The following is a 56076-nucleotide window of genomic DNA, read 5'->3' as shown; positions in this document are numbered from 1 at the left end:
TACGGCACTACCGGGGCACGGCCGACCTGTCCCAGGCGTCGCAGCACGCCTCGCCGGACGACCGGGCGTCACTGGCAGCGGCGGCGAAAGGGTTCGCCACGGCCGAGGTTCCGTTCGACGCCTACCTGGACGACCAGGGCCGCATCCGCAAGCTGCGCCAGCGCTTCAGCTTCGTCAACGGCCGGGAGAAGGCCGCCGTGGCGGTCGCCTCGACCACACTGCTGTACGACTTCGGCGCCCCCGCGAACGTGAGCCTGCCGAGTCCGAAGGACATCTACGCGGGCCGCATCGCCGAGAGCGGGGCCGAGAATCAGCCATCGCACTAGGCCCTGTCGTCTAGTCCGGGACACCACCCCCGAACTAGCCCGTCCGTGCCATGCGCGGTGTGTAGGCCGCTCCCTACTCTAGGAAGTCGGTGACGGCAGAGAAGAGGTGATGCACGTGGCTCCGGTCGGCGGTACGGCAGTTCAGGACCACGTCGCCCTCGCCGAGATCGAGCTGTGCGGAGAGCTGATGATCGCCGCCTCGGCCGCCGAGGACCGGCTGAGCCTGGAGAGCATCGACGAGGTGCTGCGGGTGGATGAGGAGCGGGCAGCCGCCGAGGTGTGAGTCAGCAGACCCTTGCAGCTCAGGTGCGCAGGAGCCGCCCGATCGCCTTCGTGGCCTCGTCCACCTTCGCGTCGATCTCGTCGCCGCCCTTCAGGGCCGCGTCCGCGACGCAGTGCCGCAGGTGCTCCTCCAGCAGCTGGAGGGCGAAGGACTGCAGGGCCTTGGTGGAGGCGGAGACCTGGGTGAGTATGTCGATGCAGTAGGTGTCCTCGTCGACCATGCGCTGCAGGCCGCGGATCTGGCCCTCGATCCGGCGCAGCCGCTTGAGGTGCTCGTCCTTCTGCTTGTGGTAACCGTGCGTGGCGCCGGCCTCGGTCGTCGTCATCGCGGGCCTCCATCTCGGGACGAGCTGCGGATACATACCCCTAGCGGGTATATGGTAACGAATTCTGCTGGGTAAAGGGCCCTTGGAACGCCCCCGTGCTGATCACTGTGCCTCATGGGCGACACTGGAGGACGGCCCGTAGCCGTGGCCGGATGATGCGCCTAGCATCAGCCTGACTGAAACCGAAGCACCCCGAGGAACCCTTGTGCGCTTTCGTCTGACCCCCAGGGAGACGAGCTTCTACGACATGTTCGCCGCATCCGCGGACAACATCGTCACCGGCTCGAAACTCCTGATGGAACTGCTCGGGGCGGACGCGTCTGCCCGGGCCGAGATCGCAGAGCGTATGCGGGCCGCGGAACACGCAGGTGACGACGCCACGCACGCGATCTTCCACCAGCTGAACTCCTCGTTCATCACGCCGTTCGACCGCGAGGACATCTACTCCCTCGCCGGGTCCCTGGACGACATCATGGACTTCATGGAGGAGGCCGTCGACCTGGTCGTCCTCTACAACGTCGAGGAACTTCCGAAGGGCGTCGAGCAGCAGATCGAGGTGCTGGCGCGGGCCGCCGAGCTGACGGCCGAGGCGATGCCCCACCTGCGGACGCTGGACAACCTCACCGAGTACTGGATCGAGGTGAACCGTCTGGAGAACCAGGCGGACCAGATCCACCGCAAGCTGCTGGCGCACCTCTTCAACGGCAAGTACGACGCGATCGAGGTGCTCAAGCTCAAGCAGATCGTGGACGTGCTGGAAGAGGCGGCGGACGCGTTCGAGCACGTGGCGAACACGGTGGAGACCATCGCCGTCAAGGAGTCCTGAGGCGTCGATGGACACCTTCGCCCTGGTCGTGACCATCCTGGTCGCGCTCTTCTTCACGTACACGAACGGCTTCCACGACTCCGCGAACGCGATCGCGACGTCGGTGTCGACGCGGGCGCTGACCCCGCGGGCGGCTCTCGCCATGGCCGCGGTGATGAACCTCGCGGGTGCCTTCTTCGGCACCGGGGTCGCCAAGACGGTCAGCGAAGGCCTGATCGAGACGCCCCACGGCTCGAAGGGCATGGGCATCCTGTTCGCCGCCCTCCTCGGCGCGATCGTCTGGAACCTCCTGACCTGGTACTTCGGCCTGCCGTCCTCGTCCTCCCACGCCCTCTTCGGCGGCCTGGTCGGGGCGGCGCTCGCGGGCGGCACGGAGGTGCTCTGGAACGGCGTCCTCGACAAGATCGTCATCCCGATGTTCGTGTCGCCGGTCGTGGGCCTGCTCGTCGGCTACCTGGTCATGACGGCGATCCTGTGGCTGTTCCGCCGGTCCAACCCGCACAAGGCGAAGCGGGGCTTCCGTATAGCGCAGACGGTGTCGGCGGCCGGTATGGCCCTCGGACACGGCCTCCAGGACGCCCAGAAGACGATGGGTGTCGTGGTGATGGCCCTGGTGATTTCCGGCCACGCGACCTACGGCGACCCGATCCCGGTGTGGGTGAAGATCGTCTGCGCGCTGATGCTGTCCCTCGGCACCTACGCCGGCGGCTGGCGCATCATGCGCACGCTGGGCCGCAAGATCATCGAGCTGGACCCGCCGCAGGGTTTCGCGGCGGAGACGACCGGCGCGTCGATCATGTTCACCACGGCGTTCCTCTTCAAGGCGCCGATCTCCACCACCCACGTGATCACCTCGGCCATCATGGGCGTGGGCGCGACCAAGCGAGTGAACGCCGTCCGCTGGGGCGTGGCCAAGAACATCGTCCTGGGCTGGTTCATCACGATGCCGGCGGCGGCGCTGGTGGCGGCCCTGTCCTTCGGCCTCCTCAACCTGACGGTGCTGTAACCGCCCTTTTCTTCGCCCACCCGCCCACCCGCCCACCCGTCTCGGTCGGCTGAAATGCCGGCCAAGGGGGTGGGCGTTTTCGTTGGTACTGCGGGTAATAGGTGTGCAGTTACGGCCCTCGGGAGCTGTGTCCCTTGCGTCAGTTGGCCGGTGCGAGCCGGACTTCGTCGTGCAGGCCCTTGGCGTCCACGCCCGGGAAGAGGCTGACGTGGCCGTCACTCCAGCGGACGAGGATGTCGTCGGCGGCGGTGTTGGTGGTGAAGGCGCCCGCGGCGACGACGGTGGCGTCGGCCCAGTTCGACTTGTCGGGCTTGGCGGGCCGGATCTTGATCTCGCCGGGCAGGGACTTGCCGTTCATGCCGGGGTAGATGGTGGTCTCGCCGTCGGACCAGCGCACCAGCAGGTCATCGGTGGTCTTGCCGGTGAAGGAGCCGGTCGTGAGCTGGGTGGCGTGGGGCCATGTGGTGTTCTTCGCGACGACCTGGGTCTGCTTCTTCAGGCCGTTGACCGCCAGGTCGTTGAAGACGGAGACGTGGCCGTCCTTCCAGTCCACCAGCAGGTCGTCGCGGTGACCGCCCGCGGTGAAGCGGCCGCCGACCAGCTGGAAGGCGTCGTCCCTCCAGGTCTCGTTCTTCGCCGGGGCGAGCTGCTTCTCGCCGTGGAACCCCTTGGCATCCACGGTGGTGTACAGGGTCATCTCGCCGTCGATCCAGCGCACCACGAGGCCGTCCGTGCCGCCGCCGGTGTTGACGCTGGTGACGGAGAGCGCCTTGGCCCAGATGCTCTTCGGGGGCGCCAGCTGGTACTCGGCGGAGAAGGGGTGGGCGGGGTCGTTGGCCTCGCCGCCCCGGTAGAGCGTGACCTCGCCGTCGTCCCAGACGACGATCAGGTCCATGTGGCGGCTGCCGCCCGCCGAGCCGCCGGTGTAGTAGCCGGCGGTCATCTGCACGGCGTGCTTCCACGGGGCGTTCGCGAAGGTGGGGCCGTAGGCGACCTGCTGCACCCAGCCCGCCAGATTGTCGACCCGGGCGGCGCTCGCTCCGGTGCGGGTCTCCGCCGGGTCGGTTCCCAGGCAACCGCCCTGCCAGGACCGGCTGTTGACCCCTACGACCACAGTGCGTCCGTTCGCCGTGCCCAGCGCGGGGCCGCCGGTGTCGCCCTTGCAGACCGCGGCGCCGTCGGACTTCGCCGCCAGATCCACGGTGGTGGCGCCCACGTTCTGGACGGTGAAGGTGGCCGCGTGCACCCGGTCGGGCACCCACTCGTCGCGCGTACGCCCATACCCGGCGGCCTGGACCTCGTCCCCGGTGGCAGGCGTGGTGCCGGCCACCGGAACGGGGGTGATGCCGCTGACCGGCGTGGCCAGCTGGGCCATCACCACGTCGCGGTCGGTGCGCGGCACCAGGTTCACCACCTGCTGGGCGGCGCCGCCGATGGTGGCCGTCGTCTTCAGCTTCGGCGCGCCGGACGCGAGGGTGCCACCCGGGGTGTCGGCGAAGCAGCTCGCGGCCGTCAGCAGCCACTGCGGAGCCACCAGCACGGCCGAGCAGCCGCGCTGGCCGCCGACATCAAGCCTTGCGGTGGTGGTGGATATGGCGTCGGGGGCCTGCGGGCCCGACAAGGCGGTCGCGGGCGTGGCCGACAGGGCGGCGGCGGCCAGGGTTGCGGCGGCGATCAGGCCGCTGGTCCTCGGGGTGTGCGGACGGGAGCCGGACATGAAGTTCCTTGAGACTGCGAGATGCATGCGGGATGCATGTGGGATGGGGGGTGGGAGGCAGGCGAGTCGGCCGGCCTGTGACGCGCAGTCGGCTCAGCCGGTGACGCGGAGCTCGACGAGGACGGATCGCTTGCTGGTGTCGCCTGCCTCGCCGACCGGTGTGTAGTCGTTCTTGGCGGCGTCGACGACGGTCTGCTTGCCGTTAGTGGTGAGGGTGGCCTGGACCGGGTGGTCCTGGGTCCAGATGCCGTAGGCGTCGGGGAGTTCCATCGTCAGGTATCCCTGCTTGCCGCTGACCTTGAAGCAGAAGTACATGCCCGCGGAGCGGGACTCGACCTTGATGTTGAAGGCCGAGGAGCAGTCGGTGAGCATGATGTGTCCGTCACCGCGCTTGAGCGTGATCTTCTGCTCCGCCTGGATCTTCGCGGCTCCGGGATAGTCGTAGGTCTCGACGGCCGACGGCATGCCGGTGTCGGTGGGTCCGGGGTCGGCCGGCGAGTTGCCCACGGCCGAGGCCAGGGTGGCAAAACCCACAGAGCTCACCACGGCCGCTATGGCGCCAGCGACAAGGGCCTTCCCAGCGCGAGACATCGTCACGAGTTCCCTTCGACAGGCGAGGACTTGGTCATCCTCGAAACAATGCACAAGTGAAGCATATGTAAAGTACCCGTGAAGCACCCCCCAACTGCTTCGAGCTTCAACCTACTTGACGTGCCATCACGACCGGCCGCCTGCACGGATGATCGCATTCCGGACGGAATGCAAATTCACTCGCGCTAAAGGCAGGGCGGGCGCATGGGCAATCCGGTGATCGCGCCAAGACGTCGTGGAGCTCATTCGGTATGAATAAGGACTTCGCATGAAGAAACGTTGGCGCCCGGAGCGGGCGTCGCACGGCAGGGCCATTGAGTCCATACGGGCTCGGGGCCGCCGCACTGCCTTGCACGGTGCAACTGCCGGACTGCTGCCGCTGACCCTGGCGGCGGGACTCCTCGGGGCCTCGCCGGCCACGGCAGCCGATGAGGACTCGGACTTCCTCCTCGACCGCGGGCTCGTCGTCGAGTACTGGCGTAACGGTGGCAGTGGCGTGAAGGAGGCCGCTGAGCGGGCGTTGCTCGGCGGGGACGACGGCATCCGGGCATTCATCCACGACAAGCCGACTCTTCAGATGGTGGATGACCGGGTGGATGCCAGCCGGATCATCAACACCGGTGGTCCGGCGGTACGCGAGGCGGCGAAGACCGCGCTCGGGTCGCAGAACCCGGACGATGTGACCGCGTTCCTGCGCGGCGGCTGGAAGGCTCCCCTGGAGCAGGACCAGCGCGTCGAGGCCTCCAGGGTCATCAACCTCGGCGGCCCCGGGGTGCAGGACGCGGGCAAGACGGCGCTCAAGGGCTCACCCGAGGATGTGGCGAAGTTCCTGGCTGAGGGCCAGTACACGGCGCGCGAGGCGGACAACCGGGTCGAGGTCTCCCAGCTGATCGGCTCGGGTGGTCCGGCGATGAAGGCGGCCGGGAAGGTCGCCCTGCAGGGGACGCCGGAGGACATCGTCGAGTTCCTGGAGGTCGGGCAGTTCACTGCGCGCAACCGTGACCAGGAGCATGCCACCATCGCGCAGCTGACCGAGCAGGCCAAACGGGCCGGCGCGCAGGCCGACGACGCCACCAAGGCGGCGCAGGAGGCGTCGGCCAAGGCGGTCGCCGCCGCCGCGCTGGCCAAGGAGGCGGCGCAGACGGCCGCGAAGGAGACCGCGGCCGCGAAGAACGACTCGATCAGGGCCGCGGCCAAGGCCCGGCAGGCAGCCGAGGCAGCCAGGGCCGCCGCGGGAGCGGCGCAGACCGCGATCAGCGCCGCGAACGCCGCCGACCGCTCGGCTCGCATCGCGGCGCTGGCCGCCGCGCAGACCGCCGCGGCGGCGACCGCTGCCGCCAACGCGGCCGGAGCCGCCTACAAGGCCGCCGCCGATGCGGCCAACGACAAGAACAAGGCCGATTCCGCGCGGGATTCGGCCCGGATAGCCCGTGCCGCCGGAGCGCTGGCGAAGTCGTCGGCTGCCGCCGCGGAGCAGGCAGGCCGGGCCTCGCTGGCCGCGGGGGCCGCCGCCAAGGCCTCGCTGAACGCGATCGGCGACGCCAACGCGGCCGCGGACGCGGCCGACGAGGCCAACCGCCAGGCGGATGCCGCGGGTGCTCACTCCGCCGAGGCGCAGGCCGCCGCGGCCGAGACGCGTCGTCACGCCCGTGAGGCGAACCGGGCGGCGAACGCGGCCGAGGCCCTGGCAAGCGAGTCCGCCCAGGCCGCCTACGATGCGCGGGACGCGGCGAACTCCGCGGCCAAGCACGCCGAGAACGCGGCGGACGCGGCCGAGGAAGCCGCCAAGCAGGCGGGCAAGGCCACCAACGCGGCCAACGAGGCGGCCAAGCAGGCCACCAAGGCCAAGGAAGCCGCCGACACCGCGACCACGGCCGCTGCCACCGCGCACAAGGTGTTCACCATCGCCCGCAAGACCGAGGCCGAGGACCTGGCGACCCGGACAGGCGCGTCGATGGAAACCGCCCAGTCACAGAAGGACGCCGCCGACACCTTCACCTCCCAGCTGGCCAAGGTCGCGCTCGAGGACAAGCAGATCGGCCAGGACACCGCCGCCCTGGCGGCCGAGGCCGACAAGCCCCAGGCCGACACCGCGGCCATCGCCGTCAAGGGCCGCGCCGTGGCCCTGCGAGCGCTGAAGCAGTACGGCGCCTGGCGGCAGGAAGCCGCCGCCCGAGCCCTCTCCGGCGACGACGCCGCGGTCCTGGACTACCTGCGCACCGGCGCCAAGCAGGCCGAGACCGACGAGATCCGCCAGCAGGTCACCGACCTGTCCCAGTCCAGCCCGTACGAGAGTGTGCGCACCGGCGCGGCGGAGGCCCTGAAGGGCAGCGACCAGCAGATCCGGGACTTCTACACCACCGGCCAGTACACGGTGGCCACCGCCGACTACCGGGTCCTCGTCTCCCAGATCAACAACGCCGGAGGCCCGGCCGTCAAGGACGCCTCCAAGGCCGCCCTCGCCGACGGCAGCCCCCAGGCCATGCAGTCCTTCCTCAACGGCGGCCAGTACCAGGCCCGCAACCAGGACGAACGGGTCCTCGCATCCAAGCTGGTCAACGACGGCGGACCGGAGATGCAGGCGGCCGCGAAGATCGCGCTGACCGGCCCCGCCGACCAGCTGCACGAGTTCATCCAGGTCGACCAGTACATGGCCGACCGCAAGGACAAACTCGCCCAGACCCACACCGCGCAGATGCAACGGCTGCTCGACGAGGCCGACGGCATCGCCGCCACCGCGCGCAAGGACAGCGCCCTGGCGGCCAAGGCCGCCGCGGACGCCAAGAACGCAAAGGACGTAGCCAAGAAGGCAGCGGCCGAGGCACAGCAGAACGCCGACCAGGCAAACAAGTACGCCGCCAACGCCAAGAAGTCCGCCGACCAGGCACAGACCAGCGCCGACCAGGCAGCCGAATCCGCAAAGACCGCCCGCAACGCCGCCGACCGCGCCGACCAGGACACCGCCAACGCCGACGAATCAGCAGCCCAGGCAGAATTCTCCGCAGAGTACGCACGGAACTCGGCCTACGCCGCCAACGACGCGGCTCAGGATGCTCGGACGTCTGCCGTCGAGGCGGGCAAGAGCGCTGCGGAAGCCAAGACCGAGGCCTCGAAGGCTTGGTCGGATGTGATGACCAAGCGCCGGGCCGAGGAGGCCGCGGCCAGGAAGCAGGCGGAAGAGCTGCGCAAGCAGCAGCGCGAGAAGGAGGAAAAGGCAAAGAACGAGAAGCACTGCATCGCCTACATGTCGCGGGACAACCTCCCGCCCTGCGGACTGGCCGGCCAGCCGGTCGAACAGCCCGAGGCATCCCCCGACTTGGCCAAGCTCCTGCTCAAGGGCGGCATGGAAGTCCTCGGCGTCAACGACCTCATCGACTGCGCCAAGGAACCCACACTCGGCAAGTGCACCCTCGCCGTGGTCGGCGTACTCCCCATCGGCAAGCTGAAACTGCTCAAGAAGGCCGCCGACGGCGTCGAGGACATCGCCGAGGCCTCCCGCGCCGCAAAGGCCGCCGAAAAGTGCCTGCAGTGCTTCCTCGCCGGCACCAAGGTCCTCATGGCCGACGGCTCGACCAAGAACATCGAGTCCGTCAAGGTCGGAGACAAGGTCACCGCCACTGATCCCCTGACCGGAGTCACCGGGCCGCGGAACGTGACCGACAAAATCGTCACCGAGCACGACAAGCAGTTCGACGAACTGACCCTGCACACCCGCCGCGGCTCCGAACACATCACCGCCACCAACGAACACCCCTTCTGGTCACCCTCCTCCCGAACCTGGGTAGAGGCTGGCCATCTGCGCGCAGGGGCGACCCTCCGCACCGTCGACGGCACCACCGTCACCGTCCAAAACAACCGCTCCTTCGAAAAGACCGCCCGGACATACAACCTCACCGTTGACGACCTCCACACGTACTACGTGCTGGCCGGGCAGACTGCGGTGCTCGTCCACAACAGCAGTTGTCCATTGCGACTGTCAGCGCCCCTTCCGAAGGGGATGTCGCCGAACATCGCCAAGGCGTACGACGAGTACAAGATGGGCAACCTGGTCTCCCACGACACGTATGGCGGCAGTGAGTGGCCGAAGTGGGCCGGCGCCAAGGAATACGCTGTTCCTGGCTCCCCGAACAACGAGCGGATCCTCGTGAAGACGCTGCCCAACGGAATCGAGATCATCGGGTGGACATCCACCCACTACAAGAAGATCCAGCGCTTTGAGGCGCCGCACTTCCCCGACTGGGGCTGGCCCAAGTAACCGCGCATACGCTGGGCGGGGACGTCGGACACCATCGGTGTCCGACGTCCCACCGCGAGTCCCGATCTGCGCACAACAAGCCCACCTTGATTGGTCTGGTGCAATTGACCCACGAAACCCTTGGCCCGCCCCTCTACCGCCTCATTGTCCAGGAGACGCAGGACGTCCTCCTGACAGCCGACAACTTGCATGGCTTCTTCATCGACGTCGACCTGGACACGCAGCGGACACTCACTTTCACCGGGGTCCGGTCCATTCACCCCCGCCTCCGGAGCACCGAGGACGGACACCTGGAGGTACTCGGGCACAGACAGCAGCCAATCGGCGGCTATTACCTCGGATTGGTGCGTCTCAATCCCCCTGCCGAGGATGGCTCCCTCTCCTTCTCCGGCTACACGTGCGAATACCCGAAAGCCGGGGAGATCTGGCGCAGATGGGCATCCGCGGAGCCTGTCGCGTACGGGGAGTGGGCCAGCTACCCCGTCTCGTATCACGAGAGCTGGCTGCACGTCGTACAGAACGCGTGGTTCACGGCCCGCCATCAAGGCACGCTCGGCGGAACTTCAGAGGTCGTTACCCTCGACGGCAGTCGCATCACCACCAAGGCCGGGCTGTACTGCGCCCTTGGGGAGGCCGTCAACGGCCCCGGAGGCTACTTCGGCTCCAATCTCGACGCACTCTACGACTGTCTTCGTTCGAGCCGCGCAGAGCCACCCTTCCGTATCCAATGGACGGACTTTGCCACCTCCCACCAAGCCCTGGGAGAGAAGTACATGACGTCCTTGCTGAGCATCTTCGATGAGTTCCGTGTCGGAGTGACGCGCGGCTGAAGGACGCGAGGGATACGAACTTCAGGCCAGAAGAGGAGGATTTGACCATGCAGGTGGAGGATCGTGGTGCAGAGATCGTGGTCTCAATGCCCCGGCAGCCTGCCCGATCTGCGGTTCGGCTACTAGGGCCTGCCATGCCGGATCTACTGAGCGATGATCAGATTCGCCAGAAGGCGGCTGAGATCGCGCGGCGAATGAGGATGCTCTTGCAGTAGCCAAATTCGAACGGGCCGCTTTGGCGGAGAAATGGGTGGGTCCCTCGGTTCCGAGCCGACGGACCCACCCGTGACCCCGCACGTCAGTTGCCGGACTCGTCACCATCGGACGCGTCGGCGGACGGATACTCGACGACGAACGAGCCCTTCCCGCGCACGGTGACGCACACACGCCGTCCGCGATGCGTGCGCTGAGTATCGCGGCGATCTGCTCGTACAGCGGCTCGGGCCCCTCAAGGGCGACTGTCATATCCGGGCCCTAAAAGAAGGGCTGAAATGCCCAGAGGATTCCCTTCGACGACGGCAAATGGGGCGTGATGTACTCGGATCCCAACGGGGGTATGGGAGGGATCATCGGTCCGGACGGACGAGTCGTTTCCTTCTGGTACGACGAAGCCCACTAGGAGCCGGAGAAGACATTATGCTCAGTTTCATGGACGCCTACACTCTTTGGCGCAACCTGCCGTTCCCTCGGAGTGGCTCGAGCAAGGACCTGATTCTGACGCACAGCGATCTGGCAGAAGCCGACGAGTACGTGACGACAGTGATTCGATTTGTGGAGCGCGGAATCTTCAAGCCGGCGCCGGTCGACGTCCTCGCGATGCTTCAAGAGCTGATGCAGCGAATCGATCGGCTTGGTGACTCAGTACCGGGTGGCGACCAGGCAGTAGCTCGCTCGCAACACGCATACGCGGCGCTGCTCGACCTCGTTTATCGGCAGTTCCTCAACGTGGGGCGTCCGTATGGCTAGCAGGGTCACCTTCCTCGGTACCGGCCGGCTCGGGACGGAGTAATGGGGTCGGGCTGAGCTTCAGAGGGCCCGTCGGGTTTGTTTCCGGCGGGCTCCATCACGTAGCACAGGGTGATGGCCTCGTTCATGATCCGGTCGGCCATGGACCGCTCGTGCCCGTACTCCTCGGCGCAGAAGTCCGTCAGCCGCGAGAACAGCTCGGGCGCCACGAGGTCCCGGCCGCGCCGCAGGGCGACGGCCGGCCTTTCAGGTGCCACAGTCATTCGGAAGTCCTCTCTTCCACCTGATCTGATGCACATTTTGCTGACCCGCCCCGATGGGGCGGGGGTCCAGTCCCGCCGTACCAGCGCACGACGCACCCCTCGGTGCACGGCCCGCCCCAGGCCTGGACGAAGTCCAGCGCGTCGAAATGCGGCGCGCGTATAGGCAGATTCCGTTCTGCATCAGCGATGCCCCTGATGGTGATCCCGGCCAGGTCCACGTCATCAGTGGACTCCGGAGGCGTGATCGCGGATTTTCGTGGCGCACTTGGCGGCTTGCGTGATGTCGCCGAGTTTCCTGGCCTCGTTGAGGTGCTGCCACTCGGACTGGCAGATCTCGCAGTCAGCGACAGGAGCCCAGTCCAAGGGCCAGGCGTTGAAGCCGATCGGAAGCTCAACGGGACACGGGTCGGGGCAGGTTTGCTGGTCTCTTGCCATGTGCCCAGGCTGGAAGCCCGGTTGCCCTGTGGTCCACGTGCTTCTACGGACTTGCGCCGCGGTTACGCGAGGGCATCGATGGCTGCGGTGACGAGAGACCTGGCCTGCGCGCCGTACACAGCGATTGCGGACAGCTCCGCGAACGCCTTGGTGTATTCGGCGATCTCACCCGGCTGGGTGACCGTCAGGTGAGCGGAGACGAGCTCCACGTTGACCTGCGCGTCGTCGTACATGGTGAACGACTCGACGGGCCATCCAGCGCCACGGGGCGTGCCGAGGGGAATGACGCCCAGGCGAGCAGCGAGCCGGACGGGCGGCCGATGCCTGACAGCACCTTCCGCCCGTCTCCGGGGAGTTGGCGTGCGCCATCTCGTCCCGTAGGGTACGGGTACGTACCCGTACCCTTGGTGTGCAGAGGAGCCCGACGATGTCCGACGCCAACGTCCGTATCCCTGAGGAAGCCCGGGACCGGCTCGCCGCCATAGCGGCAGCCGAAGGGATGTCGCTGCGCGCCTACCTGGCCCGGCTCGCCGAAACCCTGCTCACCCCCGCCGAGCGGGCCGAGCGGGCCGAGCAGGCCCGCGCCGCCCTGAAGGAGTGGACCGGCTACGCACCCAGTCCCGCGGAGGAACGGGATCTCGACAGCGAGCTGGACCGCCGGCTGGCCCAGGCGGCGGCCCGGTGAGCGACGCGATGCACATCGTCCTGGACGACACCGCCATGGCCGCAGCCGGAATGGGCAATGTCCTTGCTTCCCGGTTGATCCACCGCGCCCACGTGGAAGCCGGCTGGTACCTGTACGCCCCGGCGTGCGCACTGGTCGAAGCCGACCGGGCCCGTCCCGGTACGGCAGAGCATCTCGCCGCCCTGCCCGCAATCACCGTCCTGGGCCTGGACCTGCCCGCCGCCCTGGCGGTAGCCCGGCAGAGCGCGTGGGCCGCCGCACATTGCCAGTACGCCGCTCAGCCCACCCCGGACCGCCCCGACGGAGCGATCATCGCCACCACCGCCTCGGACCGGTGGGTCGGCGAGCCGGTCCGCGTGCTGGACCTCAATCCGTAACCGGGCGCCCCCCGCCCCCGGAACGACTGCCGAAGCCGAACGCAGTGGGCCCGCCCCCGGGAGCCAGGGGCGGGCCCTTTTTGCGTCCTCGCGGTGGCACCGCCATGCAGCACCGCGAGGGGTCTTGTGACACCGCCGTCAGCTCAGCCGAAGCGGCAGCGCCTGTCAGCCGAAGCGGCCGGAGATGTAGTCCTCCGTGGCCTGGACCGAGGGGTTCGAGAAGATCCGCTCGGTGTCGTCGATCTCGATCAGACGGCCCGGCTGCCCGACGGCGGAGAGGTTGAAGAACGCCGTGCGGTCCGAGACACGCGCCGCCTGCTGCATGTTGTGCGTCACGATGACGATCGTGAACCGTTCCTTCAGCTCACCGATCAGGTCCTCGATGGCGAGCGTCGAGATCGGGTCCAGGGCCGAGCAGGGCTCGTCCATGAGCAGGACCTTCGGCTCGACCGCGATGGCACGGGCGATGCACAGCCGCTGCTGCTGACCACCCGAGAGACCGGAGCCCGGCTTGTTCAGGCGGTCCTTCACCTCGTTCCAGAGGTTCGCGCCCTTGAGCGACCTCTCGACGATGTCGTTCAGCTCGGACTTCTTGTAGTTGCCGTTCAGCCGCAGTCCCGCCGCCACGTTGTCGAAGATCGACATCGTCGGGAACGGGTTCGGGCGCTGGAAGACCATGCCCACCTCGCGGCGGACGGACACCGGGTCGACCCCGGTGCCGTAGAGGTCCTCGTCGTCCAGGAGCACCTTGCCCTCGACGCGGCCACCGGGCGTGACCTCGTGCATACGGTTCAGCGTGCGCAGGAACGTCGACTTGCCGCAGCCCGAGGGGCCGATGAACGCCGTCACCGAGCGGGGCTCGACGGTCATCGAGATGTCTTCGATCGCCTTGTGGGAGCCGTAGTAGGCGGTGAGTCCGCTTACGTCGATTCGCTTGGCCATTGTCTACTTCACTTCCAAAAGTCTGGTGGGCTGCCGATTGGCCCCACGCGGCGGTAGCCGCAGATTGATGCTTTAGCGACCGGCCTTGGGGGCCTTCCAGCGGGCGATGCCGCGGGCCACCAGGTTCAGGATCATCACAAAGGCGATCAGCGTCAGGGACGCCGCCCACGCACGGTCGTACGCCGCGTTGGCTCCCGCGCTCTGCGCGTACTGCTGATAGATGTACAGCGGCAGCGACGCCTGCGCACCCTCGAAGGGGTTGTTGTTGATGAACGGGTTGCCGAACACCAGCAGCAGCACCGGCGCGGTCTCGCCCGCGATTCGGGCGATGGCCAGCATGATGCCAGTGGTGATACCGCCGATGGAGGTCGGCAGGACCACCTTCAGGATGGTGCGCCACTTCGGCACACCGAGCGCCAGCGAGGCCTCGCGCAGCTCGTTCGGGACGAGCTTGAGCATCTCCTCGGTGGAGCGGACGACGACCGGCATCATCAGGATGGCCAGGGCCAGCGAACCGGCGAAGCCGAACGGCTGCATCTTGAAGATGAGCATCAGGCTGAGGATGAACAGACCCGCGACGATCGACGGGATACCCGTCATGACGTCGACGAAGAAGGTGACCGCCTGGGCGAGGCGGCCGCGGCCGTACTCCACCAGGTAGATCGCGGTCATCACGCCGATCGGGGCGCCGATCAGCGTGGCGAGACCGACCTGCTCCAGGCTGCCGATGATGGCGTGGTAGATACCGCCGCCCGGCTCGGAGTCGGCGACGACACCCATGGAGTGGCTGAGGAAGTAGACGTTCAGGACCTTCACGCCGCGCGAGATGGTCACCCAGACCAGGGAGACCAGCGGGACGACGGCGAGCAGGAAGGCGACCCACACGAGCGAGGTGGCGACCCGGTCCTTGGCCTGGCGGCGGCCCTCCACGCGGGCGGCGACGCCGTAGGTCCCGAGGATGAAGAGGATCGCGGCGATCAGGCCCCACTGGATCTTGCTCTGCAGGTCGGCGGCCAAGCTGATGCCGATCCCGAGGGCGAGGGAGCCGGCGGCGATGGCCCACGGCGTCCACTTCGGGAGGCTGGCGGCGCGCAGCGTGCTGGGCCGCTTGTCGACGACGGCGTGGCTCATGCGTTGGCCCCCGAGTACTCCTTGCGGCGGGCGATGATCGCACGGGCCGCGCCGTTGACCAGCAGGGTGATGACGAAGAGCACCAGACCGGAGGCGATCAGCGCGTCGCGGCCCTGCTCGGTGGCCTCACCGAACTTGCTGGCGATGTTCTGGGCGAAGGTGCCGCCGCCCGGGTTGAGCAGGCTGGCCTGGATGTCGTAGCTCGGGGAGAGCACGGTGGCCACGGCCATGGTCTCGCCGAGGGCGCGGCCGAGGCCGAGCATCGAGGCGGAGATGACGCCGGAGCGGCCGAAGGGCAGCACCGCCATGCGGACGACTTCCCAGCGAGTGGCGCCGAGGGCCAGGGCGGCCTCCTCGTGCATCTGCGGAACCTGGCGGAAGACCTCGCGGCTCACGTTGGTGATGATCGGCAGGATCATGATCGCCAGCAGGATGCCGACGGTGAGCATGGCGCGGGGAGCGCCGCCGTCCCAGGAGAAGATGCCGGTCCAGCCGAGGTAGTCGTTCAGCCAGCCGTACAGGCCCTGCATGTGCGGGACGAGGATCAGGGCGCCCCAGAGGCCGTAGACGATGGACGGCACGGCGGCGAGCAGGTCGATCACGTAGGCGATCGGGCCGCTCAGCCGGCGCGGGGCGTAGTGCGTGAGGAACAGCGCGATCGCCACGGCGACCGGGACCGCGATGACCATGGCGATGATCGAGGAGACGATCGTGCCGAAGGCCAGCACCGCGATACCGAAGGTCGGCGGCGTGAGGTTGGTGTTCCACTCGAAGGTGGTCAGGAAGTTCCCGTGGTCCTTGCTGATGGCCAGCGAGGCGCGGTAGGTGAGGAAGACCGCGATCGCGGCCATGATCACCAGCAGCAGGATGCCGGAGCCGCGGGACAGGCCGAGGAAGATGCGGTCGCCGGGGCGGGTCGCGCCGCGGGCGATGCGCTTCTGCGCGGCCACGCCGCGCTCGGGCGTGGGAGGAGATGCGTCAGTTGTCTGGGTCGATATGTCCATCAGGGTTCTCCGGTCTGCGGAGCCGCGGGGTGGGCGGCTCCATGGAGCCGCTCCCCTTCCCAGGGTCGCGGCTCCGGGCGGCGGTGCACCGGACGGTGCGGCCCGGGTCTCCGAGGAACCGGGCCGCACTCTCGGATCAGGTCAGCTCAGGCCGGCAATGGTGGTGCGGACCTTGGCGATGATCTCGGCGGGGATCGGCGCGTAGTCGTTCTCCGACAGGACCTTCTGACCGTCCTCGCTGGCGATGTAGTTCAGGAAGGCCTTCGTGGCGGGCAGGGTGTCCGCCTTGTTGCCCTTGTCGCAGACGATCTCGTACGTGACCAGGGTGATCGGGTAGGCGCCCTCGGCCTTGGTCTTGTAGTCGAGCTTCAGGGTGAGGTCGTTGCCCGTGCCGACGACCTTGGCGGCCGCGATGTCGGCGGTGGCGGAGTCGGTGGACGGCTTGACCGGGGCCTTGGCGCCGGTGGCGATGGCGACCGTGTTCATGTCCTTGGCGTAGGACAGCTCGAAGTAGCCGATCGCGCCGGAGTTCTGCTTGACGCCCTGGGCCACACCGGCGGAGCCGGAGGCCGCCTGGCCACCCTGCGCCTGCCAGGCCTTGCCGCCGGAGTACTTCCAGTTGCCCGAGGTGGCGATCAGGTACTTGGTGAAGTTGTCCGTGGTGCCGGAGTCCTCGGAGCGGTGGAAGGCCTGGATCTTCAGGTCGGGGAGCTTCGCGCCCTTGTTCAGCGCGGCGATCGCCGGGTCGTTCCACTTCTTGATCTTGCTGTCGAAGATCTTGGCGATCGTCGGGGCGTCCAGGACCAGGTTGTCGACACCCGGGACGTTGTAACCGAGGGCGATCGGGCCGCCGACCATCGGGAGGTCGATGCCCTGGCCGCCGGAGCAGACCTTCTTGGAGGCGGTGACCTCTTCGGGCTTCAGGGCGGAGTCCGAACCGGCGAACGCGATCTGGCCCTGGTTGAAGGAGGTCACACCGGCGCCGGAACCGGCACCCTTGTAGTTGATCTGGACACCACAGGCCTGCGAGAAGTTCTTGACCCAGGCGTCGATCGCGTTCTTCTGCGCGGACGAGCCGTCGGCGAGGAGCTGGCCCTTGGCGTTGTCGCACTTGATGGAGCTAGCGCTGGCGGAGCCCGACGGCTTGCCCGTGGCGTTGCCGTTGCCGTTGTCGTCGGAGCCGCACGCCGTCAGGGCCAGGGCGCCGGAGACGGCGAGAGCACCGAGAGACAGGGCGCGCAGCCGGTTCTTGCGCTGAAGCATCACTTTCGGAAGTTCCTTCCAGGAGCCGCCGCAGGCAGTCGGCGGCGTGCGAAGTACTGCGTGCATGAGCGCGTCCATGGCCGCCCACGCACCGGGTAGGGCCGAAATTAGGCAGAACAGGTGAAGCCGCCGATGGCCATAAATGAACGGAGGGTGAACCCCTGCCGTCGGCCCGGTAAGGTCACGGAATGCTTACGGGGAGAGCACATAGGGGTTCCGACTACAGGGGGATACGAACCCTCACTCGACGGCCGTTCCCCCGTCCGCGGGAACCCTTGTGCGCATGGCGTCGTCTCGTTCCAGGAGAGCCGAGGAAAGGCGACGAACATGGAACGGCGTACGTTCATCTCGGGCGGCGCGGCCGCACTGGCAGCGACCGCGCTGGCCGGGTGCAGTACTGGCTCGGGAACAGCCGCCAGGTCCTCGGCACGCACGCTGTCATCCTCCGGTACGGCGCTGAAGACCACCAGTCAGGCAGCCGCCGCCAACTGGGCGGCGCTCGCCCGCGACCTGGACGGACCCCTGCTGCGCCCCGGGGACGCGAGCTGGAAGACGGCCCACCAGCTGTACAACACCCGCTTCGACGGCCTGAAGCCCGCCGCGGTCGCCTATGTCGCCCACGCCGACGACATCCGTACGACCCTGGCGTACGCCCACGCCCACCGGATACGGGTGTCGATACGCAACGGCGGCCACTCCTACGCCGGCTACTCCTCGGGCGACAACCGGCTGATCCTCGACGTGTCCAAGCTGAACCGCGTCCGCGTGAGCGGCGGGACGGCGGTGGTCGGCGCCGGCTCCAAGCTGATCGACGTCTACCGGGCGCTGGGCGCGAAGGGCGTGACCATACCCGCGGGCTCCTGCCCCACGGTCGGCGTCTCCGGCCTGGTGCTCGGCGGCGGCCACGGGGTCGCCTCCCGCGCCTACGGCCTGACCTGCGACAGCCTCACCCAGGCGACGCTGATCACCGCCGACGGCACCCAGGTGACCGCTGATGCCAGGAACCACTCCGACCTCTTCTGGGCGCTGCGCGGCGCGGGCAACGGCAACTTCGGCGTCGTCACCGAGCTGCACTTCAAGACGCACGCGGCACCGCAGGCGGTGACCGCGTACCTGACCTGGTCCTGGTCCAAGGCGGCCGCGGTGATCAAGGCCTGGCAGGAGTGGGGCCCGTCCCAGCCGGACGAGATCTGGTCCTCGCTCCACCTGTCGAACACCCCGGGCGGCACCCCTGCGATCTCCGTGGCCTGCTTCTCCCTCGGCACCTACGGCGAACTCCAGAACGCGGTGGACCGGCTGGCGCACCAGGCCGGCGCCGACGCCCGGTCGGTGACCCTGCGCCGCCGGGGCTACGAGGAGGCGATGGAGATCTACGCCGGCTGCTCCTCCTTCTCCACGGACGCCCAGTGCCACCTCCCGGGCTCCACCCCCGGCCGCTCCCCGCAGGGCCGCCTGGGCCGGGAGACCTACGCGGCCCGCTCCGACTTCTTCGACCGCTCCCTTTCCGCGGCAGGCATCCAGACCCTGCTGAAGCAGATCGGTTCCGTCCGGGGCGGCGCGGGCAGCATCGCCTTCACGGCCCTCGGCGGCGCGGTCAACCGCGTCTCCCCCACGGCCACGGCCTTCGTCCACCGCCGCTCGCGCATGCTGGCCCAGTACATAGCCTCCTGGGGTGCGGGTGCCTCCGGCGGTTCGGCCCAGTCCTGGCTCACCTCCGCCCACAACGCGATGCAGCCGTACGCCTCCGGTGCGGCGTACCAGAACTACACGGACCCGACGCTGACGAACTGGCGCAAGGCGTACTACGGCGACGCGGCAACCCGCCTCGGCAAGGTGAAGAAGCAGTACGACCCGGAGAGGTTCTTCTCCTACGCGCAGGGGTTGTGAGCAGGGGGGTGGCTCGGCAGGGGTCTCGGCTGCGGGCCGGTTACGCAGCCAGGTCCTTCTCCTCGGACTCCACCGGCCGGCGCGCACCCGGCACCAGCGCATCCCCCTGAGCCCCGCCCGGCTGGCGCCGCACGAGCCACCCCGCCCGCGGCGAGCGCTCCACCGCCTTCATCAGCGGGGTCAGCAGGGCCATGGCCGGCGGCGACAGCAGCAGCGCGACCGCCGTACCCAGCGCGAAGCCTCCGACGACGTCGGTCGGGTAGTGGACGCCCATGTAGACCCGGCAGAAGCCCTCCAGCAGGGCCAGGCCGATGCCCGCGAGGCCGAAGCGGCGGTTGGCGACGAACAGGCCGACGCCGAGGGCCATCGTGATCGTCGCGTGGTCGCTGACGAAGGAGAAGTCGGTCTTGCCGGTGACGAGGACGTCCAGCCCCCGGTGGTCGACGAACGGGCGGGGGCGTTCGACGAAGCCCCGGATCGGTACGTTCACCAGGACCGCGAGGGCCGCCGCGAGCGGGGCCCACACCAGCGCGGCGACGGAGGACGCGGCGTCCTCCTCGGCCCGGCGGCGCACCGACCACCAGCACCACAGCACGAGCAGCACCATCGCGACGAGCAGTCCGTACTCGCCCACGAACTCCATGACCCGGTCGAACCAGTGCGGCGCGTCCTTGGCCAGGCCGTTGATGTCGTAGAGCAGGTCGACGTCGGGGTTCGATCCGGATTCGGCGAGTACAGCCATGGTGCTGTGGCCCCTTCGTCGTCTTCCCGGACGCACCTCGTGTGCGTCGCTCCATCCCCCCGTGGTGTGTAGATCCGCTTCCGTTGCACTGCCGCACTGACGTCCGCTCGGCTACGTCAACAGGAACGCACGGCCCCCATCAATACGTTCCACTCTCCACGGAATGATCACTCAGACGTTATCGAAGAGAGACTCATCACCCCAGCTCAGGGGGCAGGTTCACGGACGGTTCACACCTTCGTGGGGAGTGCTTTTGCGCCATCCTCGGTGACCCGCGTGGCACCGAAGTAGTCGGGGGTGTCGACCGGGTCGAACCGGATCACGGCACCCGTGCGCGGCGCGTCGATCATGTACCCGCCGCCCACGTAGATCCCCACGTGCCGGATGGCGCGCGAGTCGGTGAGGTCGTCCGAGAAGAACACGAGGTCGCCGGGGAGCAGTTGGTCCCGCGAGGGGTGCGGGCCCGCGTTGTACTGGTCGTTGGCGACCCGCGGCAGGGTGATGCCGACCTTCTCGTACGCGGCCTTGGTCAGACCGGAGCAGTCGAAGCGTCCGCCCTGGTCGGCGGTGCCGTTGCCGCCCCACAGATAGGGCGTGCCGAGCCTGCTCTGGGCGAACGCGATGGCCCCTGCCGCCTGCCGGGTGGGGTCGATCCGGGTGACCGGCACGGCGAAGCTCTTCGCCAGGCTCTGGATGCGCTGGACGTAGTTCTGCGTCTCGCTGATGGCCGGCACGCCGCCCGCCTTTATGACGCGGTAGGCACCCGCGTTGTAGGCGGCGAGCATGTTGTCGGAGACGTTGCCGGGAACGTCCTTGACGTACTTGGCGAGTTCGCAGTCGTACGACGCGGCCGACGGAATCGCATCGCTCGGGTCCCAGATGTCGCGCTTGCCGTCGCCGTTGCCGTCGATGCCGTGCGTCGCCCAGGTGCTCGGGATGAACTGGGCGATGCCCCGCGCGTCGGCGGGGCTGACGACCGTCGGATTCCAGCCGCTCTCCTGGTACAGCTGGGCGGCGAGCAGGGCCGGGGTGAGCGCGGGGCACAGGTTGCCCCACTGCTGCACGAGCCCCTGGTAGGCGGCCGGCACGGCTCCCTTGGCGAGCCCGCGGCTGCCCGTGGTGAGGCCGTTGACGAGGTTCCCGGCGACGACGTACACACCGACGACGAGCAGCATCACGAACGCGAGCGCGGCGCCGACACCGGCCCCCGCCGCGATCCATGCCCTACGCACCGTCAACCGCCCCTCGCCGCCCGGGAGTACGCCGGACGTCAGTGTACGGCCGCAGGTCCCGGAGCCGGTCGCAACCGGCCCTGGCCGGACCCTGTCCAGTCGGAAACCGTCCTAATCCAGCAGCCCCTCCAGGACGACGGTCCGCAACTCGGCGTACCGCTCGGCGAGATCGGCCCGCCGGCTGAGGACGTCGGAGACGTGCTGCATGCCGAAGAACGCCGAGACGATGACCCGGGCGGCCGAACGCGGTGTGACACCGGCGCGCAGGCGGCCCTCCTTCTCGACCGCCTCGACCAGGCCGGTGAGGTAGTCCTCCCAGCCGATGTACGGCTCGGGCAGGTCGGCGTCGATCAGGGACCGCTCGATCTGGAGCCGGGCGCCGGCCTGGACGACGACGTCGTCGCGGAAGGCCTCGGTGACCCGGTCCAGGACGGCGACGAGCGCGTCGAACGGCGCCGGTTCGCGGGCCGAGACCTGCTCGAGGATCACCGGCCAGCGGGCGTAGTGCTCCTGCACCACGGCGACGGCCAGGTCTTCCTTGTTCTTGTAGTGGAAGTACACCGCCCCCTTGGTCATCGACGCCCGTTCGGCGACGTCCTGCAGCGTCACCGTGGCGTAGCCGCGCTCGGCGAAGAGTTCGGCCGCCATCTCGAGGATGTGGGCCCTCGTCCGCCGTGCCCGTTCCTGCTTCGGCTCCGCCCTGCTGCTTGGCATCTCGCCACCACCTTCCCGAGGATCTCCATTGCAATATACATTCCCGAAGGTATATTTCTTGGTGCCGGGGGGCCCAAGGACCAGACGGGCACCCCCGCATCTGCGCGTACGCATACAGCCTTGGGGGGAAACAGGCATGTCTGTCAGCACGCTGCGGTCCGCTTCGACTGTTCCGATGGAGCACGTCCGGGCGGCTCTCACCTTCGACCGCACGGTTCCGCGCCAACTGGTGCACCGCGCCTCCGTCACCGAGGTCTTCCTCACCGACGGGGCCAAGGTCACCTCCGACCGCTTCCTGGTGGGCGCCCAGTGGCCGCGCCACCACGCGCTCTACCACCCCGACGAGTCGGGCCGCTGCGACTTCATGCTGCTTGCGGAAACGGTCCGTCAGGCGGGCATCTTCCTGCTGCACCGCTTCCACGACGTTCCGCTCGGCCACCACTTCGTCTTCAAGTCCCTCGATCTGCGCGTCGACGACTTCGCCGCCCTGCGGGTGGGCGCCACTCCGCTCGGCGCGGTCCTGGACGTGTCGGTCACGGCGACGCCCCACCCGGACGCGCGGCGCTTCGACGCCCGGCTCGACGTCACCATCGAGGTCGACGGACAGCCCTGCGCGTACAGCACGGTCGAAGTGGTCGTGGTCGACGCACGCCGCTACGAGGCCCTCAGGCACCGCGGCCGGGACCTCACGGGCAGCATCCGGGCCAGGTGCCCGGCGACGCCCACGACGGCACCGGTGATCGCCGGCCGCCAGGACGCCAACGTGCTGCTGCGCACCGCGGCCGACGACGACTCCTCGACCTGGCTGCTGCACGTCGACCTGCAGCACCCGGGCTACTTCGAGCACCCCTCGGACCACGTGCCCGGCATGATGCTGCTGGAGGCGTTCCGCCAGGCCGGCCATCTGACCGCGGCCAGCAACTGCGTCCTCACCTCGCTCGAGGCCCGGTTCCGGTCCTTCGGGGAGCTGTTCCAGCCCATCGTCATCCGCTCGGCCACCGGCCCCGACGGACTGCTGCGGCTGACCGCCGTACAGGACGAGCGCACCCTCGCCGAGGCCGACGCCTTCTTCATCCGGGACTGACCATGGATCTCCAGCGTCTGCGCACCTTCCGGGAAGTCGCCCGAGAGCTGAGCTTCACCCGTGCGGCGCGGAACCTGCACTACTCCCAGCCGACCATCACGGCCCAGATCAAGGGACTCGAAGAGGCCGTCGGCACGCCACTGTTCGTGCGCCGCGGCAACCGCGCCGTCGAACTGACCTCGGCGGGCGCCCGGCTGTGCCCGTACGCCGACCGGATCCTGGACCTGGTCGATGCCGCCCACACGGAGCTGCACGCCGGCCGGTGACACCGGCCCGCCACTCCGCACACCACCCGCAAAGGTTTCCATCCTCATGACGACCGACCCCGTCAGAGCCGCGTTCTTCGACGTCGACGAGACGCTCATCGCCTGCAAGAGCATGCTGAGCTTCCTCGCCTTCCACTGGGGCCGCGAGGGCCGCGCCCCCTCCCGGCTGACCGCGGCACGGGCCGCACTCGGCCATCAACTCCGCTCGGGCGTCCCCCGGGAACAGGTCAACCGCGCCTACTACCGCCTGCTGCGCGGCAGCCGCGAGGCGGACCTGGAGGAGAGCGGCCGTCTCTGGTTCGCCCGCGAGAACGCCCGCGACCTCTTCCACCCGCCCGTCCGCGAGGCGTTACGAGAGCACCACCGCGCCGGGGACCTCACGATCCTGCTCTCCGGCTCGTTCGCCGCATGCCTGGCCCCCATCGGCCAGGCGGTCGGCGCCGACCTCCTCGTCTGCACGACCCCCGAGGTCACCGACGGCATCCTCACCGGCGACCTCACCGACCGCCCGATGATCGGCCAGGCCAAGGCGGACGCGGCCCACCGCATCATGACGGCCTTCGCCCTGAACCCGTCCGACTGCCACGCCTACGCGGACGACGCCAGCGACCTGCCCCTGCTGACGAGCGTGGGCCACCCGGTGATCGTGGGCAGCGACCCTACCCTGACCATCCACGCGACCAGGGAGAACTGGCCCCGCCTGCCGGGCCCGGCCCTCAACGGCCTCTTGGCAAAGGCAGCCTGAGAAACGGCTACGCCGCAGTTCCCCGCGCTCCAACATCCCTAGGGGCGCGGGGCTGTGTCGATATGCGGCTCCGCCGCGTGCGTTTTCACGCCTCCAGAGCCCACAACACGACATCCCACAGCTCATCGGTCTCCTCCTCGCCGCTCCACCGAGTCGCGTGCGCCCCCATGAGCAGCGCCACCACGAACCGAGTCAGCGCCTCGGGCCGATGCGCCGCATCGATTCGCCCTTCCCGCTGAGCGTCCCGGATCAACTCAAGCAATCGGCCCCGGAGTTCATCGAAGGGCGCCGGCTCACGGTGATCGACCCGAGCCGCATCGGCAGTGAGCCTCAACCCCGCCGCGAACCGCACATCGTCGTCAATCCTGCGCGCCAACCCCACGGTCAGCTCCCGCAGGGAACTGCCCGCCGCCGCCAGCACCTTGCCCCACTCCTCCTCGAACGCCCCGGTCAGCTTGTCGGCCAGCTCCGCCTTGGAGGCGAAGTGACCGTAGAGCGCGCCCTTGGTGACGCGAGAACGGGCCGCGACATCGGCCAGGTTCGTGCCCGCGAAGCCGTGAAGAACGAACTCGACCGCCGCCGAATCGAGGAGCAGCTCGCGCGTGCGCCGCGCCCTGTCCTGCTTCACCACGTCCGTCCCCCACTGTCGACCGATGTAACCAGCAAGAAAATACCTTCTCGATCGAATCTTTTTCTACCCGCATTGCTCCCCGCAAACTTCCGCGACCGGAAAGGCAGCCATGACCACCGCCCTCCCTGCCCCGCCCCTCGCCCCGACGGCCGTCACCGCGCTCGCGGCCCGGCACGCCCGCGCCGCCGAGGAGGCCACCGGACTGCACCCGGAGGTGGTCGCGGCCCTGCCGGCGACCGGATTCGCCCGCCACTTCGTGCCGCGCCGCCGGGGCGGACGGGCGGGCGGCTTCACGGAGTTGGTGAGCGCCGTGGCCGCCGTCGGCGAGGCGTGCGCCTCCACCGCCTGGTGCGGCGCACTGCTGGCCGGGCACGCCCGGCTGGCGGCCCATCTGCCCGAGGAGGCCCAGGCGGAGCTGTGGGCCGACTCGCCCGACACGGCGATAGCGGCGGCGGTGGTCCCGCCCGCCGGCCGGCTCACCCGCGTGCCCGGCGGCTGGCGCCTGACCGGGCGCTGGGGGTGGGCGAGCGGCGTCGAACACTCCGACTGGATCCTGCTCGCCACCCTGGACGAGCAGCCGGCCGGTCCGCCCGCCTACCGCATCCTGCTGCTCCCGCGCCAGGACGTCCGCGTGCACCGCACCTGGGACAGCGTGGGCCTGCGCGGCACGGGCAGCCATTCGGTGAGCGTCGAGGACGTGTTCGTACCGGAACACCGTTCCTGCCTGCGGGACGCCCTGATGACGGGCGTACGCGAGCCGGACGCGGCGCCCTGCCACCGGGTGCCGTACCCCCTGGTCGCCGCGCTGCTGTTCTGTGCGCCCGCGCTCGGTGCGGCCCGGGGCGCCCTGGACGCGTGGACCGCGCTGAGCGAGGAGCGCGGCGCCACCACCGATCCCGGCCTCCAGCGGACCCTCGCCCGCTGCTCGGGGGAGATCGAGGCGGCCGCGCTGCTGCTGGAGACGGCGGCGCAGCGCGCGGACCGGGCCGCACTCACGCCCCCTGCGGCCTTCGAGCCGGAGACGGCCGCCCGCAACCAGCGCGACGCCTCCCTCGCCGCCGACCTGCTGACCGGCGCGGTGGAGCACCTGTTCCGCACCGGGGGCGCCCGTGCCCTGAGCCAGGCGAGCCCCCTCCAGCGGGCCTGGCGCGACATCCACGCGGTGGCGGCCCACGCGACCCTGCAGCCGGGCCCGGCGGCAACGGCGTACGCGACGACGGTGTTTCCGCAGGCCACCGACTAGGCGGCGGGCAGTCACAGGGCCCGGAGCAGTTCCTTGCTCCGGGCCCTGCGCCATGTCCCCGGCCCCCGTTCCATCAGCCTTCTCGATAATATTTGATACCTTCGCGAAGGTTTTGTTTCATGGAGTCATGACCGAACCCACCAGCTCCACTCCCGCCTCCGGGGAGGGCGCGCAGGCACCGCTTCCGGGGCGTCACGGGGCGAGCAGGACACCGCTGGCCGATGCCGTGCTCGCGGTGGCCCGCCGGGACATCGCCTCCTTCCACGCCCTTCCGCTCTCCCACGGGCGGTCGATCCGCGACTCCCGGATCCGGGAGTCCTACGAGGCCCTCTTCGGCGCGGCCCAGCTCGCCGCCGACGTGTCGTACAGCGGCACGATGCTCGACTCCTTCTTCCGCCCCCGCGGCCCGCTCCGTGAGGCCCAGCGGCTCGCCGCCGACAGCTTCGGCGCCGATGCGACGTTCTTCCTGTCGACCGGCACCAGCACCGCCAACCGGGTCGCCCTCTCGGCGCTGGCCCGCCCCGGCAGCCGGGTCCTGGCCGACCGCAGCTGCCACCAGTCGGTGCACTTCGCCCTCGGCGCCCTCGGCGTGGACGTCACCTACGCGCCCATGCAGAAGTGCTGCGCCGGCTGCCCCCGCACCTTCGGCGATCTGCCCCGGCTGCTGGAGACGTTCCGGACGGCGGTGGCCGAGGGCCGGCCGTACGACACGGTCGTGCTGTCGGCGGTCTCGTACGACGGTGTCCGCTACGACCTGCCGACGGTGCTGGCCGAACTGGCCGCGGCCCACCCCACGGTGTCGGTTCTGGTCGACGAGGCCTGGGGCGCGGTACACCGCTTCCACCCCCAACTGCGGCCGCTGACCGCGCTGCACGCGGTGGAGACCCTGCGCCGCACCGAGCGCCCGCTGCCCCTGAGCGTGGCCGTGACGCACTCGGCGCACAAGTCGATGTCGGCGCTGCGGCAGGGCTCGTACCTGCACCTGATCGGCGACGGCGAGGCCCAGGAGCGCACCGCACAGGCGCTCTTCCAGCACCACACCACCTCGCCGAGCTGGCCGGTGCTGGCGAGCCTGGACCTGGCCCGGCTGCAGGCCGAGACCGAGGGCGAGCAGCTGCTGGAGCGGTCGCTGAACCTGGCCCGCACCCTGCGCACCGAACTCGGCACCGACCCGCGTCTGTCGGCGTACCGCGCGCTCGGCCCGGAGGGTCATCTGACCGACCCGGCGCTGCTGGTGAGCGACGACCCGACCCGGGTGCTGGTCGACATCAGCGCGCTCGGCATCACCGCGGCCGACTTCCGCCGGATCCTCTTCGACGAGTACGCGCTCTACGTGGCCCGGGAGAGCGGCGACGCCGTGCTCTTCCACGTCCACATCGGCGTCGACGAGGCCACGCTGCTCAGGCTGCTGGACGCGCTGCGCACCATCCAGCGCACCTACCGCACCGCGTCCGAGGCCCTGACCCAGGGCACCTCGGACCACTTCATCATCGCCTACCCGCCGGGCATCCCCATCACCGTGCCCGGTGAGCGCCTGTGCGACCGGACCCTCGGCGAGATCGACGCGCTGCGCTCCAGCGGCTGCGAGATCTACACGCTGCAGCAGCCCGGTGCCTCCACCGCCGCCTACGGCGTCCCCGCAGGTCCCGCAGTACCCGCAGTCCCCGCAGTTTCCGCCGGAAGGAAGTGACGTCAATGATCAAGCTCTCGGACATCCGCAAGCACGCCGAGCGCCGCCCCGGACACGTCGCCGTGGTCGACGGCGAGGTCCGGCTGACCTGGGCCAACCTCGCCGACAAGGTCGCCCGCGTGGCGAGCGCCATCGAGGAGAGACTGCCCGACATACGGCCCGCCCGCGCGGTGTTCGTCGCCGAGAACCGCTGGGAGCTGGTCGTCGCCATGGCGGCGGTCTCCTCGCTCGGCATCCCGTGCGTCGGACTCGACTACACCGCCGGACCCGAGGCCACCGCCGGCGCGCTGGAACAGCTCCAGCCGACCGTGATCATCAGCACCTCCGCCCAGCGCGCGGTGCTGACCGAGGTCGGCTGGCCCGAGGGCCGCGACGTCCTCGACATCCGGCTGGACAGCGACCCGCCGAAGGACGCGCAGGGCGTCTCCTTCACCGACCTGCTGCTGTCGGAGCCGGGCGAACCACGGCCGGTGGAGCAGCCGTTCGAGGCGTTCTCCTTCACCTCCGGCACCAGCGGCATCCCCAAGCTGGTGATCCGCCGGGCCTCCTTCGAGGCGCGCCGGTTCGCCGACCTGGTGGACCAGTACTCCTTCGACGAGGACGACGTCCACCTGGTGACGGTCCCGCTGTACCACGCCTCGGGTCCCGGCTGGGCGAGGATCTTCCTCTCCCTCGGCGGCACGGTCGTCCTCGGCCCCTACGACGACACGGCCGCCCTGATCCGCCTGATCCAGGACGAGGGCGTCTCCACGACCCTCATGGTCCCGCCGGTCCTCAAGCGGGTCGTCGCCCACCCGGACTCCGAGCACCTGCACAAGACCTCCCGGCTGCACTTCGTGCTCTCCGGCGGACGGCACCTGAACCGCTGGGTCGTCAACAACACCTGGGACCGCCTCGGCCCGGTCCTGCACCTCTACTACGGCACCACCGAGACCGGTGTGAACGTCATGATCGGCCCCGAGGAACTGCATGTGGCGCCCTGCCGCTCGGGCCGTCCGATGCCGGGCAACACCATCGCCGTCCTGGACCCGGAGAACCGCCCGGTGCCCAAGGGCATCCGCGGCCGGGTCGCGATCGCCAGCTACCAGCTGATGGACTCCTACGCCACCGCCGAGCCGGAGTTCCTCGACCTCGACTACGGCGGCCGCACCCAGCGCTTCCTGCTCACCGGCGACAGCGGCTTCATCGACGAGGCCGGCCGGCTCGAACTCACCGGCCGCAACGACGGCGTGTCGAAGGCGGCCGAGGGCAAGCCGCTCGACGTCAACATCTTCGGCCTCGAGAACGACCTGATGGACCTGCCCTGCGTCCGCGAGACCGCCGTACTGCGCACCAAGCTGCAGGACACCGGCGAGGAGGTGCTGATCGTGCCGTTCGCGCCGGTCTCCCCGGAGCGGCTGGAGAGCGGCGGGCGCGCGGTCGCGGCCGCCTGCGCCCGCCGGGTGCCGTGCCTGCCCGCGTACGTGATCCCGGTGGAGGCCATCCCGTACAGCCCGACCGGCAAGGTGCGGGCGGCCCGCCTGCTGGAGACGGTGCTGCCGCTCGTCCGCGCCGAGGCAGCGGCCCGCCGCACGGAACTCGTCCCCGCCTGACCCACCACTGCTGTCCCCGCCGTCCCCCCCACTCGACAGGAAGAGTCATGAACGATCAGAAGAACTACGGCCGAGGCCTGTTGCTGTGCCTCCTGGCCACCGTGTCCTGGGGAGCGATGTTCCCCCTCATGGACGTGACCCTGAAGCACATCGACCCGTTCACCTTCACCTGCCTGCGGTACGCGATCGCCGGCGCGATGTTCCTGGTGTTCCTCAAGCTGCGCGAGGGTGCGGCCGGGTTCAAACTGAAGGGCGAACGGATCGGCCTGGCATGGCTGTTCGGCACGGCGGGCTTCGCCGGCTTCCAGTTCCTGGTGTTCTTCGGACAGGACCTCATCGGTGCGCGGGGCGCCCTGAACGCCTCGATCATGATGGCGACCATGCCCATGATGGGCTTCCTGGTGAACTGGGTGCTGCGCAAGGTCGTTCCGCCGAAGGGCGCGCTGGCCTTCATCGCGATGTCCTTCGTCGGCGTCATCCTGGTGGTCTCCGACGGCAGCCTCAGCACCCTCTTCGCCCACCCGTCTGACTTCGGCCCCGACGCGCTGCTGCTGTTCGCCGCGCTGTGCTGGGTGATCTACACCTCGGGTGCGACCTACTTCCCGACCTGGTCGCCGATCAAGTACACCGCGATCACCACGGTCCTGGGCCTGGCCAGCGCCACCGTCATCACGGCGATCATCCTGGCCACAGGCGGCGTCGCGGTCCCGACCGCCCACGCCGTGACCTCGATCCTCCCCGAGCTGGCCTACATGAGCATCATCGCGGGCTTCGTGGGCGTGCTCGGCTGGAACTTCGGCAACAAGTACCTCGGCCCGCTCAACGGCGTCCTCTTCATGGACGTCGTCCCGATCACGGCGTTCATCATCTCCGCGCTGACCGGCGTGATCCCGGCGGGCATGCAGGTCGTCGGCGCCTCCCTGACCGCGCTGGCCCTGGTCCTCAACAACCTGTACCTGCGCAAGGTCGCCCAGCGCACGGCGGCCGAGGCGGCGGCGAAGGCCGCGGCGGAGAAGGCGCAGGTGGCGTCGGCGGAGGCCAAGGCGGCACCGGTGACGGCGGCTCGCTGACCGGACCGGATCGACCGCAGTCAAGCGGCTGCCGTGGGGGTACGCCCCGCACGGCAGCCGCGCTGCCATGTCCGCCGGACTCAGGGATCGGCGGTCGCGTCCTTGTACAACCCGGCCGTTTCGGCACCCAGCACCACGCTGTAGGAGGTGTCCGCGGTGGAGCCGCCCTTCTCGTGCCCGCCGAGGACCCCGACCACCTGCTGGTCGCCGTTGATCCAGGGACTGCCGCTGGTGCCGGCGGTGAACTCCGGGCAGTCGATGCGCTGCTGCGTACGGCTGTGCAGGGACGGCTTGTTGGTGCAGCTGATGGGCACCTCGCGCTCGTCCGGATACCCGGTGACGGTCACGGCCGTGGCACCGGTGGTGGTCCCGGTGGCGATCCGATTCCCCCCGACGACGTCCTCGACCCGCTGCCCATCCGCCCCATCGACCCGGGCGAAGGCGATGTCACTGTCCTCGTCCTCCCCCTTGGCCCACCCGTCGGGCAGGAACCGCTTCCCCACCTTCCACAGCCCGAAGGGCGCCCGCCCGTCCCGGTACCCCGGCGCGAACACCAGATCCCCCTCGTCCCCGCCCACACAGTGCGCGGCGGTGACGATGAGATCGCGCTGCGGGCTGTGCACGACGGAGGCGGAGCAGAAGTGCCCGCCGGCCGGCTTGCCGGCCTGGTCCGCGTCGAACAGCGCGCCGACCCGCACGCTGTGCCGTGTCGCAAGGGTGGCGGCGGTGACCCCGAAGGGTCCGGGCCCGTCGTCGGCGGCGGCCACGGACGCCGAGGTGAAGGCGAGCGTCACCACGGCGCATCCCAGAGCGGGGCGCGAGGTGAGCCAGATGCGTGAGATGCGCTTCATCAGGCCTCACTCTCTCCCACGAAGGTGAGAAACGCGCCCTGACTTCACCGAGATTTTCCTGTGAACCGTCCCTAGGGCTGCCTCCGTCCCTCCGCCTCGGCGGCGCCTATGGCTGCGTATGCGGGTTCGGTGGAAGGAACGACATCCCGCTCGGCATCGGATCCACCGTACTGTGCGGCCTCCGCTCCCGCCTCCGCGTCACGCTCCGCACAGGCGCTTCACACCCCCTCACTCTCCGTGCACTCTCACTCACGTCAGGCCATCCCGCTGGCAAGGGTAAGCGCCGAGAGGTCGTGTACGGCGAGGACGGTACGGAGGGTGGCTCGGGCGATCCCCGGTGCGCGATTCTTCACCGAAATCGGGGGAGAGTAAGACCATCCACCCATGTGGGTGACCAGAGCGCGCAGAGGCAGGACGGGATGCCCGTGAGGAACCACCCGACGTGGCGTCAACTCCGGTTCGGGGCCGAACTGCGCAAGCTGCGCGAGCGAGCAGGCCTGACGTCAACGCAGGCCGCACAACTGCTCGGCATGAGGCAGGCGCAGGTCAGCAACATGGAGAGCTCGACCTCTGACCCGGCACTGAACTTTTGGGCAGGTGCATACGTATCACCCATAGGCGGCCCCTCTCCCAGAAAGGGGTGAGCCGCATGACACACACGGCACATTTGACCCGTACGACACTCGGCGCGACGGCCGTGGCCTTCTCCGCCGCTCTCGTCCTCGCCGCCTGCTCCGGCGGAGGCGGCGGGCAGGCGAACGGCTCAGCGAGTTCCGGCACGCCCAACGCAGGCTCGGGCACCCGGGTGACCGTCACCGAGACCGAGTTCGCGCTGAAACTGTCCCGGTCGGCCTTCACACCGGGCACCTACACCTTCGTCGCCGACAACGCCGGCAAGATCCCACACGCCCTGTCCATCGACGGCCCCGGCGTGGAGGACGCCAAGACCAAGAACGTCCAGAGCGGACAGGAGGCAACCGTGACGGTGACCCTCAAGAAAGGCACGTACGACCTGTACTGCCCGATCGACGGACACAAGCAGCTCGGGATGGATCAGCACATCAAGGTCGGCTGACGATCCGTACCGGCGGAGAGGGCAGCATTCGAACCTGCGTGGGCTCTGAGATGATCGATTCCAAGGGTTGGTGGTCGTAGCCATTCTGGTCCGGAGGGGTGGCGCGGCCCCATAGGCTGAGCCCCCGTCCGTACTGTCTGGGGGAGTAATGACCAGTAGGTTCACCGAGTTGGTCGTCGACTGCCAGGATCCGGAGCGGCTCGCGGCCTTCTGGTGCGCGGTCCTGGGCTTCAAGGTGATCGACCGGAGCGAGGGCAAGGTCGAGATCGGCTCCTGGGAGCCGACCGTCGAGGAGGTCCGGGCCCGCCAGATGCCGCCCACCCTGCTCTTCATCCAGGTGCCCGAGGGCAAGACCGTGAAGAACCGGCTCCACCTGGACGTCAGCCCGATCGACGGCAGTACCGACGACGAGGTGGCCAGGCTGCTTGGCCTGGGCGCCGCCAAGGTGGACGTGGGCCAGGGCCCTGACCGGAGCTGGGTGGTCATGGCCGATCCCGAGGGCAACGAGTTCGACGTCGTGCGCTCCCTGGCACCGTCCCATTGGATGGTCACTCCCGAGGGTTAGTGGTCGTAGCCGGTCAGTGAGCGCAGGACGGGCTGTCCGCTCTGGTCGTTGTGCCAGATGGCGGTGGTCAGCGTGAGGATGCGCTGCAACGGCCGAAGTAGTTCTTGTCGCCGATCAAGGTCTGTCCCGGCCGGGTGGCGAGGAGTTCCGGTTCGGCGTCGAGCAGGTCCAGCAGGGTCTCGCGCTCATCGGCCTTCGCTCCGGTCAGGGCGAAGGCGACGGGCAGTCCCTGGAGCGTGCACACCAGGTGCAGGCGCAGGCCCCAAAAGAAGCGGCCGTGGCTGGCGCAGTAGCCGTACTCGGCGAGTTCTGGAAGCACCTGGGGGCTTGCTTCGGAACGGCCGTTGTGCGCTGCACGGGGAGAGCCGGGGCCTGTCAACGGCCGTCAGGATGGACGGCAGGCATCGCAGGTGTGGCTGTCCATCGCTGCCGCCAGGTCGCGAGCCGCCGCCCGCACCGCGGGATCCTCGTCGCTGGCCAGTACGCTCACCGTGCCGCTGCCGCTGAGCACGGCTTGGTGAGCTGCGTGCTGCACGGTGATCTGCGGAGGATTGCCGTGTTCGAGGACAGCCTGCAGCAGTTCGATCACTCCGGGCCGGACTGTGACCGAATCGGTCACAGCGAGACCCCCCTCGCGCCGGGTGATCCGGCGGAGCAGCTCGACGGCCTTGCGCAGGCGCTTGTTGTAGCCGGGCTGCTGGGGCAGGTACGGAAACAGATGCCGCAGGTGAGCGCGGGCGTGGCGGAGCCACTTCGCCTCGGAGGTGAACCCGAGCATGGCCTGCATCACCGCGAGGGTGACCAACTCGGCGTCGGTGAGTTTCGGGGTGATCCCGACAGCTGGTCGCCACGGCGCGAGATGCGGCGATGCCTTCAGCAGGTCGTCGGATTTCACGTACAGCGCCGTGGCGAGGGAGTCCAAGTCTGGCGTCACAACCGCACTTTGGGCTCCCTCACCTCATGCGTGCAGCCGATCCCTTGGAATCGATCATCTAGTCGACGTCCACCGGACCGTCGTCCGACTTCTTCTCCTTGCTCGCGGACAGCTGGATCAGGCCGTCGCCCCTGCTCTCCTCGGCGCGGCGGCCATCGGCCTCCTGCCCGTTCAGGTTCTGCCGGACCGAGTCGAGGATGGTCAGGCCCTGGGACACCAGGCCGGCGGCGATCTCGCCGAGGCCGTCCGCGCCGTTGAGGACGTTGACGTTGGCGCCGGCGAGGCCGCCGGCGGCCTCCTTCACGATCTGCGGGAGCTGGTCGATCAGCATCCGGTCGAGCGCGACCCGGTCGTACGAGGCCGCCGCCTCCGCCTGGATCTTCATCCGCTGCGCCTCGGCGGCCGCGAGGATCCTGACCCGCTCGGCGTCGGCCTCCGCGGGCTTCACGACCTCGGCCACCAGCTGCTGCTGACGCAGCTTGGCCTGCCGCTGGGCCAGCTCCGTCTGGGCGGCGAGCACCTCCTGCTGCGCGTGCGCCTGCGCCAGCGGTCCGGCCTGCGCGGCCTGCGCCTGGGCGCGGTCCACCTCGGCCGAGTACTCCGCCTTGACGATGGCGGTCTGCCGAGCGTATTCGGCCTGCTTGCGGGCGGCCGCCTGCTCCGCCTCGACCGCGGCCTGGGTGGCCTGCGCCTGGGCGATCTGCGCCTGTCGCTGGATGGCCGCCTTGTGCGGCGCGGACATCGCGTCGATGTAGCCGGTGTCGCCGTCGTCGATCGACTGGATCTGCAACGAGTCCACGATCAGACCGATCTTCGCCATCTCGGTCTTGGAGGTGTCCAGGACCTCCGCGGCGAGCTTCTGCCGCTCGGTGACGATCTCCTCGACCGTCATCGAGCCGATGATGGCCCGCAGGTGGCCGGCGAAGATCCGGCCGGTGAGCACCGACATCTGCTCCTGGTCGGAGAGGAACCGCTGGCCCGCGTTGATGATGCTCTCGTGGTCGTTGCCGACCTTGAAGGCGATGACCGCGCGGACGTGCAGCGAGATGCCCTGCCGGGTCACACATGTCTCGGTGACCTCGGACTCGCACATCGACAGGGTGAGGAACCGGACCTTTCGGAAGATGGGCAGCACGAACTTGCCGTGGCCCGTCACGACTCGGAACGGCGCGCCTCCCAGTCCCCTCCGGCCTCCCGAGATCAACATCGCCTCGTCGGGGGCGGGGACGCGGTATCCGAACATGTCTGTACTCCTCAGCCGGCGTCGGCGGTGTCCCCGCCGAGCGCATCCAATGGGTCAGCCCACTCGATGACGCCGACTTCGCGGCATCCCCGTGATTCGATCACGAGGACCGTCGCGCCCGTGGGCAGGGGGTTCTCCGACCAGGCGAGGAAGGTCTCGGAGCCGCCCCTGACCCGCACCAGGACCTCGCCGGGGCCCGCGGATCCGCGGGTTCCGATGAGCACTTTCCCCGTGCAGCCGATCACGGCGTCGTCCTGCGGCATCACCGGCCGTCCTCCTCGTCCTGGCCCCAGGATTCCGACGATAGACCCAGTCGGATCGGGGACCCAACGGGACCCCGAACCCGGCCGGATCGGGGACCCAACGAACCCCGGACCAGTCGGATCGGGGACCCAACGGAACCCCGAACCCAGTTGGATCGCGGACCCGACGGAACCCAGGACCCAGTCGCATCGCGGACCCGACGGGACCCGATTGGACCCGACTGAACCCGACTGAACCCGACGGGCAGGAGGACTCGGCCCCGCCGCCGGGATGGACGGGCCCTGAGTGCGCCTGCCCCGGGACGGACGAGCCCCGGGTGCGCCTGCCCGGACAGCACACCTAGCGCCCCCTCTCCGCCCCGGCCCCCGGCCTCGCCGCCGAAGCCGGCCCCCACTTCACCCCGGTCAGCTCCTCCGACAGCGTCCACAGCCTCCGCGCCGCCTCGGGATCGCTCGCCGCCGCGCTGCGGCCGACCAGCGTGGGGGCTCCGCGCATCTCGCCCAGGCCGTCGGGGCCGACGTACGCCGCGCCCGGCAGATCCTGGGCGGCCGCGTACAGCGTCGGAAGTGCGCCGGACTTGTCGTCCTGCGCAAGGACCCTGTTGCCGACCGCCATGAACGCCCGCGCCAACGGGTTCGCATGGTGGCTCTGCAGGTTGGTCGCCGCGTAGCCGGGGTGGGCCGCCAGGGCGCGCACGGGTGAGCCGGCCTCGGTCAGGCGGCGCTGGAGTTCCAGGGTGAACAGGAGGTTGGCCAGCTTGGACTGGGCGTAGGCGCGGGTCGGGGAGTAGCGGCCCCGCAGGTTCACGTCCTCGAAGTGGATCACGCCGTCGCCGCCACGGTGGAGGCCCGAGGAGACCGTCACCACCCGGTCCGTGACGTACGGCAGCAGCAGGTTCGTCAGCGCGAAGTGCCCGAGGTGGTTCGTGCCGAACTGCATCTCGAAGCCGTCCTTGGTGCGCTGCTCCGGCAGCATCATCACGCCCGCGTTGTTGATCAGCAGGTCCAGCGGGCGGTCCCAGGAGGCGGCGAAGTCGCGCACGGAGTCGAGGTCCGCCAGGTCCAGGCGGCGCACCTCCGTGCTGCCGCTCACCGTCGCCGCCGCGGCGCCGCCCCGCGCGGGGTCTCGTACGGCGAACACCACATGCGCACCGGCGCGGGCCAGCGCCTCGGCGGTCGCGAGGCCGAGGCCGCTGTTGGCACCGGTGATCACGGCCGTACGGCCGGTCAGGTCGGGGAGGTGGGTCGCGTTCCACTTGCGCGCACGGCGCGCTTCGGTCGTATCAGCCATGAGCCCCAATGTAGGCATCGCCAACAATGCTGTCAATGACAACAATGATGGCAACGACAACTATATTGACGTCGTCTACATCGGGATACGATGGTGCGCATGTCGCGCATGTCCCCGTCGCCCACGAGCCGCCCCTACCACCACGGAGATCTGCGCGCCGCCCTGCTCAAGAGCGCCGAGCGCACCCTGAGGGAGAAGGGGGTCGGCGCCCTCTCGCTGCGCGAGCTGGCCCGTGACATCGGCGTGAGCCACGCCGCCCCGGGCCGGCACTTCAAGGACAAGCAGGCTCTGCTGGACGCCCTCGCACTGGACGGGTACGAGCGCCTGAACCGGGCCCTGGGCTCCGCCGCCCAGCGCCCCGACCTCACCTTCGAGGAGCGGCTGACCGCACTCGCCCGGGCCTACCTCGGCTTCGCCGTCGAGAACCCGGAACTCCTGGAGCTGATGTTCGCGCGCAAGCACGACCCCGACAGCTCGGCACAGCTCGCGACGGCCGTCGACCAGTCCCTCGGCGGCCTCACCCGGATGTTCGCCGAGGCACAGGAGCGCGGCGAGATCGTCCAGGGCGATCCCGAGCGGATCACGATGGTCGCCGCAGCGAACCTGCACGGCCTCGCCGCACTCATCGCCGCTTGCGCCCTGGAGGCGGAGGAGGCCCTGGCCGGCCTGGACGCACACGTCCACCTGCTGCTGCACGGCCTCAGGCCCAGGTAGCCACCGCTCGGCACCTGTGCCCCTGGTCAAGCACAGCCCAGCACAGAGCCAGCACAGCGCCATTGATCAGTAACCCCCAACCCCCTTGGGTAAGGCGGGAGTCAGGATTCCGACGACCGCCTTGTTTGTCGCGTACTCAACAAGCGAGGGTCGTCCAGGGCCGCCCCCGCCGGCCACCACACCGGCGGTCCCCCACCCGCAGGCCTCTGTCACCCACTCACAGGAGGCTGTACGTTGCGTACGCCCACCCCCACCACCCCCCACATACGCGGCAGATGGCGCCGCATCGGCTCCGCCACCGCGGCCACCGCCGCGCTGCTCCTCGCCGGACTCGGCACCGCCGCCCACGCGGACGCGGCCACCCCCACACCCCACAAGGTCAGCGCCCAGGCCATCGCCGCCCAGGTCGCCAAGGCCCATGTGCACTACACCAACGCGTGTGCCGCGACCCCGAAGAAGGGCTACGCGTCCTGCCACGCGCTGCGCGTGACCAGCGGCACCACCGCCTTCCAGGAGGAGCAGGCCGCCAGGAAGGGCGTCGCACCCAGGACCATCTCCCCGAGGGCGGCGTCCGACTCCCCGACCGGCTACGGCCCGAGCGACCTCCAGGACGCCTACGGCCTGACCTCCGCCGCCTCCGCCAACGCCTCCGGCGAGACCATCGCGATCGTCGACGCGTACGACGACCCGAACGCCGCGGCGGACCTGGCCACCTACCGCGACCACTACGGCCTCCCGGACTGCACGACCTCCAACGGCTGCTTCAAGAAGGTCAGCCAGACCGGCTCCACGACCTCCCTCCCCACCGCCGACAGCGGCTGGGCCGGCGAGATCTCGCTCGACGTGGACATGGCCTCCGCCGTCTGCCCGAACTGCAGCATCCTGCTCGTCGAGGCCAAGTCGTCGAGCATGGCCAACCTGGGCACCGCCGTGAACGAGGCCGTCAAGCTCGGCGCCAAGTTCGTGTCGAACAGCTACGGCGGCTCGGAGTCCTCCTCCGACACCTCCTACGACTCCTCGTACTTCAACCACCCGGGCGTCGCCATCACCGTCAGCGCGGGCGACAGCGGCTACGGCGCCGAGTACCCGGCCGCCTCGAAGTACGTCACCGCCGTCGGCGGCACCGCGCTCTCCAAGGCCACCTCCACCACCCGCGGCTGGACCGAGACGGTCTGGAAGACCTCCAGCACCGAGGGCACGGGCTCCGGCTGCTCCTCCTACGACGCCAAGCCGACCTGGCAGACCGACACCGGCTGCACCAAGCGCATGATCGCCGACGTCTCGGCCGTCGCCGACCCGGCCACCGGTGTCTCCGTCTACGACACCTACGGCTCCGACGGCACCGGCTGGAACACCTACGGCGGCACCAGCGCCTCGGCCCCGATCATCGCGGCCGTCTACGCCCTGGCCGGCACCCCCGGCAGCAGCGACTCCCCCGCCTCCTACCCGTACGCCGCGGCCGGCACCTCCGCCCTCAACGACGTGACCAGCGGCACCAACGGCACCTGCTCCACGAGCTACTTCTGCACCGCCAAGTCCGGCTACGACGGCCCGACCGGCTGGGGCACCCCTCAGGGCACGGACGCCTTCACCGGCTGACGCGCATGGGAACCACCCCGTCGGGTCACGGGGAGCCGCCATCTGAGGGGGACGTGGGGTTCCCTCGGCGGCAGGAGAGGGAAGACGGGTCACGGCATCCGGCCGCGGCCCGTTTTCCCGTTCCGGCTCTCGCATCCGGACCCCCGCCGTTCTGCCATGACGCCGCACAGGGCAGAATGCCGCCCGTTCCGCGACGTTTCCGGGGGAGACCACATGAAGCGCACTCTCGCAGTCCTTGCCACCGTCGTCGTACTCACCGCGCCACTGGCCGGTTGCAGCAGTAACTCGAAGACCGTCACCGGCACTGTCGTCAGCAAGGACACGGACTACGAGTGCAAGACGAAGAAGAAGGGCACGAAGAAGACCCGCAGCTGCCACACCGAGTACGAGTTGCAGGTCCGCACGAAGAGCGGGGACGAGGAAGAGGTCGACGTCAGCAGCAGCGCCTACGGCAACTGCGTCGAGGGTTCGAACTACCCCAAGTGCACCACGCGCTAGCGGTTCCGGATCAGGCCCGCTTCGGTCCCGTGATGCCCTCCCCGATGACGAAGCCCTTGGCAGGGCCTTCGGGAATGATGGCGTCGGTGCCGTAAGGAACGCGGTGCTCATCCTCGTAGCGAGCACGCTCGGGCACTGGTGCGGTCAGGATGCTCACCGTGCCACGGTTGTCGTAGTCGTCGATGATCACGTAGACGGGGATGCCGGCTCGGGCGTACTCGCGGCGCTTGCGAACACGGTCACGGTCCTGGTTGCGCTTGCCGGGAGAGACGACCTCGACGATGAGGTGCACGGAGTCGGCCTTGACCCCCATGTCGTCCTCGTCGCTGCAGGACTCCGTGTCCTCCGGGGCGACGAAGACGTCCGGGATCCACGCCTTGAGGTTGTGAATCACGTTCCCACCCTGGTAGCAGGTGTACTCGCCTCCGTCCAGGAATTTGTCCAGGGCCTTTCGCACTCGGTTGGCGATCTGCATGTGCGAGCGGCGAGCGGTGGGCGACACCTCGATGGCTCCCTCGATGATCTCAGCGCGGTAGCCCTCGGGGAGTTCCATGGCCTTCCATGCCTGCCACAGGACCTCGTCCAGGTCGGGTTCGTTCGGGAATTCGGTCTGAGCCTCGGACATGGCCTGGGGCCTCTCATGTGCGAGAGCGGTCAAGGGGGCGCCTCCTCCTCAAGTGTGGGCCGGGCGTGCACAAGGCACAAGCAAAGCGATCACGGTACGTACGGCGATACGGCGGACCAGGGACAATGCCTACGGCTCACCCGATCGGGCGAGGGGAAGACGTCACCGACGCGCGCCGCCCCGCCGGAGGCAGCGCTACTGTCTGAGCAACTGCCCCACGTACGACTCCTCGTACTTCAACCACCCGGGCGTCGCCATCACCGTCAGCGCGGGCGACAGCGGCTACGGCGCCGAGTACCCGGCCACCTCCAAGTACGTGACGGCGGTGGGCGGCACGGCCCTCTCCAAGGCGACCTCCACCACCCGCGGCTGGACCGAGACGGTCTGGAAGACCTCCAGCACCGAGGGCACGGGCTCCGGCTGCTCCTCCTACGACGCCAAGCCGACCTGGCAGACCGACACGGGCTGCACCAAGCGCACCGTCTCGGACGTGGCCGCCGTGGCCGACCCCGCCATGGGCGTCTCGGTCTACGACTCCTACGGTGTCACCGCCGGCTGGTACACCTTCGGCGGCACCAGCGCCAGCTCGCCCATCATCGCCGGCGTCTACGCCCTCGCCGGCACCCCGAGCAGCAGCTCCTACCCGGCCAAGATGGGACGAGCCTCGGCAGCAGCCGGGGCCCGTCCACGGCCGACCGAAGCTTGGCGGACGGGGGCTACTCGTCCGCGAAGATCTCGTCGACGGAGGCGGCGGTGACAGCGCGCCGATGCCAGCGGCGCAGGATCTCGGGGTCGCCGCAGCCGGTGATGCGCTCACGGGCCTCTTCCGAGACGTCGATGCCACGCACGTCCAGGACGTCCAGGACGTCCTCTGCCGCGCGCTGAGCCCGACCCTCGTCGCGGATCTCTTCGGAAAGGGACGACTTGTAGAAAGAGAGGTCCACGGCCACCAGTTTCCTCCACAGTTGTGCGGCCGGGTGCTTGCCCAGGCCTTGTGCGACGAGTTCGATGATCGGGCCGGCGATGCTCTGCGGTGTCTCCCGCAGAACGGTCGTCATTGATTTGAGTATGGCCCCGGCGTCCGGATGTGTGGCGTGTGTGATCAGAGCCAGCGTGGCGAGGGCGAGGTCCTTGCGCACTTCGGCCGGTCGGTGATCACCGGCATGTTGTGCGGTCCCGCGACCAGCGGGCGCAGGGTGAGCAGGGGCCACTGGCGAGGGCCGAAGCAGACCGGTCGCGCGGCCCATTCCGCGGTGGCGCGGTCCTGGCAGACGACCAGCAGCATCGGCTGCAGCCGGTACTTCGTGAGTAAGAACGAGGCGTAGTACGCCCAGCTCGCGGGTTTGTCCGGGTCTTTCTTTCCCTGGGCCTCGATCGCGAGGAGCAGCGGCTCGTCGTCCTCCGTCAACCTGGGCACAGGGCGGGCGAAGCGCCGCCATGATCACGGCCGCGCTCACCGCACGCGCCGGGTGCCTTCCTGGCAGTCGGCCCACAGCAGCTTCCCGCCCTTCGACGCGCCCAGCTCCCGCAGCACCGAGACGCCCCAGGAGTCGGCGCAGGCCCGTACGAGGTGCAGGCCGCGTCCCGTTTCGCTGTCGGTCGGGGGTACGGCGACGGGGGGGCGTCGGCGGCGAAGCCGGTCGGGACCCGGGGGTCGTTGTCCCAGACGGCGATGCGCAGCCAGCCCCGTTCGCTCCCGAGGAGGCGGAGGGCGTAGGGGCCGGTGGTGTGCAGGTGCGCGTTGGTGAGGAGTTCGGCGGCCAGGAGTTCGGCCGTGGGCGCCACCTCGGTGAGGTCGCGCGCCGCCAGTACGGCACGGAGGGTAGCGCGGGCGATCCCCGGTGAGCGTGGATCGTGCGGGAGTCGGAGGGTGTAGGTCCAGGGCGGGGATACGGTGGGCATCGGAAGTCTCCGATCAGCATGGAGAGTTGGGAACTTGCGTTCGGTTGCCCAGTGACCGTCGCCGCTCCGTCGAGCGGGGCACTTCTGGGCGGGGGCCCAGTTGTAAGGTAGTGGCATGCAGTGAATGCATTCACGATTTCCCAGAAATCGCGTTCATTGCCACCCATGTGAGTGACAGCGAGGAGACGACAAGCCCGTGAGATACCCGACGGGTCGCCAACTACGGTTCGGAGCTGAGCTGCGCAAACTGCGCGAACGTGCGGGTCTGAACGCCACCGAGGCCGGTCAACTCCTGGGCATCAAGCAGGCACAGGTCAGCAACATGGAGGCCGGTCGCGTAGGCGTGAGCGCCGAACGGGTACGTCAGATCGCCAGTCACTACGACTGCTCCGACAACTCCCTCATCCAGGCCCTCTGCGACATGACCTCCCACCGCACCCGCGGCTGGTGGGAGCAGTACCGCGAGTTCCTGCCGAGCACCCTCCTCGACCTGGCCGAACTGGAGTACCACGCCGAGTCGTTGCGCGGCGCCACCACCGCCCGCGTCCCTGGCCTGCTCCAGACACGTGAGTACGCCCTCGAAATCTTCCGCCAGGCAGTCACTGAACTCTCACCGCCCGACATCGAGCACCGGCTGTCGTTCCGTATCAAACGGCAGGCGGTCCTCTTCCGCGAGGACAACCCCACTCCGTACGAGGCGATCATCCACGAGGCGGCCCTACGCATGAGGGTCGGCGGCACGACCGTTGCCCGACAACAGCTACAGCATCTGCTCGACATGAGCGAGCGCAATCACATCAACCTTCGCGCCATTACCTTCGATGTCGGCGCCTACCCGGGGTCGGGGCAGTCGATCTACTACGCACACGGCTCGGTACCACAACTGGACACGGTCCACCTTGACCAATCTCACGGGCTCGTGTTCCTCGATGCGGAGGCACAGTTGCACAAGTACCAAACGCTCTTCAAACGAATGGAGGCCGTTGCCCTCGACCCGGACAAGACACGGGACCTCATCCACAACGTGATGCGCGAGCTGTGAAGGAGCGCCCATGAACCGGCCCTGGCAGAAATCGTCCTACTGCTCCGAAGGCGACTCATGCGTCCATGTAGCCGCCACCCCCCAAACAATCCACCTCACCGAGTCCTCCGACCCCACCCGGACGATCCTCACCACCACCCCCGCCGCCTTCGGCGCCCTCATAGCCGTACTCAAGAGAGAACCGCACCGCACGACCCCGATAGAGGCGACCCCGATAGAAGTCGCCTTCGGCGAAGAGGACGCCGTCCACCTCCGCGACACCAGCACCCCGAACACCACCGTCACCACCGACCGCCGCAAGTGGAACGCCTTCGTCCTGGGCATCCAGGCGGGCGAGTTCGACCACTTCGTATAGGGCCTGGTAAGAGCGGAAGGCTCCGAGCCTGCCAGCGATCCCAGGCGCCGCGCGCCTATGCTGCACTGAGCATCTCAAGATCATCCGCAAGAACTCACGGGGACATGAACAAGTACACAGTGACGGCCATCGGCCTCGTCCTTACGCTCAGGCTGGTCGCGGGCTGCGGTTCCTCCGACGACGACTCCGCCTCCAGACCGAAGGGCGGCAGCTCGGCCGGCCCGGACGCCGCGAAGCCCACAGGACCCGCGTACAGCGGACCCGCGATACCCGGCCTTGCCGCCAAGCCCGCATGGAGCCTGCCGCCCGCCCACGCCATCGACCTCGGTGACACCCTCCTGTTCGTCAAGGATGCCCAGGGCAAGTACGACACCGGTGAGGGATACGCGCAGGAGCCGGCCGACGGCTCGGTCGGCACCCTCCACTCCACCAACGACCCGGAACCGGCCACCTTGGAGTTCCGGGATGTGAAGACCGGCCAGGTGCGCAAGACCCTCAAGGTGAAGACCGATCGCGTGGCCGCCACGACCTGGCACGACGGCGTCCGGGCGGTCGCAGTGTTCGCCGAGGCCACGACGGAGTCGGACGGTCTGAGCGAGGAGAAGACCACCACCAAGGTCACCGTCTACGGCAGTGACGGCACCGAACTGGGCAAGGCCACGATCGAGGGCGACAAGTTCGACGTCCACGAGGGGTACATCATCGAGCAGGACGGTGACGCGAGCCTGAAGCTCACGCCCATCGACGGCGGCGCCGCCCGCAAGGTCACCTGCACCGGACGGCTGGCGAGGTGCTCCTTCGACTCGCGCACCAACGAGATCGACGGCGGGCAGGACCACGCGCCCTTGATCACCGGCAAGTACGCCTTCTACGTGGAGAACGCGTCCACCTACGAGGACGATCCCGAGCAGCTCGTCATGACGGACCTCGCCACCGGCAAGAAGGCCTGGAGCACCGCCGACGTCACCCCACCGGCGGGCGTGGAGCTGGACAAGGACGGGAAGCGCACCAGCAACGCCCTCCGGGTCCTCGACGTGCGCGACGGCCGTGTCCTCACCGCCTGGGGGGCGGGCGCCTTCTCTCCCGACACCTGGGTGACGGCGACGTACGACATCGCGAGCGGCAAACAGATCGGCGGCTCCTCGAAGTACTCGTACGAGGACAGCCCTGCCGACACCATCGACACCGAGGGCTCTTCCGTCTTCACGCCCGACCACACCCTGGCCGCCGCTCACACGAAGCAGGGCACCGCCGTGTGGCAGCCCGCCGACGGCAAGGAGGTCTGGGCGCAGAAGGAGGGCGAGAAGGCGATGCAGCCGCTGCGCTTCTCCCCGAACGGCACTCTCTACGGCACCACGAAGGACGACTTCAGCCCGAGCGTGTTCCTCGCAGTCGACGGACGTACCAAGAAGGTGCTCGCCAAGAGCCTGCCTGAGGAGAACATCCCGCTCTTCTCGCAACCGTCGGGGTACGGCTACATCAGCACGCAAAAGGGCTTCTTCGTGTTCCCGGCCCAGGGCTGAAGCGTGTCGCACAAGGCCAGGGGGCCGCGCGGCCGGACGCCGTGAGCGGTACCTTCTGTAGGGCTTGCCATAGGCGCGGCCAGGCCTCATTCACCCGTAAGAGGGGGATGACGGCCGGCCGCGCCCAATCGTTGCCTGCCCGACCACCCGCCAGAAACCCTGCCGGGTCGTAAAGGGGGTCAACGACGGAACCACACGACAGGTTCCGCTCAGGCCTCGTTGCCCGGCGTGACCTGCCGTGATACACAGAGTGACCATACGAGATATGCGTACGAAACCCGCCAGTCAATGACGTCAAGTCGACATACGACGGCGAGGTTGTCGGCGAGAATGAGACCTGACCTCTGCACACGGCAGGGGCCTTGCGGAACTACCCACCAGGGGCGGTGACTTACATGCTCTTTGCGGCCGACAAGGGAGACATCAACACCATCATCGGCGGGATCGCTCCGGACTGGGGCCCCTTCGGCAGCCTGGGCAACGAGGCCAAGGTGATGATCGAGGTGGTGATGGCCGTGGCCATCCTGCTCTGCCTCGGCATCGCGGTCTGGGGTGCGGCCAAACAGCGGATCGGCGCGACGGCCCTCCGGGACACCTTCAGCGCGGAACAGGGCAAGGGCCTGATCATCGCCGGTCTCACCGGGGTCTTCATCATCGGCTCCCTCGGCACACTGTTCACGATCGTGTACGGCATGGCGGTCTGACGCCCCTTCTGCTCCCGGGTGCGCCCGGTCGTCCCCCTCCACCCCACCCACCCGTCGTGCCCACCGGCAGAGGTTGCGTTTCCCTGATGTCGAGTCACCACACCGCGCCCGCGCGGGAACCAGCACGGCTACCGTCGTATGTCTACGAGGTGGAGGGGCGGTTCGCGGCATGAGTCCCACAGACGAGCAGGGCTACACCGAAGCAGGCCGGACCCGGACCCGCCTGCCCGGCGGCGACCCCTACGGCGGCGCACCCCGCAGAACGGGCCGCTCCTCCTCCCGCAGCCTCATCACGGTCGTCGGCGTGGTCGTCCTCCTGATCGCCGCGATCGCCTTCGCGAACAGAGGAGACGGTTCCTCAGCGGAGGGCTCCGCCGGCAAGGGGAAGCAGCCGAAGAGTTCCTCCACGGCGGCAACCGGCACGAAGCCGGTGGAGACGAAGACCGGGGTGATCCCATCGGGCTTCGCACACAGCGAGCAGGGGGCGCAGAGCGCGGCGGCGAACTATGCGGTGACCCTGGGCTCGGCCGACATGTTCAACAAGGCCAAGCGCGACTTCATCCTCCAGGCGCTCATGGTTCCGTCCGAGGTGACCAATTCGGAGGCCGCGATGGACAAGGCGTACACGCCGGCCTTCAGCCAGAGCCTCGGCCTGAAGACGGACGGGTCGGCTCCACAGGGCTACACCTTCGTCTCACGTACGAGCCCGATCGGAACCAAGGCCACCGAGTCCAGCGGTGACGCCGCCACGGTCGAGGTCTGGTGCAGCGGGCTCCTCGGTCTCGCGGGCGACAAGTCCACCAACCCGGTCACCAACAGCTGGTTCACCATCACCATGAAACTCGCGTGGACCGCCGGCGACTGGAAGATCATCACGCACTCCCAGAAGGAAGGCCCGGCGCCCGTTCCCGGCGACGACAGGGCCTCCAGCTCGGACGAGATGTCGAAGGCCGTCGAGGAGTACGGAGGGTTCACCTATGCCCGCTAACCAGCGCGTGCTCACCCTGGCCGGCGCGATCACGGCCGTACAGACAGCAGCGGTCCTCCTGGCCACGCGCGCCTTCGCCGCACCCACCCCTTCGCCTTCACCGACGAAGAGCAACGACCCCTGCGACCTGATCCACGGCGCCGCCAAACAGTTCTGCCAAAAGGACAACAGCTCAAAGGGCGGCTCCACCAGCCTCACCCCCGACAGCCCCCTCGGCAGCACCCTCGACCCCCTCTCCTCCCTAGCCAAGGGCTGTGCCGACGCCGCCTCCTGGACCATCGACAAGCTCAGTCACGCCGTGAAGGAGACCGCCAACGTCGACTTCACGAACACCAGGTTCCTGCAGCAGTACGCCGTCGTGTTCGCCGCGTCCACGATCCTGACGCTCCTGCTGTGGCTGCTGGCCGTAGCCAAGCGAGCGGTACGAGGCGTCCCCCTCACCACTGCGATCGGCGAAGCCATCGGCTTCCTCTGGCTCACCGTGCTCGCCTCCGCCTTCACCCCGCTGATCCTCTACACGGTCGTATCAGCCACCGACGGCGTCACGGACGTCCTCGCGAAGGCCACCGGCGACCAGACCGACACGTTCTTCGGCACCTTCTCCGGCGCCCTCAAGAAGGGCAACGACATCGGCGGCGGCCCGATCATGCTGATCGTCGTCTCCCTGGTCAGCATCCTCGCCGCCGGCGTCCTCTGGCTGGAGCTGGTCATCCGCGCCGCCCTCCTCTACGTGGGCGCCCTCCTCGGCACCGTCGTCTACGCGGGCCTGGTGGACAAGAACCTGTGGGGACATGTCCGGCGCTGGGCGGGGATCATGATCGCCGTGATCCTCGTCAAGCCGGTGATCGTCATCGTGCTCGGCCTCGCCGGCGCCCTCTCCGGCGACAGCGGCCCCGACTCCTTCTCCGCCGTCGTCTCCGGCCTCGCCATCATCCTGCTCGCCATCTTCGCCAGCGCGATGATCTACCGCTTCGTCCCCGGCTTCGGCGACGAGATCGCAAGCGGCCGCAACAACCGCATCATGCAGGGCGCCGAGGGCAAGGCCGCAGCCGTCATCAGCTCCCCGGCCACCCTCGTCGCCCAGGGCATCAAGACCCACAGCTCCCGCGCCGACAACAACGGAGGCGGCGGCTCCAGCGCACCCCGCCCCGCCAACCCCGCCTCCGGCGGCGTCGCCGCCCACAGCAGCCGTACCCCCCAGGGCGGCGGCGGAGCAGTCCCCTCCGCCGCACCCGCGCCCCGCGCACCCAGCCCGGTCAACACCCCGCACGCCGGCAACACCCGCAACATCAGCAGCAATCGCACGGGAGGTGAAGGGCGTTGACGACCGAGTCCCACCTGTCCCATCCGGTCACGCCCCGCCGTACGTATCTGATCGGCCGCGCCCGGCCGAACGCGATCGTCGGCCGGAACCGCGAGACCGGCGAGATCGCACTGATCATCGCCGGCGCGTTCCTCGGCATGATGTGCGGCCTCCTCGTCCCGACCCTGTCCCTGCGGATCGCGCTGCTGACGGGCTTCCCGCTGCTCGCGCTCGCCGCGGTCTACGTCCCGTACAAGCGCCGCACGTTCTACAAGTGGTTCGAGATCAACCGCTCGTACAAGCGGACCGTCAAGCGCGGAGCCGCGTACCGGTCCGGGGCCATGGAGGCCGGGACCGGGCTCGACGGACGCGAGGTCGAGGTCGGTCCGCCGCCCGGGATCGGGCGGATCAACTGGCTCGCCGCCCCCTTCGGCCCCGACGAGATCGCCGTACTCCTGCACGCCGACCGCAGGACCGTCACCGCCGCCATCGAGATCGAGGGCCCCGGCGTCGGCCTGCGCGACTCCGAGGACCAGGAGGCCCTCGTCGACCGCTTCGGCACGCTGCTCAAGCACGTGGCCAACGGCGACGGCTTCGTCACCCGCCTGCAGATGCTCGCCCGCACCCTGCCCGCCGACCCCGACGCCCACGCCAAGGACGTCGCCGTACGAGGAGACGAGCGGGCTCCCGACTGGCTGGCCCGCTCCTACGACCAGCTCCAGTCCATGGTCTCCACCAGCAGCGAGCAGCACCGCGCCTACCTCGTCGCCTGCATGCACTACACCCGCGAACTGTCCGCCGAGGCCCAGGCCATGGCGCGCGCCGCACGCTCCCAGGCCGGCCGCAAGCTGGACCGGGACGCGGGCCTGGCCGTCGTCATGGCCCGTGAGCTGACCGACATCTGCTCGCGCCTCCAGGAGGCCGACATCCGCGTCCGCCAGCCCCTCGGACAGGGCAGGCTCGCCTCCCTCATCCACTCCATGTACGACCCCGACCACCCCATCGACCACATCCAGGCGATGACCAAGCGCAACGCCTGGCCGGCCGAACTGGACGCCACGGAGCCCACCCACCTCCAGGCCAAGACCCGCGAGTCCGCCACCCGCGCCCCCTGGTGCCACGCCACCGCCTGGGTGAAGGAGTGGCCGATGACCCCCGTCGGCGTCAACTTCCTCGCGCCCCTGCTCGTCCACACCCCGGACGTCATCCGAACGGTCGCCGTGACGATGGATCTCGAACCCACCGAGGTGGCCATCGAACGCATGCTGACCGAGAAGACCAACGACGAGGCCGAGGCCTCCCGCGCCGCCAAGATGAACCGCACCGTCGACCCGCGCGACGTCGCCGCCCACAACCGCCTCGACCAGCGCGGTGAGGACCTGGCCAGCGGCGCGGCCGGCGTCAACCTGGTCGGCTACATCACCGTCTCCTCCCGCTCCCCGGAGGCCCTCAACCGCGACAAGCGGACCATAAGGGCCTCGGCCGGAAAGTCGTACCTGAAGCTGGAGTGGTGCGACCGCGAGCACCACCGCGCCTTCGTGAACACCCTTCCCTTCGCCACCGGCATTCGACGGTAGGGGCTGATGCGCTGATGCGGGACCCGCTGTCCGTCCTCACCGACGCCTTCACGTCCTTCCTCTTCGGCAAGGTCGAGACCACCCGGCTGCCGGTGCGCACCTCCACGGGCCAGGCCCAGGCGGTCTACCTGCCCACCGCCGCGCCCGGCCTCGGCGACTCCGGCGTCATCATCGGCCGCGAGGTCTACTCCGGGAAGGGCTACATCTACGACCCCTTCCAGCTGTACGGCCAGCAGCTCCCGGCCCCCCACTGGCTGGTCCTCGGCGAGTCCGGCAACGGCAAGTCGGCCCTGGAGAAGACGTACGTCCTGCGGCAACTGCGCTTCAGGGACCGCCAGGTCGTCGTCCTGGACGCACAGGGCGAGGACGGGGCCGGCGAGTGGAACCTCATCGCGCAGGAGCTGGGGATAACGCCTATCCGGCTGGACCCGACAGCGGCCCTGGACCAGGGCATCCGTCTCAACCCCCTGGACCCGGCGATCACGACCACGGGCCAGCTCGCGCTGCTCCGGACCATCATCGAGGTCGCGATGGGCCACGGCCTGGACGAACGCTCCGGCTTCGCCCTCAAGGTCGCCCACTCCACCGTCAACGAGTCCATCCTCGACCGCCAGCCGGTCCTCACCGACATCGTGGAGCAGCTACGGCACCCCGAGCCGGAGTCGGCGGAGGCGATGAACGTCGCCATAGACGACGTACGGGCATGGGGCCTGGACGTGGCACTGGTCCTGGACCGCCTGGTCGACGGTGACCTGCGCGGCATGTTCGACGGCCCGACGACGGTGGGCATCGACCTGGACGCCCCACTGATCGTCTTCGACCTCTCCCACATCGACCGCAACTCCATCGCCATGCCCATCCTGATGGCGATCGTCGGCGTGTGGCTGGAGCACACCTGGATCCGCCCCGACCGCAAGAAGCGCATCTTCCTCGTCGAAGAGGCCTGGCACATCATCAACAGCCCCTTCGTGGCCCAGCTGTTCCAGCGCCTGCTGAAGTTCGGCCGACGGCTCGGCCTGTCCTTCGTGGCGGTCGTCCACCACCTGTCCGACGTGGTGGACGGCGCGGCCGCGAAGGAGGCGGCGGCGATCCTGAAGATGGCGTCGACCAGGACGATCTACGCCCAGAAGGCGGACGAGGCGAGGGCGACGGGCCGGGTCCTGGGCCTGCCGCGCTGGGCGGTGGAGATCATCCCCACCCTCACCCCCGGCATCGCCGTCTGGGACGTCAACGGCAACGTCCAGGTCGTCAAACACCTGGTCACCGAGACGGAACGCCCGCTGGTCTTCACCGACCGCGCGATGACCGAATCCTCCAGCGACCTCGACGACGCCCTGCGCGCGGCCGAGCTGGAGGCCGAGCAGCGGGCCGCGGCCTTCGTGGAGCAGCACCTGGGCGACTCCGAATCGACGGTGGCGTAGAGGGATCGGGGGAGAGCGTGAGACCGGACGACCGCCGCGACACCCGCCGGGAAGGCCAGGGCGGCATCCCCGACGCCCTGCTGATCGGCATACTCGCCTTCCTCCTCGGCATGACCGTCCTGGTGTGGACGGCCACCGGCCTGGCGGGCCTCTTCTCCAAGGGCGCCTGGCCCGACGGCGTCACCTTCACCCGCAGCCCCCTGGCCATGCGCCACCTCATCGGAGGGCCGCACGACATCACCGGCGCCTGGCCGGACACCCCCGCGCCCCAACTCTCCGGCTGGGGCCTGTTCTGGGGCCTGTTCATCGGCCAGCTGATGATCCTCCTCGTCCTCACCCTGTTCGTGATGGGCACGGTGGCGAGGTGGCGAGCGGGGAGGGCGAAGCGGGCGGGCGAGAGGACAGCGTCACCGGTACCGACACCGGTACCGGCTCAGGCCCCGGCTCCGGCTCCGGCTCCGGCTCCGGCTCCGGCTCCGGCTCCGGCACTGCACTACGAGGTACCGGCCCCCCGCACCGAACCGGAGCCTGCAGCCCCCTTGGGCGCCTTCCCAACTGACAGCAAACAGGCGAGCGGGTGGGAAAAGCTCCTCATCGCACCCAGGGAAAGCCGCCACGCAACCGCAACCCAGGCCATCCAGGACGCGCCCGGCCCCACCCTGGTGGTCACCTCGAACCCCGCCCTCTGGCAGGACACAAAGGACGCCAGAGCCAAACTGGGCCCCACCCTGCTCTACGACCCCACCCACCTCTGCGACACCCCCGCCCGCCTCCACTGGTCTCCGACCACAGGCTGCGAGGACAAACAGACAGCGCTGAGCCGAGCGGCAGCGCTCCTCAGCCCCGTCCAACCCACAGCCAAGATCGACCAGGCGGTAGCCGACACGGCGACAACGCTCCTGAGGAGCTACCTCCACGCCGCCGCCCTGGAATCCCGCACCATCCGCCACGTCCACCGCTGGTCCCAGGGCACCCAGGTCCAGGACGCCGTACGAACCCTCCGTACCCACCCCAAGGCCGCCCCCGGCGCCGCAGGCGAGCTCGAAGCCGCCCTCACCGCGCACCCCGAACGCCGGGACATGGCACAGGAGTTGACCAGCCGGGCCCTGGCCGCCCTCTTCACGGTCAACGTCCGCGAGGCCTGCACCCCAAACCGAACTGATGCGCTCGCCTTGGATTCCTTTGTCCACGAAGGGGGCACGCTTTATGTGGTCGGTGAATCCATCGAGGACCCCAGGACCAACCCCGGTGCAATGCCCCTCCTGACGGCCCTCGTCTCGAGCGTGGTCGAGCGCGGCCGGCGCATGGCCGAACGGTCATCCTCCGGTCGGCTCGACCCACCACTCACCCTGGTCCTCGACGACATCGCCGCCGTCGCGCCGTTCCCCCAACTGCCGGACCTGCTGGCCACCGGAGCCGACCAGGGCCTACCCACGCTCGCCCTGCTCCGCTCCCGCGAACAGGCCAGATCCCGCTGGCCCCACCAGGAACTACCGGCCTGACCCCGCGCGGGAACTACCGCTCCAGAACGAACTCCAGCTCGTTCTCGGCCTCGTCCTTCACGAACGACACGACCACCCCGCTCGGCCCGAACCCCGCCTTGCGGTACGCCCCTTGCGCCCGCGCGTTGTCCGCGTGGACGAACAGCCGTACCCGCTCGGCCTCCTGCTCCCACGCCCAGGCCACCCCGGCGTCGAGCAGGGCCTCGATCAGCCCGTTCCCGCGGTGCTCCGGCCGGACGAACACCCCGACCACATGCCCCTGCCGCCGCTCCACCGGATACCCCGCCCAGTCCTCCGTCCCGGCCTCCTCCAGGAGCACGGTGACGGTGCCGGCCCAGCTCCCGTCCGGCGCCTCGGCGATGAACTGGTGCGCCGAGCCGGACCCCTCACCGGATCTGACGGCCCGCTCCTGATAGAAGGAGTCCGGCCTGTCGAGCGCGTCCTCGTAGGTCTCCAGGAAGGCGATGGGCGCGGCCGGGTCCCGCAGCGCCTCCAGACGCAGCTGCTTCACGGCGGCCCACTCGTCGGGTCGTATGGCGCGTACGGCGTAGTCGTCACTGGTCACGGTACTCATGGCGCCACGGTAGCCCGCGCCCGCGCCACCCATCACCCCATATACGGGCCCCTGTTGTCAGTGCCGGGTCCTACTGTGGCCGCATGACCACGCTTCCCGATCGACCGAACACCGCACTGCTCGTCATCGACGTCCAGAACGGCGTGATGGCGGGCTCCCACCACCGCGACGACGTCATCGCGAACATCAACACCCTGATCGACAAGGCGCGCGCGGCGGACGTGCCGGTCGTCTGGGTACAGCACGCCGACGAGGAGCTGAAGAAGGGCAGCGAAAGCTGGGAGTACGTCCCGGAGCTCAAGCGCCTCGACACCGAGCCCCTCGTCCACAAGAGCTACCGGGACTCCTTCGAGGACACCGACCTGGAGTCCGTCCTGGCCGGACACGGCGTGGGCCGGCTCGTGGTCGCGGGCGCCCAGACCGACTTCTGCATCCGCTCCACACTGCACTCCGCCCTCACCCGCGGCTACGACGCGATGCTGGTCGTCGACGCCCACACGACGGAGGACCTCACCGCGTACGGCGCGCCCGCCCCGGAGCAGGTGATAGCCCACACCAACCTCTACTGGAACGGTCAGCATGCACCCGGCCGCCGGGGCGGGACGGTGAACACGACGGAGGTCGACTTCACGACCGCCGGCTAGCGGTCAGTCGTCGTCCTGCTCCTCCTGATCGTTGGGGACGGCGCCGTACAGCTCGTGCCTGGGTGCGGGCATCTCGCTCCGCGCCCCGCGCACGCTCTTCCAGATCGCCTCGTTGAAGGTGCGCTCGTCGATCTGGTCTTCCTTGGTGAGGTTCTGCTTCGCCGACACCGCGGCCATCGGCGAGTTGACCGTGTTCACGGCCGACAGGTCGGTCGTCGGCTTCAGAGCCGTGTACGGGGTGGCGTCCGGCTCGGCGGTGAAGGAGTTCACCATCGGGGTGGCGTACGCGTCGAACTGCGTCATGGGCCGCAGCCCCAGCAGCAGCTCGATCGTGCGCACCATGGAGGCCGTGGAGTAGAAGGTCGAGTCGACCCGCCCGATCTGTGTGTACGGGCTGATGACCTGCGAGATCGTCCGGTGCGCGTCCACATGGTCCGGCCCGTTCTGCGCGTCGTCCTCAGTCACGAAGATCGCGGTCGACTTCCAGTACTTCGAGTGCGAGACGGTGTCCACGAGCTGGCCGAGCGCCCAGTCGTTGTCGGCGACGTAGGCCTGCGGGGTGGGCATGCCGGCCTTGGTGCCGGAGGTGTGGTCGTTGGGCAGCCGCACCATCTCGAAGGCGGGCAGGTTCCCGTCCTGCTCGTACTGGGCGAACTCCTTCTTCCACTCCTCGATCCGCGGGCTGCCGCAGGTCTTGGCCCGCGCGGTGAAGGTGCCGGCCGAGTCCGGGCAGCTCAGGTTGTACGGCCCGAAGTCGTGATCGGTCCCGGCGTTGAGCACCGGGTCCTGAGCCACGGACTTCCCGCTCGCGTCGGGACTGACGTAGAACCCGTAGTTGCGGAACGACACACCCTTGTCGTTCAGCCGCTGCCAGATGTACGCCTGCTCGGGGTCTTTGTTGGGCGCGATCGCCGGGTCACCGTTCTCGGACGGATACGGGTGGTTGCGCCCGGAGTAGTTCGCGGGCCAGCCCTCCTCGCTGTACGGGTTGGAGTTGGCGGCCACGGTCCAGTTCCAGCCCTGGGCACTGACCTCGGCGTCGGCGTAGAAGTTGTCGAGGGTGACGAACTTCCGCTGCAGAGCGCGCGCGTTGGGCGCCGAGTCGTCCCCGAACAGGTTCAGCGACGGATCCCCGTTGCCCCTGCCCAGCGACCCGAACTCCTGGTCGTAGGTCCGGTTCTCCTTGACGACGTAGATCACGTGCTTGATCGGTGTCTTCTCCTCGACCCGCCGCGGTACGACGGCTCCGACGGCCCGCGGGCTGTTGCCCTCGTCGAACCCGTTGTTGGCGACGACGGTCCGCGTCCAACGCCTGAGCTGCCTGTCCCCGCCGTCGAGCGGAATGGTCGACAGCGTGCCCTTCATCATCGATCCCGAGTACTGGTCGGGCGAGGTGGGCGCGGTGGAGGTGGGGTTCGGGTACCCGGGCCCGTTGTTCGGCCCGGCGCCCAGCCCCTTGGCGTTGGTGACGTACAGCTTCTCGTCGAGCGGCACGACGGCCGTCGGATACCAGGCGGTGGGGATGAGCCCGGCCGTCCGCCCGTTCCGCAGCTCGATGACAGCGATGTCGTTGTTCCCGGCGTTGGCGACGTACAGCCGCCCCCCGTCCTCGGACAGGGCGAGCGCATCCGGATTGCTGCCGACGGGCGCGTGCCGGTACGGCGCGAGCAAGATGGTCCGCGTGACCTTCCGGGTGGCGACATCGACGACACTCACCTGGTCGCTGTCCCCGTTGGCCACATAGAGGGTGTCCTGCCCCTCGTCGGCGATGACGGCGTTGGGATGGGTCCCGACCTCGACGGCCGTCTCGACCGCCGGCGCGGCCCCGCTGATGTCGACGACACTGACGGTGTTGCCGCCCTGGTTGGTGACGAAGGCGGTCTCCCCGTCCTCGGCGAGCTGGACACCGTACGGCGCATGCCCCACGGCCACGGTCTTCATCGACGCGTCGCCGAGGTCCACCACGGTCACGGCGTCTGCCAGTCGGTCGGCGACGACCAGCCGCTTCCCGTCGGGCGTCACCGCGATCCCTGCGGGATACATGTTCACGGCCTGGCCGTCGGGGTTCTTCGTGGGCAGCTTGATGGAGGCGGTCTCGGTGAGCCGGCCCCCGCTCACGTCATAGGTGTGGATGATCTCGCGCCCACCGCCACTGGCGTAGGCACGCTTTCCGTCCGGGCTGAAGGCGAGCCCCGTGAACACGGCCTGGGGGCTCGGGTACGAGATGGTCTGGACGACCTCCGAGTCGTCGGGGTCGACCACTTGGAGGGACTGGGTGCCCTGACCGGCGTTGCTCACCAGGAGCATGCTCTTGTCGGGGGAGAGAACGGCGTTGAGGGGGAGATTGCCCAGCTGGGCCTGGTGCCCGGCCGGCGTGACCTTGTAGCCGACGGGAGTTATGGCGGTCCCGTCGCCCTTGGGTCCCGCGGTGCCCTGCCCGCCGACGGCCGCGAGAGCGACGGCGGCCCCGGTGGCGAGCACGGCGGTACCTGCCAGCACAGTGACAACTCGACGTCGATTTCTGCGTCTGAGGACCATGGGTCACGACTCTGACACGCAGCGTCAACGAATCCATGGACCCTCGGTGACGTGAACATGACCAGAGGGTGAACGCGAAAGAGCCCCAACTCACGGGTGCCTACCCGGAGTTGGGGCTCTTTCTCAAAGTTTGTTCGGCGGCGTCCTACTCTCCCACAGGGTCCCCCCTGCAGTACCATCGGCGCTGTGAGGCTTAGCTTCCGGGTTCGGAATGTAACCGGGCG

The 56076-nt window shown here is 69.1% G+C and carries 52 protein-coding genes, 1 rRNA gene and 4 pseudogenes (1 of these 57 only partly in view); 34 read left to right on the top strand and 23 right to left on the bottom strand.

The window, feature by feature from the left end; translation table 11 throughout:
* Nucleotides 1-326, top strand: the 3' end of a protein-coding gene (locus ACZ5DS_RS22740; RefSeq protein WP_468241419.1) for an SCO4651 family lipoprotein. It extends 553 nt beyond the left edge of the window; 326 of the gene's 879 nt are visible here — the last part of the coding sequence; the start codon falls outside the window, past its left edge; it ends in the stop codon at nucleotides 324-326.
* Between the two features lie 109 nt (nucleotides 327-435).
* Nucleotides 436-609, top strand: a complete 174-nt coding sequence (locus ACZ5DS_RS22735; protein WP_468241416.1) for a hypothetical protein — start codon at nucleotides 436-438, stop codon at nucleotides 607-609.
* Nucleotides 610-628: 19 nt separating this feature from the next.
* Here the strand turns inward: ACZ5DS_RS22735 and ACZ5DS_RS22730 are convergent, their stop codons facing one another.
* The gene (locus tag ACZ5DS_RS22730; RefSeq protein WP_020940900.1) at nucleotides 629-934 is read right to left on the bottom strand and encodes a metal-sensitive transcriptional regulator; all 306 of its coding nucleotides are present in this window, start codon (nucleotides 932-934) and stop codon (nucleotides 629-631) included.
* A 205-nt stretch (nucleotides 935-1139) separates the two neighbouring features.
* Between ACZ5DS_RS22730 and ACZ5DS_RS22725 the strand changes: the two genes are divergently transcribed.
* A complete protein-coding gene (locus ACZ5DS_RS22725) occupies nucleotides 1140-1760 on the top strand; it encodes a DUF47 domain-containing protein (RefSeq protein WP_468241414.1) in 621 nt (206 codons plus the stop codon).
* 7 nt (nucleotides 1761-1767) lie between these two features.
* Complete coding sequence (locus ACZ5DS_RS22720; protein WP_468241412.1) at nucleotides 1768-2766, top strand: inorganic phosphate transporter; 999 nt, start codon at nucleotides 1768-1770, stop codon at nucleotides 2764-2766.
* Between the two features lie 139 nt (nucleotides 2767-2905).
* On the opposite strand, the gene ACZ5DS_RS22715 is transcribed toward ACZ5DS_RS22720, so the two are convergent.
* Together ACZ5DS_RS22715 and ACZ5DS_RS22710 are read right to left on the bottom strand one after the other, a co-directional pair.
* Nucleotides 2906-4483, bottom strand: coding sequence for a trypsin-like serine protease (locus tag ACZ5DS_RS22715; RefSeq protein ID WP_468241410.1), 1578 nt, complete (start codon nucleotides 4481-4483; stop codon nucleotides 2906-2908).
* A gap of 93 nt (nucleotides 4484-4576) precedes the next feature.
* Nucleotides 4577-5017: a hypothetical protein gene (locus ACZ5DS_RS22710; RefSeq protein WP_468241408.1), complete on the bottom strand. Its 441-nt coding sequence runs from the start codon at nucleotides 5015-5017 to the stop codon at nucleotides 4577-4579.
* 406 nt (nucleotides 5018-5423) lie between these two features.
* Here ACZ5DS_RS22710 and ACZ5DS_RS22705 point away from each other — a divergent pair, with 406 nt between their 5' ends.
* The 3 genes from ACZ5DS_RS22705 (at nucleotide 5424) to ACZ5DS_RS22695 (ending at nucleotide 11125) form a co-directional block, all read left to right on the top strand.
* Nucleotides 5424-9329 carry a polymorphic toxin-type HINT domain-containing protein gene (locus ACZ5DS_RS22705; protein ID WP_468241406.1) on the top strand — a complete coding sequence of 1302 codons (3906 nt, stop codon included), beginning with the start codon at nucleotides 5424-5426 and terminating at the stop codon, nucleotides 9327-9329.
* Between the two features lie 86 nt (nucleotides 9330-9415).
* Nucleotides 9416-10159 carry a barstar family protein gene (locus ACZ5DS_RS22700; RefSeq protein WP_468241403.1) on the top strand — a complete coding sequence of 248 codons (744 nt, stop codon included), beginning with the start codon at nucleotides 9416-9418 and terminating at the stop codon, nucleotides 10157-10159.
* Nucleotides 10160-10807: 648 nt separating this feature from the next.
* Nucleotides 10808-11125, top strand: a complete 318-nt coding sequence (locus ACZ5DS_RS22695; RefSeq protein WP_468241401.1) for a hypothetical protein — start codon at nucleotides 10808-10810, stop codon at nucleotides 11123-11125.
* A gap of 5 nt (nucleotides 11126-11130) precedes the next feature.
* Here the strand turns inward: ACZ5DS_RS22695 and ACZ5DS_RS22690 are convergent, their stop codons facing one another.
* The gene (locus ACZ5DS_RS22690; RefSeq protein ID WP_468241399.1) at nucleotides 11131-11388 is read right to left on the bottom strand and encodes a hypothetical protein; all 258 of its coding nucleotides are present in this window, start codon (nucleotides 11386-11388) and stop codon (nucleotides 11131-11133) included.
* Nucleotides 11389-11885: 497 nt separating this feature from the next.
* A complete protein-coding gene (locus ACZ5DS_RS22685; protein ID WP_468241396.1) occupies nucleotides 11886-12056 on the bottom strand; it encodes a hypothetical protein in 171 nt (56 codons plus the stop codon).
* 194 nt (nucleotides 12057-12250) lie between these two features.
* Here ACZ5DS_RS22685 and ACZ5DS_RS22680 point away from each other — a divergent pair, with 194 nt between their 5' ends.
* Together ACZ5DS_RS22680 and ACZ5DS_RS22675 are read left to right on the top strand one after the other, a co-directional pair.
* Nucleotides 12251-12508: a hypothetical protein gene (locus ACZ5DS_RS22680; RefSeq protein ID WP_453560415.1), complete on the top strand. Its 258-nt coding sequence runs from the start codon at nucleotides 12251-12253 to the stop codon at nucleotides 12506-12508.
* An 8-nt stretch (nucleotides 12509-12516) separates the two neighbouring features.
* Nucleotides 12517-12885, top strand: a complete 369-nt coding sequence (locus ACZ5DS_RS22675) for a PIN domain-containing protein (RefSeq protein WP_468242161.1) — start codon at nucleotides 12517-12519, stop codon at nucleotides 12883-12885.
* A gap of 165 nt (nucleotides 12886-13050) precedes the next feature.
* On the opposite strand, the gene pstB is transcribed toward ACZ5DS_RS22675, so the two are convergent.
* From pstB to pstS, 4 genes are all read right to left on the bottom strand, one after another.
* The gene (gene pstB / locus ACZ5DS_RS22670; protein ID WP_468241393.1) at nucleotides 13051-13827 is read right to left on the bottom strand and encodes a phosphate ABC transporter ATP-binding protein PstB; all 777 of its coding nucleotides are present in this window, start codon (nucleotides 13825-13827) and stop codon (nucleotides 13051-13053) included.
* Nucleotides 13828-13899: 72 nt separating this feature from the next.
* Entirely contained in the window at nucleotides 13900-14958 is a 1059-nt protein-coding gene (gene pstA, locus ACZ5DS_RS22665) for a phosphate ABC transporter permease PstA (protein ID WP_468241391.1), read from the bottom strand.
* On the bottom strand, nucleotides 14955-15962 hold the full coding sequence (pstC, locus tag ACZ5DS_RS22660) for a phosphate ABC transporter permease subunit PstC (RefSeq protein ID WP_468241389.1): 1008 nt from the start codon (nucleotides 15960-15962) through the stop codon (nucleotides 14955-14957). The genes pstA and pstC overlap by 4 nt, the downstream gene beginning before the upstream one ends.
* A 141-nt stretch (nucleotides 15963-16103) precedes the next feature.
* Entirely contained in the window at nucleotides 16104-17228 is a 1125-nt protein-coding gene (pstS, locus tag ACZ5DS_RS22655) for a phosphate ABC transporter substrate-binding protein PstS (protein ID WP_468241387.1), read from the bottom strand.
* A gap of 324 nt (nucleotides 17229-17552) precedes the next feature.
* On the opposite strand from pstS, the gene ACZ5DS_RS22650 reads away from it, so the two are divergent.
* A complete protein-coding gene (locus tag ACZ5DS_RS22650; RefSeq protein ID WP_468241384.1) occupies nucleotides 17553-19112 on the top strand; it encodes an FAD-binding oxidoreductase in 1560 nt (519 codons plus the stop codon).
* 40 nt (nucleotides 19113-19152) lie between these two features.
* Here ACZ5DS_RS22650 and ACZ5DS_RS22645 read toward each other — a convergent pair whose 3' ends face one another.
* The 3 genes from ACZ5DS_RS22645 to ACZ5DS_RS22635 form a co-directional block, all read right to left on the bottom strand.
* On the bottom strand, nucleotides 19153-19854 hold the full coding sequence (locus ACZ5DS_RS22645; protein ID WP_468241382.1) for a phosphatase PAP2 family protein: 702 nt from the start codon (nucleotides 19852-19854) through the stop codon (nucleotides 19153-19155).
* A gap of 230 nt (nucleotides 19855-20084) precedes the next feature.
* Entirely contained in the window at nucleotides 20085-21086 is a 1002-nt protein-coding gene (locus ACZ5DS_RS22640) for a C40 family peptidase (RefSeq protein WP_468241380.1), read from the bottom strand.
* A 111-nt stretch (nucleotides 21087-21197) separates the two neighbouring features.
* Nucleotides 21198-21800, bottom strand: a complete 603-nt coding sequence (locus ACZ5DS_RS22635) for a ScbR family autoregulator-binding transcription factor (RefSeq protein WP_468241377.1) — start codon at nucleotides 21798-21800, stop codon at nucleotides 21198-21200.
* A gap of 175 nt (nucleotides 21801-21975) precedes the next feature.
* On the opposite strand from ACZ5DS_RS22635, the gene ACZ5DS_RS22630 reads away from it, so the two are divergent.
* Genes ACZ5DS_RS22630 through ACZ5DS_RS22620 form a run of 3 tightly spaced genes read left to right on the top strand, consistent with a single transcriptional unit; the run spans nucleotide 21976 to nucleotide 23895 of the window.
* On the top strand, nucleotides 21976-22884 hold the full coding sequence (locus tag ACZ5DS_RS22630; protein ID WP_468241375.1) for a ScbA/BarX family gamma-butyrolactone biosynthesis protein: 909 nt from the start codon (nucleotides 21976-21978) through the stop codon (nucleotides 22882-22884).
* A 2-nt stretch (nucleotides 22885-22886) separates the two neighbouring features.
* Nucleotides 22887-23150, top strand: coding sequence for a LysR family transcriptional regulator (locus tag ACZ5DS_RS22625; RefSeq protein ID WP_468241373.1), 264 nt, complete (start codon nucleotides 22887-22889; stop codon nucleotides 23148-23150).
* Between the two features lie 46 nt (nucleotides 23151-23196).
* Entirely contained in the window at nucleotides 23197-23895 is a 699-nt protein-coding gene (locus ACZ5DS_RS22620) for an HAD family hydrolase (protein ID WP_468241370.1), read from the top strand.
* Nucleotides 23896-23980: 85 nt separating this feature from the next.
* On the opposite strand, the gene ACZ5DS_RS22615 is transcribed toward ACZ5DS_RS22620, so the two are convergent.
* Complete coding sequence (locus tag ACZ5DS_RS22615; protein ID WP_468241367.1) at nucleotides 23981-24526, bottom strand: TetR family transcriptional regulator; 546 nt, start codon at nucleotides 24524-24526, stop codon at nucleotides 23981-23983.
* A gap of 109 nt (nucleotides 24527-24635) precedes the next feature.
* Here ACZ5DS_RS22615 and ACZ5DS_RS22610 point away from each other — a divergent pair, with 109 nt between their 5' ends.
* The 4 genes from ACZ5DS_RS22610 (at nucleotide 24636) to ACZ5DS_RS22595 (ending at nucleotide 30121) form a co-directional block, all read left to right on the top strand.
* Entirely contained in the window at nucleotides 24636-25769 is a 1134-nt protein-coding gene (locus tag ACZ5DS_RS22610; RefSeq protein WP_468241365.1) for an acyl-CoA dehydrogenase family protein, read from the top strand.
* Between the two features lie 127 nt (nucleotides 25770-25896).
* Entirely contained in the window at nucleotides 25897-27459 is a 1563-nt protein-coding gene (locus ACZ5DS_RS22605) for an aminotransferase class I/II-fold pyridoxal phosphate-dependent enzyme (protein WP_468241362.1), read from the top strand.
* Between the two features lie 5 nt (nucleotides 27460-27464).
* On the top strand, nucleotides 27465-29051 hold the full coding sequence (locus ACZ5DS_RS22600) for a class I adenylate-forming enzyme family protein (RefSeq protein WP_468241360.1): 1587 nt from the start codon (nucleotides 27465-27467) through the stop codon (nucleotides 29049-29051).
* A 47-nt stretch (nucleotides 29052-29098) separates the two neighbouring features.
* Nucleotides 29099-30121 (top strand): DMT family transporter, encoded by a 1023-nt coding sequence (locus tag ACZ5DS_RS22595; protein WP_468241358.1) that lies wholly within the window; start codon nucleotides 29099-29101, stop codon nucleotides 30119-30121.
* A gap of 80 nt (nucleotides 30122-30201) precedes the next feature.
* On the opposite strand, the gene ACZ5DS_RS22590 is transcribed toward ACZ5DS_RS22595, so the two are convergent.
* Nucleotides 30202-30972, bottom strand: a complete 771-nt coding sequence (locus ACZ5DS_RS22590) for a trypsin-like serine peptidase (protein WP_468241355.1) — start codon at nucleotides 30970-30972, stop codon at nucleotides 30202-30204.
* A 419-nt stretch (nucleotides 30973-31391) separates the two neighbouring features.
* On the opposite strand from ACZ5DS_RS22590, the pseudogene ACZ5DS_RS22585 reads away from it, so the two are divergent.
* The 3 genes and pseudogenes from ACZ5DS_RS22585 to ACZ5DS_RS22575 all read left to right on the top strand — a co-directional run.
* Nucleotides 31392-31544 (top strand): annotated as a pseudogene (locus ACZ5DS_RS22585) (helix-turn-helix domain-containing protein); the annotation flags it as partial.
* A 77-nt stretch (nucleotides 31545-31621) separates the two neighbouring features.
* Nucleotides 31622-32047: a plastocyanin/azurin family copper-binding protein gene (locus tag ACZ5DS_RS22580; RefSeq protein WP_468241353.1), complete on the top strand. Its 426-nt coding sequence runs from the start codon at nucleotides 31622-31624 to the stop codon at nucleotides 32045-32047.
* A gap of 148 nt (nucleotides 32048-32195) precedes the next feature.
* A complete protein-coding gene (locus ACZ5DS_RS22575) occupies nucleotides 32196-32612 on the top strand; it encodes a VOC family protein (protein ID WP_468241351.1) in 417 nt (138 codons plus the stop codon).
* Here ACZ5DS_RS22575 and ACZ5DS_RS22570 read toward each other — a convergent pair.
* The 4 genes and pseudogenes from ACZ5DS_RS22570 to ACZ5DS_RS22555 all read right to left on the bottom strand — a co-directional run bounded on the left by ACZ5DS_RS22570 (nucleotide 32609) and on the right by ACZ5DS_RS22555 (nucleotide 36343).
* Nucleotides 32609-33546: pseudogene (locus ACZ5DS_RS22570) on the bottom strand (transposase). The gene ACZ5DS_RS22575 and the pseudogene ACZ5DS_RS22570 overlap by 4 nt on opposite strands.
* Nucleotides 33547-33604: 58 nt before the next feature.
* On the bottom strand, nucleotides 33605-34789 hold the full coding sequence (locus tag ACZ5DS_RS22565) for an SPFH domain-containing protein (protein ID WP_468241348.1): 1185 nt from the start codon (nucleotides 34787-34789) through the stop codon (nucleotides 33605-33607).
* A gap of 11 nt (nucleotides 34790-34800) precedes the next feature.
* Complete coding sequence (locus ACZ5DS_RS22560) at nucleotides 34801-35052, bottom strand: hypothetical protein (RefSeq protein ID WP_468241346.1); 252 nt, start codon at nucleotides 35050-35052, stop codon at nucleotides 34801-34803.
* 340 nt (nucleotides 35053-35392) lie between these two features.
* Complete coding sequence (locus ACZ5DS_RS22555; protein ID WP_468241344.1) at nucleotides 35393-36343, bottom strand: oxidoreductase; 951 nt, start codon at nucleotides 36341-36343, stop codon at nucleotides 35393-35395.
* A 99-nt stretch (nucleotides 36344-36442) separates the two neighbouring features.
* Between ACZ5DS_RS22555 and ACZ5DS_RS22550 the strand changes: the two genes are divergently transcribed.
* From ACZ5DS_RS22550 to ACZ5DS_RS22540, 3 genes are all read left to right on the top strand, one after another.
* Nucleotides 36443-37057, top strand: coding sequence for a TetR/AcrR family transcriptional regulator (locus ACZ5DS_RS22550; protein WP_468241341.1), 615 nt, complete (start codon nucleotides 36443-36445; stop codon nucleotides 37055-37057).
* Nucleotides 37058-37291: 234 nt separating this feature from the next.
* The gene (locus ACZ5DS_RS22545) at nucleotides 37292-38656 is read left to right on the top strand and encodes a S53 family peptidase (RefSeq protein ID WP_468241339.1); all 1365 of its coding nucleotides are present in this window, start codon (nucleotides 37292-37294) and stop codon (nucleotides 38654-38656) included.
* Between the two features lie 213 nt (nucleotides 38657-38869).
* Nucleotides 38870-39154 carry a hypothetical protein gene (locus ACZ5DS_RS22540; protein ID WP_468241337.1) on the top strand — a complete coding sequence of 95 codons (285 nt, stop codon included), beginning with the start codon at nucleotides 38870-38872 and terminating at the stop codon, nucleotides 39152-39154.
* Between the two features lie 10 nt (nucleotides 39155-39164).
* Here the strand turns inward: ACZ5DS_RS22540 and ACZ5DS_RS22535 are convergent, their stop codons facing one another.
* Complete coding sequence (locus ACZ5DS_RS22535) at nucleotides 39165-39779, bottom strand: Uma2 family endonuclease (protein WP_468241334.1); 615 nt, start codon at nucleotides 39777-39779, stop codon at nucleotides 39165-39167.
* Nucleotides 39780-39984: 205 nt separating this feature from the next.
* On the opposite strand from ACZ5DS_RS22535, the pseudogene ACZ5DS_RS22530 reads away from it, so the two are divergent.
* Nucleotides 39985-40455 (top strand): annotated as a pseudogene (locus ACZ5DS_RS22530) (peptidase S8); the annotation flags it as partial.
* Between the two features lie 40 nt (nucleotides 40456-40495).
* Here ACZ5DS_RS22530 and ACZ5DS_RS22525 read toward each other — a convergent pair.
* Nucleotides 40496-41196: pseudogene (locus tag ACZ5DS_RS22525) on the bottom strand (hypothetical protein).
* Nucleotides 41197-41877: 681 nt separating this feature from the next.
* Here ACZ5DS_RS22525 and ACZ5DS_RS22520 point away from each other — a divergent pair.
* The 9 genes from ACZ5DS_RS22520 (at nucleotide 41878) to ACZ5DS_RS22480 (ending at nucleotide 52096) form a co-directional block, all read left to right on the top strand.
* A complete protein-coding gene (locus tag ACZ5DS_RS22520) occupies nucleotides 41878-42723 on the top strand; it encodes a helix-turn-helix domain-containing protein (protein WP_468241332.1) in 846 nt (281 codons plus the stop codon).
* 10 nt (nucleotides 42724-42733) lie between these two features.
* A complete protein-coding gene (locus tag ACZ5DS_RS22515) occupies nucleotides 42734-43078 on the top strand; it encodes a DUF397 domain-containing protein (RefSeq protein WP_468241330.1) in 345 nt (114 codons plus the stop codon).
* A gap of 104 nt (nucleotides 43079-43182) precedes the next feature.
* Nucleotides 43183-44601, top strand: a complete 1419-nt coding sequence (locus tag ACZ5DS_RS22510; protein WP_468241327.1) for a hypothetical protein — start codon at nucleotides 43183-43185, stop codon at nucleotides 44599-44601.
* 395 nt (nucleotides 44602-44996) lie between these two features.
* Nucleotides 44997-45305: a hypothetical protein gene (locus ACZ5DS_RS22505; RefSeq protein WP_014673544.1), complete on the top strand. Its 309-nt coding sequence runs from the start codon at nucleotides 44997-44999 to the stop codon at nucleotides 45303-45305.
* Nucleotides 45306-45474: 169 nt separating this feature from the next.
* On the top strand, nucleotides 45475-46293 hold the full coding sequence (locus tag ACZ5DS_RS22500) for a DUF8175 domain-containg protein (protein WP_468241325.1): 819 nt from the start codon (nucleotides 45475-45477) through the stop codon (nucleotides 46291-46293).
* Complete coding sequence (locus ACZ5DS_RS22495) at nucleotides 46283-47617, top strand: hypothetical protein (RefSeq protein ID WP_468241323.1); 1335 nt, start codon at nucleotides 46283-46285, stop codon at nucleotides 47615-47617. The genes ACZ5DS_RS22500 and ACZ5DS_RS22495 overlap by 11 nt, the downstream gene beginning before the upstream one ends.
* The gene (locus tag ACZ5DS_RS22490; RefSeq protein WP_468241321.1) at nucleotides 47614-49173 is read left to right on the top strand and encodes an SCO6880 family protein; all 1560 of its coding nucleotides are present in this window, start codon (nucleotides 47614-47616) and stop codon (nucleotides 49171-49173) included. Before ACZ5DS_RS22495 ends, ACZ5DS_RS22490 begins: the two co-directional genes overlap by 4 nt.
* Nucleotides 49174-49187: 14 nt before the next feature.
* Nucleotides 49188-50594: an ATP-binding protein gene (locus ACZ5DS_RS22485; RefSeq protein WP_468241319.1), complete on the top strand. Its 1407-nt coding sequence runs from the start codon at nucleotides 49188-49190 to the stop codon at nucleotides 50592-50594.
* A gap of 17 nt (nucleotides 50595-50611) precedes the next feature.
* On the top strand, nucleotides 50612-52096 hold the full coding sequence (locus ACZ5DS_RS22480; RefSeq protein ID WP_468241316.1) for a type IV secretory system conjugative DNA transfer family protein: 1485 nt from the start codon (nucleotides 50612-50614) through the stop codon (nucleotides 52094-52096).
* A gap of 13 nt (nucleotides 52097-52109) precedes the next feature.
* On the opposite strand, the gene ACZ5DS_RS22475 is transcribed toward ACZ5DS_RS22480, so the two are convergent.
* Nucleotides 52110-52670 carry a GNAT family N-acetyltransferase gene (locus ACZ5DS_RS22475; RefSeq protein ID WP_468241314.1) on the bottom strand — a complete coding sequence of 187 codons (561 nt, stop codon included), beginning with the start codon at nucleotides 52668-52670 and terminating at the stop codon, nucleotides 52110-52112.
* 83 nt (nucleotides 52671-52753) lie between these two features.
* On the opposite strand from ACZ5DS_RS22475, the gene ACZ5DS_RS22470 reads away from it, so the two are divergent.
* Nucleotides 52754-53314 (top strand): cysteine hydrolase family protein, encoded by a 561-nt coding sequence (locus ACZ5DS_RS22470; protein WP_468241312.1) that lies wholly within the window; start codon nucleotides 52754-52756, stop codon nucleotides 53312-53314.
* A 3-nt stretch (nucleotides 53315-53317) separates the two neighbouring features.
* Here the strand turns inward: ACZ5DS_RS22470 and ACZ5DS_RS22465 are convergent, their stop codons facing one another.
* Complete coding sequence (locus ACZ5DS_RS22465; RefSeq protein ID WP_468241309.1) at nucleotides 53318-55813, bottom strand: beta-propeller fold lactonase family protein; 2496 nt, start codon at nucleotides 55811-55813, stop codon at nucleotides 53318-53320.
* Nucleotides 55814-55984: 171 nt separating this feature from the next.
* Nucleotides 55985-56076: ribosomal RNA gene (gene rrf / locus ACZ5DS_RS22460) — 5S ribosomal RNA — on the bottom strand; the annotation flags it as partial.

This window comes from Streptomyces sp. NPDC031100, assembly GCF_055570785.1.
This window is presented reverse-complemented; position numbering and strand designations above follow the sequence as displayed.

Bases quoted from the DNA above. Each gene is read 5' to 3' on its own strand.
- ACZ5DS_RS22735 (WP_468241416.1), top strand. From the start codon at position 436: ATGCACGTGGCTCCGGTCGGCGGTACGGCAGTTCAGGACCACGTCGCC.
- ACZ5DS_RS22730 (WP_020940900.1), bottom strand. From the start codon at position 934: ATGACGACGACCGAGGCCGGCGCCACGCACGGTTACCACAAGCAGAAG.
- ACZ5DS_RS22720 (WP_468241412.1), top strand. From the start codon at position 1,768: ATGGACACCTTCGCCCTGGTCGTGACCATCCTGGTCGCGCTCTTCTTC.
- ACZ5DS_RS22715 (WP_468241410.1), bottom strand. From the start codon at position 4,483: ATGTCCGGCTCCCGTCCGCACACCCCGAGGACCAGCGGCCTGATCGCC.
- ACZ5DS_RS22695 (WP_468241401.1), top strand. From the start codon at position 10,808: ATGGACGCCTACACTCTTTGGCGCAACCTGCCGTTCCCTCGGAGTGGC.
- ACZ5DS_RS22690 (WP_468241399.1), bottom strand. From the start codon at position 11,388: ATGACTGTGGCACCTGAAAGGCCGGCCGTCGCCCTGCGGCGCGGCCGG.
- ACZ5DS_RS22685 (WP_468241396.1), bottom strand. From the start codon at position 12,056: ATGTACGACGACGCGCAGGTCAACGTGGAGCTCGTCTCCGCTCACCTG.
- ACZ5DS_RS22680 (WP_453560415.1), top strand. From the start codon at position 12,251: ATGTCCGACGCCAACGTCCGTATCCCTGAGGAAGCCCGGGACCGGCTC.
- ACZ5DS_RS22675 (WP_468242161.1), top strand. From the start codon at position 12,517: ATGCACATCGTCCTGGACGACACCGCCATGGCCGCAGCCGGAATGGGC.
- pstB (WP_468241393.1), bottom strand. From the start codon at position 13,827: ATGGCCAAGCGAATCGACGTAAGCGGACTCACCGCCTACTACGGCTCC.
- pstA (WP_468241391.1), bottom strand. From the start codon at position 14,958: ATGAGCCACGCCGTCGTCGACAAGCGGCCCAGCACGCTGCGCGCCGCC.
- pstC (WP_468241389.1), bottom strand. From the start codon at position 15,962: ATGGACATATCGACCCAGACAACTGACGCATCTCCTCCCACGCCCGAG.
- ACZ5DS_RS22650 (WP_468241384.1), top strand. From the start codon at position 17,553: ATGGAACGGCGTACGTTCATCTCGGGCGGCGCGGCCGCACTGGCAGCG.
- ACZ5DS_RS22645 (WP_468241382.1), bottom strand. From the start codon at position 19,854: ATGGCTGTACTCGCCGAATCCGGATCGAACCCCGACGTCGACCTGCTC.
- ACZ5DS_RS22635 (WP_468241377.1), bottom strand. From the start codon at position 21,800: ATGCCAAGCAGCAGGGCGGAGCCGAAGCAGGAACGGGCACGGCGGACG.
- ACZ5DS_RS22630 (WP_468241375.1), top strand. From the start codon at position 21,976: ATGGAGCACGTCCGGGCGGCTCTCACCTTCGACCGCACGGTTCCGCGC.
- ACZ5DS_RS22625 (WP_468241373.1), top strand. From the start codon at position 22,887: ATGGATCTCCAGCGTCTGCGCACCTTCCGGGAAGTCGCCCGAGAGCTG.
- ACZ5DS_RS22620 (WP_468241370.1), top strand. From the start codon at position 23,197: ATGACGACCGACCCCGTCAGAGCCGCGTTCTTCGACGTCGACGAGACG.
- ACZ5DS_RS22610 (WP_468241365.1), top strand. From the start codon at position 24,636: ATGACCACCGCCCTCCCTGCCCCGCCCCTCGCCCCGACGGCCGTCACC.
- ACZ5DS_RS22605 (WP_468241362.1), top strand. From the start codon at position 25,897: ATGACCGAACCCACCAGCTCCACTCCCGCCTCCGGGGAGGGCGCGCAG.
- ACZ5DS_RS22600 (WP_468241360.1), top strand. From the start codon at position 27,465: ATGATCAAGCTCTCGGACATCCGCAAGCACGCCGAGCGCCGCCCCGGA.
- ACZ5DS_RS22595 (WP_468241358.1), top strand. From the start codon at position 29,099: ATGAACGATCAGAAGAACTACGGCCGAGGCCTGTTGCTGTGCCTCCTG.
- ACZ5DS_RS22590 (WP_468241355.1), bottom strand. From the start codon at position 30,972: ATGAAGCGCATCTCACGCATCTGGCTCACCTCGCGCCCCGCTCTGGGA.
- ACZ5DS_RS22580 (WP_468241353.1), top strand. From the start codon at position 31,622: ATGACACACACGGCACATTTGACCCGTACGACACTCGGCGCGACGGCC.
- ACZ5DS_RS22575 (WP_468241351.1), top strand. From the start codon at position 32,196: ATGACCAGTAGGTTCACCGAGTTGGTCGTCGACTGCCAGGATCCGGAG.
- ACZ5DS_RS22565 (WP_468241348.1), bottom strand. From the start codon at position 34,789: ATGTTCGGATACCGCGTCCCCGCCCCCGACGAGGCGATGTTGATCTCG.
- ACZ5DS_RS22560 (WP_468241346.1), bottom strand. From the start codon at position 35,052: ATGCCGCAGGACGACGCCGTGATCGGCTGCACGGGGAAAGTGCTCATC.
- ACZ5DS_RS22555 (WP_468241344.1), bottom strand. From the start codon at position 36,343: ATGGCTGATACGACCGAAGCGCGCCGTGCGCGCAAGTGGAACGCGACC.
- ACZ5DS_RS22550 (WP_468241341.1), top strand. From the start codon at position 36,443: ATGTCGCGCATGTCCCCGTCGCCCACGAGCCGCCCCTACCACCACGGA.
- ACZ5DS_RS22540 (WP_468241337.1), top strand. From the start codon at position 38,870: ATGAAGCGCACTCTCGCAGTCCTTGCCACCGTCGTCGTACTCACCGCG.
- ACZ5DS_RS22535 (WP_468241334.1), bottom strand. From the start codon at position 39,779: ATGTCCGAGGCTCAGACCGAATTCCCGAACGAACCCGACCTGGACGAG.
- ACZ5DS_RS22515 (WP_468241330.1), top strand. From the start codon at position 42,734: ATGAACCGGCCCTGGCAGAAATCGTCCTACTGCTCCGAAGGCGACTCA.
- ACZ5DS_RS22510 (WP_468241327.1), top strand. From the start codon at position 43,183: ATGAACAAGTACACAGTGACGGCCATCGGCCTCGTCCTTACGCTCAGG.
- ACZ5DS_RS22505 (WP_014673544.1), top strand. From the start codon at position 44,997: ATGCTCTTTGCGGCCGACAAGGGAGACATCAACACCATCATCGGCGGG.
- ACZ5DS_RS22500 (WP_468241325.1), top strand. From the start codon at position 45,475: ATGAGTCCCACAGACGAGCAGGGCTACACCGAAGCAGGCCGGACCCGG.
- ACZ5DS_RS22495 (WP_468241323.1), top strand. From the start codon at position 46,283: ATGCCCGCTAACCAGCGCGTGCTCACCCTGGCCGGCGCGATCACGGCC.
- ACZ5DS_RS22485 (WP_468241319.1), top strand. From the start codon at position 49,188: ATGCGGGACCCGCTGTCCGTCCTCACCGACGCCTTCACGTCCTTCCTC.
- ACZ5DS_RS22475 (WP_468241314.1), bottom strand. From the start codon at position 52,670: ATGAGTACCGTGACCAGTGACGACTACGCCGTACGCGCCATACGACCC.
- ACZ5DS_RS22470 (WP_468241312.1), top strand. From the start codon at position 52,754: ATGACCACGCTTCCCGATCGACCGAACACCGCACTGCTCGTCATCGAC.